We start from the raw sequence: 49,593 nt of genomic DNA on the forward strand, positions 1-49,593 counted from the left end.
CGAAGCGTTCTCATCCCGTTTGTCGCGCAACTCTCATCCTGATTGTCGCGCTGCAAACCGCCTTGTTGCGCACAAAGCCTTCATCCCGGATCTTGACCCGGATCGCATCGAAAAAGACCAGGGGATAGCAGGCATCGAGCGGGCGGTTCTGCCATTCGGCGACAGCCTCCAGAACCGCATCGGTAATCGTCGAGATCAGGTCGGCAGAGATGTCGATCCCGTATAGCTCCTCCAGATGGCCCCGGATCTCGCGCACGCTCATGCCGCGCGCGTACATCGAGATGATCTTCTCGTCGAAATCAGGAAACCGGCGCTGATACCGGGCGATCAGCTTCGGATCGAAGGTGCCCGACCGGTCGCGTGGAATGTCCAGAGTCACCTTCGAAGTGCCCGTCAAAACCGTCTTCTTCGATACGCCGTTGCGCCGGTTGGACCGTCCCTCAGAGCGTTCCTCGCCAAGATGCTCGTCCAGCTCCGCGTTCAGAATGCGTTCCGAGAGCGCCTTCTTCAGATCATCCAGGAGACCATCCTTTGCAAAAATCTCCTCAGGATCACGTCCTGAAAGCAGCTGGTCCAGGAGTTCTTTCTCGATTGCCATGTGATGCGTCCTTTCTTTCCATCACTATGACCCCGGCACAAAATTTCTGACACTCCCGTTCACCATGAACCGGCCGGGGATATACTCGAGCTCCTCGGTGACATCCTCGCCAACGCGCTTCAGCTTGCCACCGCAATCATTGCAGGCATCGCCCGTCTCAAGCACCTGGTCGATCCTTGGCAGGTGATCCGGCAGCGGCTTGCGGGCCGGCTTGTCCTTCGAGGCAGGCTCTGGCGCGCCAGCGGGAACCTCTGTGCTGCGGGTGATCTCCAGGTCTTCCAGCATCAGCTGGAGCTGCTGGAGGCCTTCGGCCGATGACCCGAACCGATGACGGGCCATCCCTGACAACTGGAGCTTCAGCTTCTCGATCAGCAGGTCGCGGCCACGCAACTCGATATGCGCGTCGCGCAGCATCGCCTTCAGCGCTTCGACATCATCGGGAAGATCAGCCACATCCGACATAGGCAGGAATCTACCCTGCTTCGCCTCGCCAGTGAATCCCGAAAATCGCTTTACCCTGTCGTCAGAGGCCGCCATGTCTGCTTCGTGATCCGCCAGTCGATCCCTTCAAGCAGCATCGACAGCTGCGCCTGGCTGAGGTGTACCTTGCCATCCTTCGCCGCCGGCCACACAAACCGGCCGCGCTCAAGGCGCTTGGCAAACAGGCATGCGCCCTGGCCGTCCCACCAGATGATCTTCACAAGATCACCTCCGCGTCCCCGGAACACGAACAGGTGGCCGCAGAAGGGATCCTCCTCCAGGACCTTCTCGGCCAGTGCGGAAAGGCCATTAAAGCCCTTGCGCATGTCGGTCACGCCAGCCGCCAGCCAGACCCTGGTCGAAGCCGGAACCGGGATCATGTCACCTGCCTCAGGGCACGCAACACCCTCACCAGGGATGGCTCGTCCCTGCAGCGGATACGCGCTCCCGCCGCCAGTTCCACGATCACCTCATCGCCTGGCCCCGATAAAGGTTGGGCGGTCACCGCGACAGGCGCCGGACCGATCTTGACCGGAAGGAAACCCGTGACCGCCTTGTCGCCCCCGAAGCGGGGATCACGAAGCCAGTTGAAAATGACGTTCGCGTTCATGCCATGTCGGCGGGCCACTTCGGCTACCGACACAAACGGCTCCCGCGTCTCGGCCAGGACCTGGAGCTTGAAGGCCCTTGAATAACTCCGCCGCTTGCGCACAGGCTTATGGTCAAACATGGTCGGATCGTGTCCACTTGAATCAGGCGGACACTATCCGCCTCCATCCAACCAAAATCAGCATCGAGGCGTTCACCACAAGGGCGGGGAGACCGGACGGTTACATAGAATATATTATAATTGTCTGTAGAGCATCATACCGAATTTGTGGGGAGGCTCGTAAATACTGTTGATCGACAGCCACCCAACCCGTTCTACCAACACCATATCTGTCCAGATCGCCCCCTTTCAGGCCCGGACACGCCCGTGCTGCGAGCGCGCACAATCGAGACGTCCGCCGAAGCACAAGGAAAGCCAATGGCAGATAAAGTACCATGTGCAGCGACGGCAATACGTCCCTTTCTTGGCATCACAAACTCTCCTAATTTCGAATTACTCATTGGTAGCAACCAGGTAAGATTCGAGAAAATCGAGGCGGTCATTGCCCCAGAATATTTGATCATCGACAAACATAAGAGGCGCGCCGAATACGCCTCTTTGATAAGCTTGCGTACGCACCTTGCGATATTCGCCCTGGCCGGTTGGAGATGCTATGAATTCGCACAACCCATCGGCGTCGAGGCCAGTTTCTTCGGCACAACTTCGTAACTCGCTGAGATCACCAGGATCGATGCCAAGTCCCCAGATTCGGTGGTATGCCGCTGTGACAAAAGCTTCGGCCTGGCCATGGCCGCGAGCGTAAACCACCGCGCAGTTCCAGTCTGCACAGGCGAAACTCGCAGGAAATTTCAATGGCGCCGCGTATTTGACTGCCCAACGCTCCAGATCAGCCATCATGACCTTTATTTTCGGTGCAACTTCACGGTTGGATGGGCCATAGTTGCCAGCGGCAATCTTCGCCTCCGGAATGTCGATCGGCCAATATTCGATCTTGCAACCAGTCCTCCGGGCCAGGTCTGGCAACTTCAGCTGCGCGAGATAGCTGAAGGGACTGATAAAATCAAAATAGAAGTCGATTGTTTTGGTCAAGGTGCAATTCCAAAGCCGACCAGCTTCTCGTAGTTGTGCCAGAACCCAATAATGGCGCCTTCAGTGACCAGGTGGTCGGCATCATCGGGGCGATCGCCGCCCATGGCGATGTATGAGGCCGCGTCGTGTTCGCCTATGACAGCTCTCTGCACTATCTCGACCGCTTCGCCATCTTCCATGGAGACCAGCCCGGCCGGACCGATCAGGTTTGCCTGTTTCTGCCTGATCGCCTGCATCTCGACATCGTCGTCGGCATAGCCAAAATGGGTCCAGACGAGTTCGAAGCCATCGGTGCCCTTAGTCACGGTCTGCCTGACAGCCAGAGTGTTCTGGATTTGCTGGAGCACTAGGTTCGGGAAGACAGCAAGGATGACGAGGGTCACACCATCGTCGAATTCCTGCCGACCCTTCAGGAGCGACATGTCCTGAAGTTTGAACTCGGTGTCAAAAGTTCGGGAGTCGCCGTAGGCCTGCTTATCTGCCGCATCATCGTTGCTGGCGGCGATCGAATAAAGCAGTGAATGGCGCTTGTTAGCATCCATCACGCTCTTGCCCGTCTGTGTGGAGCGGTAGAGACCGAAAGTGTTATGGAACAGGTGGAGCAAACTCGCGTGATAAGGGTCGCGTGTGTTCTCCGCATACAGCTTCCAGTTGCCGTGGACATGCTGGCGCTGATCTCCAAGAACCTTGATCGGCTTGCACATGATACGTTCGATGTGCTCGATCACGATCGGCCCCAGAAAGTCACGCAGCGGCTCTACAGTTTCCGAAAAGCTGGCGAAGACCAACCCACCTACAGAATCTACGCGCAGCTTTCTAAGGCCATGCTCCTTCATGTCGAAGTCGCCCGGCATACCGCCCTGACCCTTAAGCCCGCGCCGGAACGGAACCCCGATCAGATTGCCTTCCAAATCATATGCCCACTGATGGTATACGCATTCCAGACTGGGCCGGTTGCCGCGCATCTCGCGGCAGACCAAGGCACCGCGGTGGGCGCAGCGGTTGACCACAACATGGACTTTTCCGTCGCTACCTCGGGTAACTATTACCGGGGTCTCGCCGATGAAGGTCGACTTGAAGTCTCCAGGCTCGGGAACTTCGGCTTCTAGTGCGACGAAGGACCACGTCTCACCCTGGAAGATGTTTTCCTGCTCGCGCCTGTAATAGTCCGGATCCGTGAATACCCGATAAGGAACACGGTAGCCCGCGACGTCCGCTGTTGCCGAAGACCCTCTGTTTTTAAGCGCTTTTTCTGCCATAACTACATTTCCATGATAAGGGTCAGATTGGACGAACCATCATTGTATCGATGACGTTTGTGTCAAAAACAGCGACCTTTGATATAAAAAGAGGCTGGTCTTCGCTGCAATCGATCTCGTCAATATACTTCCCGGCATTGTATATTTCGGTGTGTCCGTCCGCACGGGTCATGAGAACGGCGTAGTTCGTTTGCGTCGTTATCTTGAATTCATGCGCCGAAACGATGCGCGTCGGACCAAGGATGTGGCGATAGCTGTGGACCGGGAAAATGTTTGCCTTGCGTAGGGAAATTATGCGGTCGACCAACATGCCCTTGCTGTCGCAGAATATTGCGGACAGTGTCAGATTGCGATCATGGTTCTCGCGTGCGATGACGCGGTAGGTGCAATCCGGTACGAACAGGTCGGGCCATTTCTCCAGCCGGTCGTCATCTATCAATTCGGCGTGGGTCGCGTTGAGTTCGGTCGCAAGTTGCTGCAAGCGAAACCGCTCAGAAGTGGACAGGTCCATTTCAGGCCGCTCCGCCCAGTTCGTCGATGCAAACCCAACCATCCTCGATAGCAACCGCGTATGTTTTGACCGGAACCTGACATGGAAAGGCCTTCGCCGCCCCCGTGGCGATGTCGAACGAACCGCCATGAAAAGGACATTCGATGATGCCGCCATCCTGGTACCCATCGGTCAGCATGGCGTTTCCATGGGTGCACATGTTGTCGGTGACGAAGATGTCACCATTAACATTGTAAACAGCGAGCGCCGGCAGGTCATCCAGAAACACGCCGACCGGTTCGCCATCCTTGACGTCGGCAACTGGACAAAGACGTACCTTACTTGTCATAGTGTTTCGCAATCCTTTGAAATAATTGATATGACAGCCATTTTGGAGGCCCCTTACTGGAGAGGGATATCCATGCCGTACCCCTGGGCCTCATTGCCGTGGCCGAAAATATCGCGGGTGTAGAATTCCTGCTGGGCTGGCGCCTTGCGAGCACCCCAACCAAATTCCCACAACCAGCCGGACGGGTTGGCGCAGTAGAAGGTGAGGGCCAAATCGTTGGCATGTTTGCCAAGCTGAAGCGCGACATCGATCTGCCGCTCGCGCACGATGTCGTGAGCGAGCCCGAGGTCGTCCAGTTCAGTATATTCAAACATCAGATGGTTGATGCGCTTTTCCATCGGGCCGAGGCCGAAGGCGACCGAGTGCTGCCGTTCGTTGCAATGCATGAAGTACGGCATGGCAACCATGCCGTTGGGCAGGTGCAACTGGTATTCAACCGATCCGCGCAGCCCCAACAGGCGGTAAAACGCGGCTGCGGCTTCGACATCGTCTTGGCGCAGGATGCAGTGACCGATCCCTTCCGACCCGGTGACGAATTTGCCGAACATGGGGCGTCCGGGATGGAAAGGCTTGTGGGCATCCACTTGCGGGCCGAAGAAGATTTCGGTGGGGTTTCCACCGGGATCGGTCAACTTGGCCAGGCCGAGCACGCGACGCTCGCGGGCTTCGGCATCGCTCGCCACAGTCACTGCTACCCCGGCGTTGGTCAGCTTTTCAACCATTGCCTCGAACTCGGTCGGATCGCCAAGCCGCCAGCCCATATAGGCCAGATCGTCAGTGTCGCCTTTGATAAGTGCAATGCGATGATGCCACAGATCCATCCGGAGATAGATCCGATCACCCTCACCTTCGTCGACGACTTCCATTCCGGCAACCTCGGCTGCGTAGGCTCGCCACGCATCGAGATCTGTCACTGACATGCCCAGATATCCAAGTTCGGTGACCGATGACATTTGCTACTTCTCCCCTTTATCTCTGCCTTGGACGTTATGTCCAAATGCCCAACGGATCCGCCGTCGCCATTATTGCGACTTCGACTATCCGATTCTGTGGGTGTTATAACTCAAGATTTCTCATGGTGCAATACGTTGCATATACTAAATTCCTCGTGTATAGAAGGCAATGGTTAGGTCTGACAGTTCGATTCGTTGCCTGATGTTTCTCCATGTTTCCGACGATGCGGACGTGGGAAGTTCACGGCGCTCAAGGATTTCGGGCGCGGCATCTGACTGGAATTTAAAAAACGGGAGAAATCAGACATGAATGCGACGGAAGAGCTCGTTGGGCGTATTGCCGACCTGCAGGTCCTGCGGGGCCGATTACAATCATGGCTGGCCAAGGATGAAACGCGCGGCGTCTATCAGGTAGATCGTGCCGCTTTTACCGACCCCGAAATGTTTGAGCTTGAGGTAAAGTACGTTTTTGAACGCAACTGGGTGTTCGTTGCGCATGAAAGTCAGGTCGCTAAGCCCAACGATTTCATCACAACAAAAATCGGCAGGGTGCCTGTCCTTATTACGCGAGACAAGGCCGGGAACCTTCGTGGCATGATCAATGCCTGCGCGCATCGGGGCGCGCGCGTCTGCCGTGAAAAGGCCGGAAATAAGAAGAATTTCATGTGCCCGTTTCATGGATGGACCTATTCATCGGCAGGCGATTTGCTGGACGTCACGGAAGAAGCGGCTGGCGGCTATGCGCCGGGCTTCGACAAGGCTGATTTTGGTCTGCCGCAAATTGCGCGCCTTGAAAGCTATCGCGGTTTCATATTCGCAAGCCTTTCCGACGACGTCTTGCCGCTTGAGGATTATCTGGCTGGGTCGAAAACGTTCATTGACCTGCTTGTCGATCAATCCCAGACCGGAGAGCTTGAGGTAATCCCTGGTGCCACCCGATATCGTTATCAGGGCAACTGGAAGATGCAGGTTGAAAACGGTCTTGACGGATATCACGTTAGCACTGTCCACGCCAACTACTTCATGACCGTCCAGCGGCGTGTTCTGGGCGAATCGAAAAACGATACCAAGGCGATCGATTTTGCCAACTTCAATCAGCAGGATGGCGGGTCGTTCTCTTTCAAGAATGGCCATACGGTCCTGTGGGCTGACTATGCCAATTTCAAGGACCGACCGAACTTTCAGTGGATCGATTGGCTGACTGCCACCCACGGGGAAGAGAAGGTATTGTGGATGAACAAACGGATCCGCAATCTCCAGCTTTTCCCCAATGTGTTCCTGATGGACCAGACCAGCAGCCAGATCAGAATCATTCACCCGATTTCGGTCGATGAAACGGAAGTCACGACCTATTGCATCGCGCCTGTTGGTGAGAGTGCTGAGGCCCGGGCCTTGCGGATTCGGCAGTATGAAGACTTCTTCAACGCCAGCGGCATGGCGACACCCGATGACCTGACCGAGTTCAACAATTGCCAGATTGCTTTCGCCAGCGGTGAAGGCCGGATGAATGATATGTCGCGCGGCGCTCCCAGATGGGAGAAGGGCGCTGGACATTTCGGTGCAGGACTGGATGTAGACGCCGTCCTCAGCAGTCCCGCCGTGGCCGACGAAGGCCTTTATGTTGCGATCCATGATGAGTGGGTGAACCGCATGAATTCGGCGATCGATCGCGAAAGCGCTGAACTGATGGCGTTTGGGGACAAGGGGCTGGTTTTGTGACTGACGTAGATGCAAAATGGCTGTCGGTGTTGCGCTTCCTTGGGCGAGAGGCCCAGGCGCTGGACGAGAAGGACTGGGATTCCTGGTTGGCGCTCTACGACGAGGAGACTGAATACTGGGTCCCTGCCTGGGATGATAGCGAACGCCTGACCGCCGATCCGAAGCGTGAAATCTCGCTCATCTATTATCATAACCGGGGCGGGCTGGAAGATCGGGTGTTTCGCATCCGGACCGGCCGGTCTTCATCCAGTACGCCTGCTCCGCGGACGCAGCATATGTTCACGCTGCTGTCGGTCGATGACACCGCTGCTGGTTTGCAGGTGCGAACCTCATGGACCGTCACTTCGGTGCTTGAAGGCGATGTCACCGTTTACAGCGGATCCGCGCACTACGACCTTGCGCCAGCAGGCAATTCCTTTGTGATCAAGCGCAAGAAGACGATTGTGATAAACGACGTCGCCAAGACAATGCTCGATGTCTACAGTATCTGACCGGCCAATGGGTTCGCTTGGCACACGGCCGGTCGTTGGAACGATGATCGGCGATCCTGCCGGGATCGGTCCGCAGGTTGCGGTCAAGGCGCTTGCGAGCGGGCAAGTTCACGAAGTGTCTGTCCCGGTTCTGGTCGGGTCGTCTGCGGCCGTCGAACGGGCCATCGACATGACCGGGGTCAAAGCGCGCGTGCGTGCCATGAAGTCGCTCGAGACGCCCAGTGACGATCCCGGCGTGATTGATGTGATCGACACCGGTGCCTTGCCTGCCGGGGTTCTGCCGCTGGGCGAAGACACTGAGGCGGCGGGGCACGCGTCGGCGCAGTGGCTTGATGAGCTTGATGCGCTGGCGCGGGACGGATCCTTTGCCGCGACGATCATGGGACCGATCAGTACCGGTTCGCTGAAGATGGCCGGCAAGCTGGACAAGGTTATCAGCCCCACGCCCGGCGAGAGCTATCTCGTTTTGCTGACCGGCCCCTTGCGGGTAGCGCACCTCACCGATCATATGTCCTTGCGGCAAGTGATAGATGTCATTTCCGCCGATCTGGTGGCCAAAGCCATCGGGCAGGTGAACGACGCTATGCGGTCTTGGGGCATCGCTAAACCGCGCATCGCGGTTGCCGGGCTAAATCCCCACGCCATGGGCGATGAGGAGCGGCTGGCCATCGCGCCGGGTGTCGAGGGGGCCAAGGCCATGGGGATTGCCGTCGAAGGGCCGGTCGCGCCGGATTCAGTCTTTCGCCAGTGTATCGAGGGCCGCTACGACATGGTTCTCGCGATGTTCCACGATCAGGGCCATATTGCTGTCAAGACCTGGGGGTTTTCGGGCAACTGCGTAATCATGATGGGGCCGCCCTATCTCCACATGTCGGTCGCCCATGGCACCGCCTACGACATTGTCGGTTCAGGCATAGCGGACGCGGCGATGATGCTCAGTGCGATGCGCACCTGTGGGCGGCTCGCATCTGGGCAGGGATTTGAACTTCAAGGAGAAGCGAAATGAATACTCAAGTGCGGGTTGAGGCCCAGCGATCAATCCCCACGGCGATCGACTATAAGGTCTATCACGACCCCGAAGTATTCGCTGCGGAACAGCGCAACGTCTTCAAGGGTCGCACCTGGTGTTACCTTGGACTAGAAGCCGAAATTCCCAATGCTGGCGATTTTCGAACGAGCCATGTCGGTGAAACACCCGTAGTTCTGGTGCGCGGGCAGGAGGACAAGGTTTTCGCCTGGGTCAACCGGTGCGCGCACAAGGGAGCAACTGTATGCCGCTCACTGCGCGGCAATCAGGCTGATGGCGCTTTTGTCTGCGTATACCATCAGTGGGCTTACGATTCCGAAGGAACGCTAGTTGGCGTGCCGTTCCGGCGCGGCATGAAGGGCGTCGGCGGCTATGATAAGGATTTCGATCCGGCCAATCACTCGCTCGAGAAGCTTCGGGTGGAGAGCTACAAGGGGATGGTGTTTGGGACGTTTTCGTCTGAAATAGAGCCGCTCGAGGACTTTCTAGGCCCCGTGATGCGCAAATATATCGACCGGGTTTTCCAGCGCCCGATCAAAGTGTTGGGCTATTCGCGGCAGTATATGGCGGGCAATTGGAAGCTCTATTCCGAAAACAGCCGGGATAGCTATCACGGCGCCTTGCTACATCTGTTCTATCCCACCTTCGGCATTTACCGCCAAAGCCAGGACAGCGCGGGAGAACTTGCCGAGCAGGGCTTCCATAACGTCTTTACGGTGTCCAAACCCAAGGGCGACATCGATTACACGTCGTTCGGCGACGAAGCCAATCGGGAGATGCAAGGGGCCACGAAATTGCAGGATGAAAGACTGTTGCAATTCCGGCCCGAAATTGACGACGATGTGGGGCTGCACATCCAATCGCTGTTCCCCAACGTGGTGCTGCAGCAAATCCAGAACACGCTGGCGACTCGTCAGATCGTGACGCTTGGCCCTGACAAGACCGAGCTGGTCTGGACTTACTTTGGCTATGCCGACGATGATGAGGAAACAACGCGGCACCGCCTGCGCAACCTGAATCTCGTTGGGCCTTCCGGGCTGATATCGATGGAGGACGGCGAAGCGGTCGAGCTTTGCCAGCAGGGGACCATCGGGGCGGAAGGCAAGTTTAATTTCATCGAAATGGGTGGCGACGATGTACGCGAATATTACGCACCGATGGGCATGGATGAGAACGCCGTGCGTGGATTCTGGAAAGGATATCTGGAATTGATGGGTGATGCCTTGTCGGCCTCGACAGCGGAGGTGCCGGCATGACGATCGCAGATCCAGTTCTGCAAGGTCTGATCGATTCCCTGAACGCCGCTTACGGTCTATGCCTCGATGACGGGCGCCTTGAAGATTGGCCCGAGTTCTTTGTTGAAGATTGCCTCTATCAGGTGATCGCTCGCGAGAATGTCGACAATGGCCTGCCTGCTGCAGTGATGTATTGTGATAGCAAGGGAATGCTGGTTGATCGCGTGGTGGCCCTGCGCCAGGCCAACGTGTTCCCAGAACATTTCAGTCGTCATCTAATCTCTCGGGCGGTTGTGACTGGGAGCGAAGGGAACACGGTGACGGCGGAGGCCAGCTATGCCGTGCTGCAAACCCGCAACGACGGTGAAACGCGCATCTTTAATGCCGGAAAGTATGTCGACAGGTTCCTTGTCGAGGACGGCGCGGCAAGGTTGGTCAGCCGGACGTGCGTCTACGACACCCACCGGATCGCGACCCTGCTGGCGACCCCGATCTGACGGCCGTAATTTTTACCAACAAGAGACAAGAGGAGAAACACAATGCAATTGTTTATTAGTCCCGGCGCCTGTTCGCTTGCACCGCATATTGCCCTGCGCGAAGCCGGCGCGGATTTCGAGGCGGTCAAGGTCGATCTCGCAACCCGCAAAACCGAAGCAGGCGACGATTTTCTGGCCGTTAATCCATCCGGCAAGGTCCCGGCGCTGACCCTGGACAACGGTCAGAGCCTGACCGAGAACCCAGCAATTCTGCTTTATATCGCCGATCAAAATCCCGGAGTCGGCTTGGCGCCAGCGGAGGGCAGCATTGAGCGCTATCAGCTGTTGAGCCGCCTCAGCTTTCTCGGCTCGGAATTGCACAAGGCGTTCGTCCCGCTGTTCACGCCTGGCACAACGGACGACGCCAAGGCCGCAGCGACGGTCGCCGTGAAAGGTCATTTGGCCGGACTTGATCAGGAAATCGCTGGCAAGGAATATTATGTCGGCGAAGCATTTAGCGTCGCTGATATCTACCTGTTCGTAATCCTCGGCTGGCCCGCCCATGTCGGCATCGACATGGCAGCTTATCCTGCGCTCGGCGCTTTTGCTGGCAAGATAGCGCAGCGTCCCTCGGTGGGAGCAGCTCTCAAGGCAGAAGGCCTCCTCTGAATTTCTTTCGCTGACACTATCGGGAGCAATTGCGATGGTTGCAAAGCTTTGGCCTATTGCAAATGCATTCTTTTTAGAGCAATAACAAATAATAACAAATTTGGTCTTTTGGAGTAAATCCGGGCGGGTCGGGTTCTTGCAGGAACAAGATTCGTCGGGGTTACCGGAACCAACACAAAAAAGTTCGGGAGAGATATGATCACCGCTTCGAATGAAGTCGCACGCGCCGAGATCGGCAAATCGCTGGTCGTGGATAACTGCGCAACCAATTATCATGATGTCGGCGAAGGCGCGGCGGTTTTGCTGGTCCATGGCTCAGGGCCTGGCGTCACCGCCTGGGCCAATTGGCGACTTAATATGCCCGAACTAGCTAAGCGGTTCCGAGTCATTGCGCCAGATATGTTCGGTTTTGGCTATTCCGATTCCAAGGGCCGAGTCGAAGACAAGCAGATCTGGGTTGATCAGTTGGCAGCGCTGCTCGACGAACTTGGCATCGACAAGGTGTCAATGGTGGGCAATTCGTTCGGTGGCGGCATTACCCTTGCTTTCATGATCGCTCATCCAGATCGGGTCGAGCGGGCGGTGCTGATGGGGCCAGCCGGTCTTGAATTTCCGATTACACCCGCGCTTGAGGAAGTCTGGGGCTACGAACCTTCGGTCGAAGCCATGCGCTCATCACTCAAGTATCTTGCTTGGGATCACAGCAGGCTGACTGACGATCTGGTCAAGTCGCGATATGAAGCAAGTATCCGTCCGGGTGCGCATGAACCTTACCATGCGACCTTCGGCGGCCCAGACCGCCAGAGCAATATAGCGATGCTGGCAAGCCGCGAAGAAGATATTACCGCGCTGCAGCACGAGACCCTGATCCTGCATGGCCGGTCCGATCAGGTCATTCCGCTGGAGTCGAGCGTGCGCTTGGCCAATCTGCTGCCTCGTGCGGACCTGCACGTTTTCGGCGAATGCGGGCACTGGGTTCAGATTGAGCGCATGGCCAGCTTTAACCGAATTGTGTCTGAATTTTTCACCACCGGCCTCAATGGCTGACTCATACAAGGAGAACTGAAATGGCTGTAACTGGTGTACTCCGTCCAGGATACGTGCAGCTGAGGGTCCTCGATCTCGACGAGGCTATTGTTCATTACCGTGACCGGATCGGTCTCAATCTCGTCAGCGTCGAGGATGGGCGTGCCTATTTCCAGGCGTTCGACGAATTCGACCGCCACAGCATCATCCTGCGCGAAGCGGATTCGGCCGGATTAGATCGGATGGCGTTCAAGGTCGCGAAAGACTCCGATCTTGATCATTTTGCCGCACGCCTGCTCGATGCGGGAGTTGACGTCGATGTCATTCCCGCTGGCGAAGATCCGGGTGTCGGACGCAAAATCCGCTTCAACACGCCGACCGCGCATGAGTTTGACCTATACGCAGAAATGGAGCTGTCCGAAACCGGGCCCGCAGTACGGAACCCTGATGTCTGGATCGCCGAGCCCCGCGGCATGCGCGCGACCCGGTTTGACCACTGTGCGCTCAACGGCGTGGACATCTCGGCGAGCGCCAAGATCTTCGTGGAAGTTCTCGACTTCTCCGTCACCGAGGAACTGGTCGACGAAAGTACGGGGGCACGTCTCGGTATCTTCCTGTCATGCAGCAACAAGGCCCATGATGTCGCCTTTCTGGGCTATCCGGAAGATGGCCGGATCCACCACACTTCGTTCTTTCTCGAATCCTGGCACGATGTTGGGCACGCGGCTGACATTATCAGTCGCTACGATATCTCGCTCGACATCGGCCCTACGCGCCACGGGATCACTCGCGGCCAGACGATCTATTTCTTCGATCCGTCGGGCAACCGCAACGAGACGTTCAGCGGCGGCTATTTCTACTACCCCGACAACCCGCGCCGCATGTGGCAGGCGGAAAACGCAGGCAAGGCGATTTTCTATTACGAGAAGGCGCTGACCGACCGCTTCATGACGGTAAACACCTGATCATGGACGGTTTGGTGACAATCCGGACAATCGGACACGGCTTGGCCGCACAAGCGGTTTCGGCCGCCGTCGCCAAGGGCGAGGAAACCGGTTGCCCGGTCGTTGCCGCCGTCATCGGTGGAGGAGGCGAACTGGTGGCTCTGCTGCGAGCAAGCGGAACACCCTTTCCCTCGTCACAAATTGCCCAGGACAAGGCCTATACCGCCGCCAGCTTTCGGGTTGCGACGCCTGACGTGTACAAGATGGTTTCGGGCAATCCGGCGCTGAGCGCCGGGATAACCGTTCAGCCGGGGATCGTGATGTTTGGCGGGGGGCTGCCCATCGTTATCGATGGCGAATTCGTCGGCGCAATCGGCGTCTCTGGTGGATCTGAAGAACGCGACATTGCCTGCGCCAACGCGGGCCTATCCGCAATCGGCGCAGGGCAGCAGTGAGCGGCCAGCGCCTCAATAAATTGGAACGATAGAACTCAAATGACTACCAATTCGCCTCGACCTGTAGCCGACACCATCCTCAATTTCATTGGGGGTTCCTATCGCAAGGGCAGCCAGGGAAAGACCTTTGACAACGTCAATCCTGCAACCGGACAGACGATCGGCACGGTTCATGAGGCAAGTGAAGCCGATGTCGCCGATGCAGTGGCGGCGGCTGAGGCGGCTCTTGATGGTCCTTGGGGCAAGATGACGACGGCCGAGAGGGTCAAGTTGATCGTCGCGGTGGCCGCCGAAATCGAGCGCCGTGCGGATGATTTTCTCGATGCCGAGGTGGCCGATACCGGCAAGCCCCGTCACGTGGCTTCGCACATCGACATTCCTCGCGGCGCGGCGAATTTCCGCATGTTCGCCGACGTTATCGCGACGATGCCAGGCGAATCCTTCACCACGCCGACGCCCGATGGTGGGCAGGCGATCAATTATGCCGTGCGCAAGCCCAAGGGCGTGATCGCGGTGATCTGCCCGTGGAACTTCCCGTTGCTGCTGATGACCTGGAAGGTCGGACCGGCGCTAGCCTGCGGAAACACAGTGGTAATCAAGCCTTCGGAGGAAACCCCCCGAACAGCAGCGCTTCTGGGCGAAGTCATGAACGCGGTGGGGATGCCCGAAGGTGTCTACAACGTCGTCCATGGTTTCGGCGGCGGCTCGGCGGGCGAGTTCCTGACCTCCAACAAGGATGTCGATGCGATCACTTTTACCGGCGAGACCGGAACCGGGCAGGCGATCATGCAAAAGGCTGCAGTCGGGGTCCGCGACGTTTCTTTCGAGCTCGGCGGCAAGAATGCGGCGATCGTCTTCGCCGACGCTGATCTCGACAAGGCGATTGAGGGCCTGTCACGCTCGGTCTTCCTCAACACCGGGCAGGTCTGTCTCGGCACAGAGAGAGTATACGTCGAGCGGCCGATATTTGATGAATTCGTGCAGCGGATGGCGCTAGCCGCGCAGACGTTCAAACCCGGCGTGATAGGCGATCCGACCTACCTTGGGCCGTTGATCAGCGCAGAGCACCGCGACAAGGTGCTCGGCTATTACGCGAAAGCGGTCGAAGAAGGGGCGACGGTTGTCGCCGGCGGCGGCGTTCCGAAAGTCGATGGCGATCAGGCGGGCGGCTTCTATGTCGAGCCGACGCTGTGGACCGGACTTGCGCACGACAGCACAGTGATGCGGGAGGAGATCTTCGGTCCGTGCTGCGGGGTAATCCCGTTCGACTCCGAAGACGAGGTTATCGCGCTGGCCAATGACACCGACTACGGATTGTGCGCGACCGTGTGGACCGAAAACCTTTCGCGCGCGCACCGGGTGGCAGCGGCGATGCAGGTCGGTGTGTGCTGGGTCAATTGCTGGTTCCTGCGCGATTTGCGCACGGCGTTTGGCGGGTCTGGCCATTCCGGGATCGGCCGGGAGGGCGGTGTTCACAGCCTCGAATTCTACACTGAAACCGCAAACATTTGTGTGAAGCTCTGAGATTATGACCATGGAAACCACGATAGACCCTCGGGTCATTCAACAAGCAGCCGAACAATTGCGCGGTGCCGCGACAAGCGGAACGCCCGTCGCACCGGTTCGCGACCTCATATCGGCGGGCGGGGTGGATGCGGCCTATGCCGTGCAGGAGGTCAATACCCGGCACTATGTCGACAGCGGACGAAGACTGGTAGGCCGCAAGATCGGCCTCACTTCGCTTGCAGTCCAGCGGCAGCTTGGTGTCGACCAGCCCGATTACGGCATGCTGTTTGCCGACATGGACGTGCCTGAAGGCATACCGGTTTCGCTTGATCAGGTGATTCAGCCCAAGGTCGAAGCTGAGATCGCGATCGTCATCGGTCGCGACCTGCCCCATCCGGACCTGACGACCGCCGAAATGATCCGCGCGGTGGAATATGTCGTGCCGGCGATCGAGATCGTCGACAGCCGGGTAGCCAATTGGGACATTCGCATCTGGGATACGGTTGCCGATAATGCCTCAAGTGGCCTGTTCGTGCTGGGCGCGGTTCCGCGCAAGCTCGATGGGCTCGATCTGCGTGAATGCGGCATGGTGATGGAGATCAAGGGCGAACCCATTTCGGTCGGCGCTGGTATCGCCTGCCTGGGCAGCCCGATCACCGCATCGTTGTGGCTGGCGCGGGTCATGGCGCGGGTCGGCCGGCCGCTGCTTGAAGGCGACGTGATCCTGTCCGGCGCGCTCGGCCCCATGGCCGGAGTGAACCGAGGCGATGTCGTCGAGGCAAGAATAAACGGTGTCGGAATGGTGCGGGCAGAATTCGCCGCCGATACCAACTGAAAACTGGATGAAAGACAAGCGTATGCCAAAAATGAAATGTGCGATCATAGGCTCGGGAAATATCGGCACCGACCTGATGATCAAGTTGCTCAAAGGTTCAGATGTGCTCGAACTTGCCGCAGTGGTTGGTATCGACCCGGCATCCGAGGGGCTGGCGATGGCCCGCGAACGGGGCGTGGAAACCACCCACGAGGGGATTGAAGGGCTACGCAAGCTGTCCGTCTATTCGGAGATCGGGATCGCTTTTGACGCGACCTCGGCTTACGCCCACAAGGAGCATGATGCCGCGTTGCAGCAGGATGGCAAACTGGTCGTTGACCTGACACCCGCAGCATTGGGACCATTTTTCGTGCCCCCGGTCGGAAATGTGCTCGACAGCAGCGTCCGCAACGTGAACATGGTCACCTGCGGAGGCCAGGCGACCATCCCGATCGTCGCAGCCGTATCACGCGTGAGTCCTGTCCATTACGCAGAAATTGTCGCATCGGTTTCGTCGCGTTCAGCGGGGCCGGGAACCCGCGCCAATATCGACGAGTTCACCCGGACCACTGCTAAGGCGATCGAGGTCGTTGGCGGTGCGCGCCGCGGACGCGCGATTATCATCCTCAATCCGGCTGAACCGCCGATGATCATGCGCGACACGATTTTCACGCTGACCGATCAGGTTGACGAGGATCTTATCCGGCAGTCGGTGCAGGACATGGTGCAGACCGTCCAGTCTTATGTCCCCGGCTATCGCCTCAAGCAGGAGGTACAGTTCGAGCGGTTTGGTTCGAACCAGCCTCTCAAAATCCCCGGCTATGGCGAGTTCGTCGGTCTCAAGACCAGCGTTTTCCTCGAGGTAGAGGGGGCGGGCGATTACCTGCCAAAATATTCCGGCAACCTCGACATTATGACAGCTGCGGCCAAGGCGGCCGGCGAGCGGCTTGCATTGCAGAACCTAGAAAGGGTGGCACCATGACCTTCAACCCTGAAACCGGCAAGCTTTACATCCAGGACGTCACCCTGCGTGACGGGATGCACGCAATCCTTCACATGTACGGCACCGACAGCGTCCGCACGATCGCCAAGGCCCTGGACGATGCCGGTGTCGACGCCATTGAAGTGTCGCACGGTGACGGTCTCAACGGCACGTCATTCAACTATGGCTTTGGCTCTCACACCGACTGGGAATGGATCGAGGCGGCAGCCGACGTGATCAAACGGGCGGTGCTGACCACGCTGCTGGTCCCTGGCATCGGCACGGTCGAAGAGCTTCGCCGCGCTTACGCATTGGGTGTTCGCTCGGTACGTGTTGCAACCCATTGCACTGAAGCAGACGTTGCCAAGCAGCATATCGGTATCGCCCGCGATCTTGGTATGGATGTATCGGGCTTTTTGATGATGAGCCACATGATCGACGCCGAGGCGCTGGCCCAGCAGGCCATGCTGATGGAAAGCTATGGCGCGCACTGTGTTTATGTGACCGACAGCGGCGGCGCACTCGACATGGACGGTGTGCGCGAGCGGCTGCGGGCTTACGACCGCGTTCTCAAGCCAGAAACCCAGCGCGGCATGCATGCCCACCACAATTTGTCGCTCGGTGTCGCAAATTCGATCGTTGCCGCTCAGGAAGGCGCAGTACGGATCGATGCCAGCCTTGCAGGCATGGGGGCAGGGGCGGGCAACGCCCCGCTCGAAGTGTTCGTTGCTGCGGCCGACCGAAAGGGCTGGAACCATGGATGCGACGTGATGGCGTTGATGGACGCAGCGGAAGATCTGGTCCGTCCACTCCAGGATCGCCCGGTGCGGGTCGACCGCGAGACGCTGAGCCTGGGCTATGCCGGTGTCTATTCAAGCTTTCTTCGTCACGCGGAAAAGGCGGCCGAACAATACGGCCTCGACACCCGCGAAATTCTGATCGAACTGGGTAAACGGCGCATGGTTGGCGGGCAGGAAGACATGATTGTCGATGTTGCGCTCGATCTCGTTTCCGCGCGGGCAACATAGGCGATGGCAATGGACAAGATTGAACGTTACGCGGAAATTCTGGACAGCGCGGCGCTTCATGCGCGCGCAACGCCCCAACTGACGCATACCGACCCCGATCTGAGTGTGGCGGATGCCTATCTGGTGCAGAAGCTGTCGGTCGATCGTCGCCTCAGCCGCGGTGAACGCCGAATCGGAGTCAAGATGGGTCTGACGAGCCGGGCCAAGATGCTGCAGGTCGGGGTCGACGAGGTAGCCTGGGGACGCCTGACCGACGCGATGCTGATCGAGGAAGGCGCGTCGATGTCTCGCGCACGTTTCGTTCACCCACGGGTTGAGCCGGAAGTGGCCTTCCTTATGAAGGCGCCGCTTTCCGGAAAGGTCACAGCGATGGAGGCGCTGGCGGCGGTCGAAGCGATTGCTCCAGCAATGGAAATCATTGATAGCCGGTACGAGAACTTCAAGTTCGCTTTGTCTGATGTTATTGCCGACAACACCTCGTCTTCTGGCCTTGTGATCGGACAATGGAACGATCCAGCCAAGGATTTCTCGAACCTCGGGGTTGTTCTCGAAATCGACGGCCATGTGATCGAGGTCGGTTCGACTGCAGCTATTCTCGGCCATCCCTTGCGGTCGTTGGTCGCCGCGGCGCGACTTGTCGCTGAAGGCGGAGAAGAAATCTCAGCAGGCGACATCGTCATGGCAGGTGGCATCACCGCCGCTCCCAATCTCGCGCCCGGTCAAACCGTCCGCACGAATATCCAGGGGCTTGGTGCCGTAATGTTTCAGGTGGAGGCGTAAATGCCAATCATCGAGGTCAACATGCTCGAGGGTAGATCGCCGGATGACAAAGAACGGTTGATCCAAGCCCTGACCGATGCTGCCATAACGTCGATCGGGGCGCCGCGTGAATCGGTCCGCATTATCTTGCGCGAGATGCCGAGCGGCCACTTCGCGGTCGGTGGACAGTCCTTCGCGGCGAAAGCGGCCGCAAAGGCCGCCGGGAAGGAATGACGTGACAACTGGGCTGCACCTGATCCGGATTGTCGGCGGCGGAGAGTTCAGTTGCGGTGAGGACGAGTCGGTCTTGCTGGCCATGGAGCGATGCGGATCGAGCGATATTGGCGTTGGTTGCCGGGGCGGCGGGTGCGGGATCTGCAGGGTCAAAGTGGTCGAAGGGGGCTATAAGACCGGCAAAATGAGTGCCGCAAAGGTTTCAGAAAGCGACCGTGAAGCGGGTTATGCCCTAGCATGCCGCCTCTATCCGGCCGCTGACTTATTAATCGAAGTGTAATATAAATCTAGAGGAGATATGAAATGGCTACCAAACTCAAAAACGTTGAAAACGAATACGGAATTAAGAGCGAATACGGTCACTTTATCGGCGGCGAGTGGATTTCCGGTGATAGTGGGAAGACGATCGACCTGATCAATCCGGCCACAGGCGCGGTGCTGACCAAGATCCAGGCCGGTAATGCCAAGGATATCCAGCGTGCAGTGGCCGCTGCAAAGGCCGCCTTTCCGAAGTGGTCAGAAAGTTCGCCTGCCGAACGTCAGGAAATCCTGATTGAGGTCGCGCGTCGGCTCAAGGCGCGCCATCAGCATTATGCCACGCTTGAGACCCTGAACAACGGTAAGCCAATCCGCGAATCGATGTATTTCGATATGCCTCAGGCAATCGGCCAATTCGAGCTTTTTGCCGGCGCGGCGTATGGCCTTCATGGTCAGACATTGGATTTCCCCGATGCTGTCGGCATCGTTCACCGCGAGCCGCTGGGCGTGTGCGCGCAGATTATCCCGTGGAACGTGCCGATGCTGATGATGGCGTGCAAAATCGCGCCAGCCCTTGCTTCAGGGAACACGGTTGTGCTTAAACCTGCCGAGACGGTCTGCCTTTCGGTGATCGAATTCTTCGTAGAAATGGCGGATCTTTTGCCCCCAGGCGTGATCAACGTGGTCACCGGCTACGGTCCTGACGTCGGTGAGGCGCTTGTGACTCATGAGGACGTCCGTAAGGTCGCCTTCACCGGGTCGGTGGCGACGGCCCGCCGGGTCATGCAATATGCATCCGCCAATATCATCCCGCAGACGCTCGAACTGGGCGGTAAGTCCGCGCACATCGTTTGTGGGGATGCTGATATCGATGCCGCGGTCGAAAGTGCCACGATGTCGACCGTGCTCAACAAAGGCGAAGTTTGCCTGGCTGGCTCACGCCTGTTCCTGCACGAGTCGATCCAGGATGAGTTCCTTGCGAAGTTCAAGGTGGCGCTCGAAGGTATTCGTCAGGGCGATCCGCTGGACTTTGCGACCCAGCTCGGCGCACAGGCGTCGAAGATGCAAATGGACAAGGTCGAGAGCTATCTCCAGTTGGCTACCGAAGAAGGCGCCACCGTTCTGACCGGCGGCAGCCGTAACGACAATCTTGCCGATGGGCACTTCATCAGCCCGACGGTCTTTACCAACGTCAACAACTCGATGCGTATCGCGCGTGAAGAGATCTTCGGCCCGGTTACCAGCGTGATTAGTTGGAAGGACGAAGACGATATGATGAAGGTGGCGAACGATACCAATTACGGCCTCGCGGGTGGTATCTGGACCCGCGATATTGCGCGCGCGCACCGCATGGCACGCAAGCTCGAAACCGGCACGGTGTGGATCAACCGCTACTACAATCTGAAGGCCAACATGCCACTCGGCGGTTACAAGCAGAGCGGGTTCGGTCGTGAATTCAGTCATGAAGTGCTTAACCACTACACCCAGACCAAGTCGGTCGTGGTGAACTTGCAAGAGGGTCGCACCGGGATGTTCGATCAGTAATTTTGAACTGAACGACAATCGGCGAAGAAGGAGAGAAAATTGTCTAAGAGGCTTGATGGACAGGTGGCGCTACTTACCGGTGGCGCCACCGGGATCGGCGCGGCGGTAGTCGCGCGCTATATCGAAGAAGGCGCCAGGGTCGGCGTGCTCGTCAAGGATGACGAGCAGACAGAACTGGTGCGTTCGCGACATGGAGACAGCGTCGTCGTGGTAACGGGAGACGTGCGTTCCTATGCGGACAATTCCCGCGCCGTTGCGGAAACCGTGGCGGCGTTCGGCAAGCTCGATGTGTTTGTCGGGAACGTTGGAATCTGGGATTTCATGGTTCCGCTCGAACAGCAGGAGCCCGAGCAGCTCGGAAAGGTTTTTGACGAGATATTCGATGTCAACCTCAAGGGCTACTTTCTCGGTGCCCGCGCCGCCATCCCCGAGCTCCGGAAGGTTAAGGGAAGTATTATTTTTACCGCCTCGACTTCAAGCTACTACACTGGAGGAGGCGGCACTCTATACGTTGCGTCCAAGCACGCTGTGCTCGGGCTTATCAAACAGCTGGCCTGGGAACTAGCACCGGACATCAGTGTCAACGGCGTTGCGCCGGGTGGGACACGGACCCCGCTCAGCGGTACCCAGACCGGCGGCTTTGCAGAGACGAAGATGGAACAGATGCCCGGGCTTGACGATTTGATTTCCGGCATGACTCCGCTCGGAAGGATCGCCGAACCTGCCGACCATGCTGGTCTCTATACCCTTTTGGCTTCGCGGCGGGACTCTTCGTACATGACCGGAACAGTGCTCCTCAGCGATGGCGGAATCGGAATCGGGAAACGTCCGGACGGGTGAACACGATGCCGAGAGCTAGGGTTGTTAGTATCAAGCGCATGATAGGAGGATAGAAGCCATGGCTGAGAAATTTCAATTTTCCGACTTGTTCGTCATTTCGGGGGTTATTGGAGCCGCCCGGTGGAAACCGACGCACCTTGGTCCGACCGTCGCGCCTCCCCAACTGGTCGAATTCGGCGGCGATCTCACAAGAGATCGCGCCGAACGTATGATGGCTCATGCCGAAGCCGGGGGACTCGCAATTTACGGGATCGGGCAGCTCAGCTACCATCGTGCACCTGTCGACAAGACAGTCGTCTATCCGATCGACGCCTTTTACGCGCATGGTCAATACACGTCAGTTATTGCTACCTTGAACCGCGTTGCAGTTCTGCTCGACAACACCCAAAAGGTGGATATCCAGGAAATGGTTGGCAAGATGATCCGGGTCGATAACTGACTCGGGGTTGCAGAATCACTGTCTCGCGCCCGGCTTGACATTGTTGCTCCAAGGCGCAAAACAGCGCTTGGCGCACAGGCTATTTTAGTGCGGGGTTACCGCGCGCTGCTCCGATCGAGGAAACGATCTGCAGAGATCGCATGGCGAGACACGCCGGCTTTGAGTAACACTTCTTCAGCGAGGTCGACCATCGCGGGCGGGCCACAGAGATAGGCCTCGCATTGTGCCCGGTCTGGTATTTCGGCGATCTGCTGCGTCACCAGCCCCCGGGCGCCTTCCCAGGGGCTATCCGGTGATTCTTCGGACAGGACCGGTATAAATTCGAACGGCGCATTCCAGTCGGCGGCGAGTGCGCTGATTTCATCAAGGCAATAAAGGTGCGCCTTGGTCCTGGCGCCATACAACAGGATAACCGGCCGATTGGCGCCAAGCGCACGGGCCTCCTGCAAAATCGCCATGATCGGAGCGAGGCCGCTGCCACCCGCAATGCAGAGCATTGGCGCCTTGCTTGGCTTGAGGTGGAACGCGCCATAGGGCGCCGCCACCTCCATCTGCGTTCCGAGGCGTTCACCGCCAAACAACCAGTCGGTGAAAGCGCCTCCCGGAACATGGCGGACATGGAATTGCAACTGCTTTGCCGACCCGTTTTTGGGTGCGAATGCGAAGGAGTAGCTTCGGGGGCCGTCGATGCTAGGCAGGCTCAGATCGGCGTACTGGCCTGGGGTAAAGGACAGCGGTCGGTCAAGCTCGACAATGAGGTTGATTATATCCGGGCAAAGCCGGGTGGCTGCGACAATCGTTGCCGGATAGTTTTTGACAGCTTGCTGGCTCAACAAGGGAGCGTCGAGTGCAATCGTCAAATCCGAGCGAGGTAGGGCCTGACAAGCAAGCCTGTATCCAGCCGACAGTTCGTCGCGCTCCAGAACCAGCGCGGATGGACTTAATTCCCGTATCTTGCCGTCCAGAAGCTTGAATTTGCAGGTTCCGCACGAACCGACTTTGCAATCGTGCGGCATGGCCATGCCCTCGGCGAGCATTGCTTCGAGCAGGGTTTTGTCTTGGGCGACAAACAACTCCCGCGCTTCGGAGGTCACAGTCACCTTGTTGGGCTTGGGCTTTTTCAGGAAGGAAAACATGAATGCGATCTATTCTGTTCGATTTGCGGCAAGTGGGATGAAAGTAAAAGGAAGTGTCATCCCCGGAGGGACGACGCTCGAGTAACATGCAGATGACCGGACGGATGTTGGTGGACTGTGTCAGTCGATGGCGAGCCACTGCGGCCAACCGGCCCTCGCGTTGGCGGCTTGTGCAAGTTTGCGCTCGCCAGGTGATGCAAACCTCTGGTCCCAGTCTTTGAGGCGCGGCTGGGCGATGAACCGGTTCCAGACTGGCGGGACCAGTCCGCACAGGAAACACAGAAACAGCGACGGCATCTGCGGCGCCTCGGGCTCGGGCCGCAGTTCGTAGAATGGGGTGTGCCCGTCGAGGTGGTGGTTGATGTGATTGGTGATCTCGACCCCGATCGGACGCACGATCATGCCAAGATGGTTCCATGCGTGATGCTTGGCGATCGGCTCCCCCTCGATCCGCAGCAGGCCGTAATGTTGAAAGTAATTGAAGCCTTCAACCAGCATCTTGGCAAAAAACATCGCGGTGACCGTCACGAGTCCGGCGATAGGACCGGCGAGAACGACCATCACACCGATAATTGCGCCAACCAGCACCAGTTGCAACCACATCGCATTGCGCCAGCTCCATTTCGAATGACCCAGACGCGAAAGGATCTCCGCCTGCTTATCCCAGGTGTCCTTGTACGAACCCCAGGTGGCCGAAAACACGAAGCTGTAGATGGTCTGCCCTCTCAAGGGTGTGTCACTATCTTTCGCTGTGTCGAGATGCACATGATGGGTGACAATGTGCGCAATATCGCGATTGGGATCGCCATAGAAGGCACTCAATCCTTTTGCCACAGCCCTTGGGAACCAGTGCCGGCGATGCATCAACTCGTGCGCGACGGGCAGGGTCGGAACCGCAGAAAGCCATGCAAGGCTGGCGATCGATCCGGCGATCTGCCAACCCGAAGCCGCATCACCCAATATCGGATTTGTGCCGGAGTTTACCGAGTGGGCGAAAACCAGATAGAGTGCGATCATCAGCGGTAGCTGCAGATAGATCGCTAAATCGGCGACGGACGAAATGCCGAGTGCGCGCATTTTGCTGTCATTTGGAAGGGCTATGTCAAGCATCATCAGCACTGGGAAGGTGCCAAAGCCGAGCCACACGAACGGGCCGCCGAGGACAAACCCTGCGATGCCCGTCATGGTCATAACGGGCACAAGATAATACCGTAATGCGTCCACTTTATTCTCTCCGATCCGTCCGGTCCGCAGGCCGGCCATATTGTTGTTCGTATATGGGAATGCCCCGCGCCGAGGAGCGCATGGTTAGCGGCACGAAATGCGACTGGCTTCGCATTTCGTGCCGCCGCATCCCTAAAGGAAGATGTTCAGGTTTTTGCTGAGCAGGACATTATGCTTGAGTATGATTCGCCGTTTGACCAGCTGAAATGCAGCTCCCGCTTCGCGCCAGATATCGACACGGTTGCCGATCAGCGAGTCTTCCTCACGCTCATTGCGATTGCGATAGGCGTAGAAGTTGGAGAAGACTTGGTATTCTCCTTCCTTCTCAGTCATTTCTACCTCAACGTTGGTGATGATGTGCGTGTAACGCGTGGCCGGATCCTCGGACCAGGCCGTACCGGTTTCCAGCCGCGAAAGCCGTTTCTTGATCTCCTCCAGATTGTCGTTGTAATAGGCCATCCGGGTCAGATCGTTTACTTGGTCGGTCTTGTCGCGGCGATAGCGCGTTTCAATGCCGGGCATATGATAGAGCAAATCGTCGGCCAGCATCTTGACCCAACCGACATAGTTCTCATCGTCGAGCATGCGCGCTTCGCGATAGACGGTCTGGGTCAAGGCGTGCGTCAGTTCGAGCGAGGCGCTCTGGCCCGTCTGCGGGCGTTCGAACGTGGCGTTCTTTGTCATAGTAATGATTCCTTTCAAAGCGCGAACAGGCCGGGAACGTCGCGCGTCTCGCTAACGCCTGTCAGGCGCGGTTCTGGGCGCTCGGGCATTGCATCCAGCTTGTCGGCTTCCATCATATCGAGCCAACGCTGGTAGAAACCGCGCTGGTTGGCGTCGTTATACTGCCCGCGATAGACGATGCCCGGCAGCGTATCGTGCTCGATCTGGCGCGATATGCCGCAGCGGTAGTGCAGGCGTTCGTGGCGGGTCACTACGCCGCGGTTGACCGTGGTACAGTTACTCCAGTTTTCCCCATCGTCCATCTCGAACGTGCCCCCTGGGCCAAAGGTCTGCATGACCCCCTTGGTAATTTCATCCTTGATGTCATCGGGCATCGATTTGTTGACGATCACCCAGGTCTTGAGTTCGAACTCCATTGGTCCCTTGGGCTGCCACTGACGGAAGGTCGAAATGCCAGGAAGGAACGACACGTTGGGGAAAATCGACGCGGAGGCGACCGATCCGAAGATTTGGGAGCGCATCTCACCCAGCCGCTGGGCCATCTTGGGCCGGATTCTTTCATAGTATTCCATAACCTTCGGTCGGCCCAGGAGGAAGAGATCGCCCACCCCTTCGGTGCCGAATTCCCACCCGTGGCCGTTGACGCTGGCATGGTAGGAATTTTCCATGTCGACCGGCGGGAAAGGCTCGCCATTGTTCATCGAACGGCAGCCGGAATCATGGGTCCAGCCAGCATGGTAGGCATCACCGATGAAGTTCTCGACGCCGAACTTCCAGTTGGCGTTAATCACCGACTTGATGCAGCCGCCGATCAATTCGGTGCCGCCATCCTCATTGTCGAGCAACATGTCGAGGTACCAGCGAAAGTCGCCCAGCCACGCGTCCAGGCTCGGACCGTCTTCGGCGAAGGTCGCAAACACCAACCCCTTGTAACCGGCTACCCGGGCAACCTGCTTCAAGCCGTTCTTTTTCCGATCAATATCGATTTCGTCGTAGCAATATTCCTCATGCATGCCTTTCAGTTCACCGCCGGTATCAAAGGCCCAGCCGTGGTAATTGCAGACAAACCGGCGGGTGTTTCCGGCGTCGGCAAAGCACACCTTGTTGCCGCGATGCGGACAGGAATTCAGGAAGACTTTGATCGAGCCATCGGGCTGACGCGCGACGATCACGCCGTCTTCGCCCATATGGGTGGTTAGAAAATCGCCCGCCTTGGGCAGCTGGCTCTCGTGGGCCACGAACAGCCAGGACCGTGCGAAGATGCGGTACAGCTCTTCCTCGTAAATCTCGGCATCGCTGAAGATCCGGCGATCGAGCCAGCCTTCCTTGAGGTCCATGTATTGTGAAAATTCTGGCTCGCGGCCCATCCGTTCAATGCGCATCATTTCTCTCCCATTAACTTCTTTGTAACTTCATTTTAGAAAAACACGTTGATGTTGCTGTCTGGCAGCACCGCATGGTCAAGCGCGATGTCACGCGCAGCGAGGCACCAGCCCTGCGTGCCATGGCGCCACCGGTCGGTGCGCCCCGCAGTAAATTGACGCGCCAAGCCGTCGATGCGGTTGCGATGAATAACGATCACCGAGTGTACGATCACCTCGTTTTCGGCATCCGCAGGTTCGATTTCGACGTTCGATATGACGCGGCGCACGAAATTGGGCGGATCCTCGGCCCACACATATCCCGAGCGCAGGCGATCGATCCTGAGTTTAAGGCGCGCGATGTTCTCGTTAAAAACAACGCCAGCGCCGACTGCTGCCGGCGGCGACCGATCTGCCCGGAAGCGCCGCCGTTTGAGGTCCATTCGGTAGGTAACATCGTCGCACAGCAGCTCCAGCCAGTCCTCGAAGCGTTCGGCATCGAGCAGGCGCGCTTCGTGATACAGGCGCTGCGTCAGAGCGATCATATCCTCTACCAGGACCGGGGCAGGGTTCATTTCAAGCATTCTCAGGCTCCTCAACGGAGAGCGAGTTGATGTTGTAGGTGGGAACCTCGGCCCAGCTTTCAGCCTGCATGTGTTCTTGCCAGCGGCGATAGAAATAGCGCTGGTTGTGCTCGCTCACCAATCCGGCTGCGATGTCGCCAGGAAAGCCATCGCGCGGCCCAGAACGGCCGAGCGCCATGTTAGTGAACACGTCCATCTGCGCCGTCCGCCAGCCACGCGACTGTTCGGTGCAGGCAGCTAGATTGTCGCCATCGTCATTGTCGAACAGGCCCGCAAGCCCGAAGGTCAGGCACTGATTGTCAAGGATTGCTGCTTGCATCTCGTCAGGCATGTCGTTTTCCACCATCGCCCAGGTCCATTGCTCGAGCTTGCCCGGACCCTTGGGATGATAGACCCGAAACCAGTTCAGGCCTGGCAGGAACTGGAGGTTGGGGAAAATCGTGATGTTGATCTGCGAACCCCACAGCTGTTCGCCGCGCACCTTGCCCAACCGCTCGATCGCCGTGGGACGATTGGCCTCCAGATAATCCATCATGGGCTTCGGTTCGGGGTAGAAGGCGTAGCCCGAAATCCCGTCGAGCGAGGTCAGCGCCATGTGGCCGTTCATTCCGGCGACGGAAAGCCCGCCTTCGAGGTTGGTACTCGAATTGCCGACGCTGAGACCGGCAAGGTCCATCGACTGGACGGCCGACATCGCTCCGGCATGCGCCCAACCCAGATGGTAGCCATCGCCGCAGACATTCTCAACCGGCAGCTTCCAGTTGCTGCCCAGCTCCATCTTCTGGGTTTCGCCGAGCAGCGAAGTTCCGCCTGGCATCGCATCCAGCCAGACATCGAGGAAGAATTTTGCATCGCCAAGGTAATCCTCGAGCGAGGGCGCATCTGGATCGAAGCAGCCGAAGACCAGGCCCTTGTATTCGGCAACATGGGTTACCTGAACCAGGCCCAGCTTGCTGCGGTCCAGTTCGCCAAAATAGGCCTCGTTTTCCAGCGGAACCCCGGCGAGCGACCCGTCTGGCGCGAACGACCACCCATGATAATTGCAGGTAAAGGCCTTGGCATTGCCGCGATCGGCGCGGCAAATGCGGTTCCCGCGGTGGGTGCAGCTGTTGAGGAATGCTTTGATCGATCCGTCTTTCTGGCGAATGACGATGACGTCGTCCTCGCCCATGAAGGTGCGGAAATAGTCACCAGCTTTGGGGATCTGGCTGGTGTGAACGAGGAACAGCCAGCAGCGACCGAAAATGCGTTCAAGCTCCTGTTTGTAGAGCTCCTCGTTCGAGTAGATCGTCCGCTTTTGACGGCCTGTCGTCGTATCGACCAGGTCGGAAACATCCATCTGCGTCCTCTCCTCCGTGTCGCCGCCGCAGATTTCCTTCGGTCAGCCATGTCCAGAATTTTGCTTATATCATGCATAAACTGTGCCAAATTCAAAAGTCAAGGAATCTCGGGCATATATAAAAGATCTCTACTTTTAACCCCGTTAAAGTTTGACATATTTGTCGAGTGCTGGATGATGTTGTGGCGCACAGTGTACATTTTTGTTATGATAAGGCATGAAGCATCTCCCCGCGTACACCGACCTTACCAGCCGGCTCCGTTTTTCGCCCGAGCAGGGCCGCATCTGGCGTGACAGCGAGCGCTGCGTATTGCTGAGTAATTCTGCGCTAGTCATGTTGCGGAACGAAATAGTTGTCCAACTGGGCTTAGTCAGCGCTCGCCGACTATTCTGGGAGATAGGGTTCGCCGAAGGCGCGCGTTGCGCAGTCGAAGCAAAGCATTTAAGGCCCGGCAGCAGTTTCCTTGATGCCTTTGCGGTCGGCCCTCAAGCCCATGCAGTAACCGGGTTCGGCTGGACCGAGATCGAAACTTTGGACACCGATACCGAGAACGGGCATTTCGATGGTCGTTTTCTGGTCCACGATTCGATTGAAGCCGGAATCCATCTCGCGACCGATGGCATTAGCACCGATCCTGTGTGTTGGTTGCAAACTGGTTTTGCCAGCGGCTTTGCAAGCACTTTCGCGGGTCAGCCCATAATCATGCGTGAAATCGAGTGCAAGGGAATGGGGCATCGGGCCTGCCTGCTCCATGGCAAGCCTGAAGCCGAGTGGCCAAGCCTGGACGATGTCGAAACGGCAGTGGTTCAAATCGATTCAAGCGGCCTCAAGAGTCAGGACGACCAATTCGTCGCTGGAGTATCGGCAGGCTTCCACGCGGTGCGCAACTTGATCGAGCGGACTGCAGGGACCGATGCCACGCTGTTGTTCTTGGGGGAGACGGGAGTCGGCAAGGAGGTGTTCGCCAGGATGGCGCACCGGCTTAGCCTTCGCCGCGACGCGCCTTTCGTCGCGCTGAATTGCGCAGCAATTCCTGAAGGCTTGATCGAGGCCGAACTGTTCGGTGTGGCCAAGGGTGCTTTCACCGGCGCCATGACCGACAGGCAAGGACGTTTCGAACTCGCCCACGGTGGTACGCTGTTTCTCGACGAGATTTCGATGCTGTCACCCCTGGCGCAAAGCAAGGTTCTGAGGGCCATCCAGGAAGGCGAATTCGAACGTGTGGGTGGTACCAAGACCATCCAGGTAAACGTTCGCCTGATCGCCGCCTCCAACATCGATCTCGAGGCGGCAATCGCTGCGGGGACATTTCGTCCGGACCTGTACTTCCGTCTTTCAACACTGCCGATCTGGGTTCCGCCGCTGAGAGAGCGGCGCGAGGACATCCCGGGATTAATGGAGCACTTCCGCGCCAAATATACCAAGCGTCACGGGCGTACCGTAGAAGGCTTCACGGCGCGGTCGATCAATGCGCTGCTGATGCACGACTATCCCGGCAATGTCAGGGAACTGGAGCGGATGGTTGAGCGTGCCGTGCTGCTCGCCGACGAAACTGGTGCCATCGATTTACGGCACCTCTTCATTGGATCGAACAGGGCGCTCATCCCAAGCAGTCTGACCCTGGCTCAGGATGGCCGTGTGGTCGGCGCGGAGCCGAGCTCCGAAGAGTCGTCTGGGATTGACCAGCTGGTCGGCTTGCTTCGCCAGAACGGCGAAACGCTTTCGACGATCGAAGATGCGATCGTTCGTGCATCAGTCGAAGCCGCCGGCGGTAACGTTGCACTAGCGGCCAGAGAATTGGGGCTGACGCGTCGGCAACTGGCATACCGTATCGAGAAAATTCGAAATGACAGATATTGACGGATTTACAACATATTGTATATTGTGCAACGCAAACCTTAACAGAGTGTGCAAGGATAAAGGTATGGCGGCGTTCGTGAAATTGGGAGAAATCGAGTGCATTCGGTAGCGATTGTAGGTGCGAATCTTGCTGGTGGGCGAGCGGCGGAAGCACTTCGGCAGGCGGGGTTTGACGGTCAGATCACCCTTATCGGTGAAGAGCCGTTGAGGCCCTATGAACGCCCACCTCTTTCGAAAGAACTTCTGTGGAATACGGCGGAGGCTCCGAATAATTTTTTCTTGCAAGATGAGGGCTGGTACGCGGAAAACAGGATCGACCTGCTTCTCAACACGCGTGTTGAAGCGCTAGATTTGAATGCGGGCGGAGTGCGCCTGTCCGGCGGGCCGCTGGTCACCGCCGACAAGGTGTTGCTGGCGACCGGCGGGCATGCCCGCAAACTCAATTTAGCGGGAGCCGATTGTGCCAATGTCCATTATCTGCGCACCCGCGACGACGCCACCAGGATGGCACTCGACCTTCGTCAAGGGGCGCGGGTCGTTATTGTCGGGATGGGGGTGATCGGTGCTGAAGTGGCAGCCAGCGCGATCAAGCTGGGCTGCGAGGTAACCGCGATAGAGCCGCTGGCGGCGCCGATGGAACGGGCGCTGGGCAAGCGCTTCGGCCTATGGCTGGGTGAGCAGCACAGCAAGCGTGGGGTCAGGACCTATTTCAACCGGGGCGTCACGGGGTTCAAGTTCGCGGACGGTCGCGTCTCCGCCGTAGAGATCGACGACGGCACCCTCATCCCTTGCGACGCTGTCGTAGTCGGCGTGGGAATCATTCCTGCAACGTCGCTGGCGATAGATGCCGGGTTGACTGTAAACAACGGGATCGTCGTCGATCGTCGTTGCCAAACCAGTAGTCCAATAGTGTTCGCCGCCGGCGACGTGGCCGAACAGGACGGGTTTTTTGGTGGTCGATTCCGTCAGGAAACGTACCAAAACGCGGCCGACCAAGCCCAGGCTGCGGCCTTGGCAATGCTTGGCCACGAAGTCGATTACTGCAAGCCGATGTGGTACTGGAGCGACCAGTTCGATCTGAACATCCAGTTCTGCGGACAAATTCCGGTAGAAGCCGAGATTGTCGTCCGCGGCGACGTCGAAAGCAACGCATTCGTCGCTTTCTTCCTCTCCGGGAATACCATTGAAGGAGTCCTGACTGTCAACCGCGCTGCCGACATGGGAATTGGCAAACGGCTGGTCGAACGGCGGGTGATCGCCAGTGCGGACCGGCTTGCCGATGCGGATGTTTCATTACGTGAGCTGCTTAAACAGACCGCTTGATGGATGGCAGCGCCGCGGGACCGGCCTATCCGATACCGCCGCCTGCGACGAAGAGCGTCTGTCCCGTAACGTACGACGCTTCTTCCGATGCAAAAAAGCAGATTGCGGCGGCCAGTTCCTCGGGTTCGCCGAAACGGGCCATCGGGGTGTCGCGCATGGTTTGCTCCATCACCCCGGCAAAGCCCGCCTTGACGGCGTCGCTCATTGGCGCCGGATCGCGCGGCGTGACCCGGGTAACATTGACACCCCCCGGCGCAACGCAGTTGATTCGGACACCGCTGGTTTCCAGTTCCAGCGACAGGGCAGCGGTCAGCGCAGCGACTCCGCCCTTGGCGGCGGCATAGGGCACCCGGTTCACGCCGCGTGTGGCCACTGAACCGATATTGACGATCGAACCGCGCCCGGCCGCGAGCATATAGGGCACCACTGCGTGGCAGCACCAAAGAGTCGGCCACAGCGAGCGGTTAATTTCTGCCACGATCTCGTCTGGTGTATAGTCCCAATAGGGTTTGGCCCAAATCGTGCCGCCCACATTGTGGACTGCCACGTCGATCCGGCCAAATTGATCGGAAACCGTCCGGTAAAGTTCGGTCGCTCCCTCGCATTGCTCAAGGTCGAAGATGGCGGCGTGGGCGTCCGCGCCGTCGGCCCGCAGCCGGTCGACCGCATCCTGCGTGGCTTGAGCTGCGCGGTCAGCGACGATCACCGTCGCGCCTTCTTCCGCCAGGCGCTGGGCGGTGGCCAGCCCGACACCTTGAGCTCCGCCTGTCACAACCGCTACCTGGTTTTCGAACCGTCTGCATATAGGCATGGTCAGTCTGCTCCTCTTTCCCGAACTCCTGAAAAATACGCAAGGTCGAAGGACGATCTTGTATATATCCGCACTTTATGTCATGCAAGGAAAAGCGTTACACAATGCAGAACGCCGGGACACTGCGGCAACAATCACCTGACGTAAATTCTAGGAGAGCGACGAAGATGACGCGTACACTTATGGCCCCAGCCGACATCAAAGGAGCATGGGCAATTATTCCCACTCCGGCGAAGGACAATGCCTCGGATTGGCGCGCGACAAAAACGGTGGATCTCGATGAGACCGCGCGCGTGGTAAACGGTCTTATCGACGCAGGAATTAACGGAATTCTAAGCATGGGCACGCTTGGGGAAGCGGCGACCATGACCCACGATGAAAAGCTCGATTTCATGAAGGCATTGGTCGATTCTGCGGCTGGCCGGGTGCCGATTTTTGTCGGAACTACCTGCATCAACACCCGCGATACCGTCGCGTTAACCCGGCAGGCGCTCGATATAGGTGCGGATGGCACTATGTTGGGAGTCCCGATGTGGTGCGCTCCCAGCCTCGACGTTGCCGTGCAGTTCTACAAGGATGTCGCTGAAGCCGTCCCTGAAATGAACATTGCGATCTACGCCAATCCCGAAGCTTTCAAATTCGATTTTCCACGTTCATTCTGGGCACAGGTGGCCGAGCTTCCGCAGGTCGTCACGGCGAAGTACATCGGTGTCGGCACCCTGCTGCCAGACCTTGCGGCAGTTCGCGGTCGCATCAAGCTGCTGCCGATCGACTTCGACTATTATGGTGCAGCCCGTATGGACGATTCAATCGACGCCTTCTGGTCCAGCGGTGCCGTGTGTCATCCGCTGGTGACAACTACGCTGCGCGACCTCGTGTCGCAAGCGCGCGCGACGGGCGACTGGAGCGCGGCGCGGGCTTTTATGGGCCAGCTCGGCCCAACGGCAGCGCCGCTGTTCCCTAACGGCAGCTTTAAGGAATTCTCGACCTACAACATCGCGCTTGAAAAGGCGCGGATGAATGCCGGCGGGTGGATGAATGCCGGCCCGGCCCGTCCGCCTTATCATCTTTGCCCGGAACCCTACCTCGAAGGCGCGCGCCAGTCGGGCAGAATGTGGGCTGAGCTCGGCAAAGCACTCGAATCTGAGAAATGATATCAGCGCGATAATTTGGGAGAGAGCAGATGACGGAGATTAACCTGTCGTGGCCGAAAAACTATAATGAAGTTCCTAAAGAAGCCTTTGTTCGCAAGGACATCTATGCGGAGGAGGTCAAACGGATTTTTCACGGCACCGAATGGCACCCGGTCGCCCATGAAAGCGAATTGCCCAACCCAGGAGATTTCAAGACTTTCCGGTTGGCGGGCGTACCGCTGCTTATCGGGCGCGACGTCGAGGGCGTGGTGCGGGTGTTCTACAACGCTTGCTCGCACCGCGGCAATCAGCTCGAGACGGCGATCATGGGCAACAAGACCGAATTCGAATGCCCTTACCACCGCTGGCTGTTCGATTCGAAGGGTGACCTGGTCGGGTGTCCTAACCCACGGGAATTTCTGCCCGGTTTCAACAAAGCTGACTATCCGCTTGCCCAGCCGCGGTTCGACATCTATTTTGGCCTGATATTCGTGACGCTTTCGGCGGAAACCGAGCCGCTGCTTGAATATCTGGGCGACTCGCAGAATTGCTTGCGCGAGCTGCTTGCGGGCGACGGGCGGCTCAAGCTGCTTGGCTACCAGAAGGTCCGTTATGATACGAACTGGAAGTCGTATACCGATAACGATGGCTATCATGCTCCGTTGCTGCATCAGGCGTTCAAGATGCTCAACTGGCAAGGCGGCAAGGGTCGCCAGTACACGGCAACGCACCGCGGCCACATCTGCTTCGAATCGGCCCTTTCTGTGGCAACCGGGCCTTCCGTGCTCAAGGACAAGTCGCTGATCGAGTTCAAAGGGCAGGACCCGGCGGTCGGATCCCGGATCGTCTCGCTGTTTCCAACCTTCGTTTCGACGAAGCATCTTGACGTCATCAACTTGCGCTTCGCTACACCGATCGATGCGGAGACGGTTGAAGTCCACTATGCCTATTTCGCCCATCAGGATGACGACGAGGACATGGTTCGCCATCGCCTGCGGCAAAGTTCCAACCTGCTCGGCCCGTGCGGCCTGATCAGCATGGAGGATGCTTCGGTCTTTCACCGCATCCACATCGGAAACCACACACCAGGGTCGGCCATCTTCCAGAAGGGAGTACATGACCCTTTGAAGCTGGAATCGGAATTTCTTCAGAATGACGAGAGCGGCAATCTTCCGCGCTGGGAATATTACCGTTCGGTCATGGGCTTCGAAAGGGCGACAGTATGATGCAGACAGATACATCGCTCGAAGCGGCGCTTAACGCCCTGCTGCTGGCTGATGCTCACGCGCTCGACAGCAAGGATATGCCGGGGTGGCTTGGTAATTACGCGGACGAGGAGGCTGCCGCCTACTACTGCCGTTCGGCGGAAAATTCGGAGCACGGACTCGCCCTTGGATTCATGTACGACGACTGCCGCGCCAGGCTCGAGGATCGCGTCACCTTCGTGAACGACATCTGGGCTGGCACCTTTCAGGACTATCGAACCCGCCATTTCGTCCAGCTCACCAGCTTTGATCGCGTTGATGCAACCACCCTGGAAATGCGATCAAATTTTTCGGTGTTCATGACGCCTAAAGACAGCGGTATCACCCAAGTGCTGGCGGCAGGGCAGTATCTCGATACTGTTCGGCAAGACAAGAATGGCGAACTGAAGCTGTTATCGAGGCGCGCTGAGCTCGATACCTCAGTACTTCCGCGATATCTGGTCTATCCGATTTGATCAGGTGGTCAGCCGAAGCGACGGATATTTTCCGCCAAACCGGTAACTAGTGCTTCGGCCGCAACAGAAGGGCCCGGCGTCATTCAGGCCCTTAGTTGTTATAATTTGAACGATAACAAGTGTTTGCCTATGGGAGCCGATTTGACATTTGAGCCCCGCTTGCCGAACAAAAATATTATGCCATGCTGACCAACGTCGGCATGGCCGTGTAACTTTAAAAAATCGCTTCCGACAATCCCTGGGCGGTTTAGTATGGGCGCCGGGCGTTCAACGGGGTTGCCTGATTGCCATGTCATTTCAGGATAAGAGTTGTATATTATACAACATGCGTCTATAGTCCGCACAATTGTGCAACGAGCAATTGAACACAAAACATGGAACGCCAAACCGCGATGGCTGAACCCATGGGTTAATTAAGATTTGGGAGATGTGGTATGGCTGCGAGTGTTTTTCCAAAAAACCAGGAAGAGTATTTCGAGCAGTTGCGAAGGGCACCGTTACTGGCGCTGCCGACCTTCTTGCTTTTCGTTGCCTCGATGGGTGGCATCGGAATTGTCTGGTATCTGGCATTGACGGGGCAGATACCTATCTGGCTCGGCACCATCGCCAACGGCCTGATCACCTATCTGCTTTTCAGCGTAATACATGATGCGGCCCATATGTCCCTTTCCAGGGTCAAATGGCTAAACGAGACGATCGGAGCGATCGGCCTCTTCTTCTTGTTCCCATATGCCCCGATGGTACTTCTGCGGTGGGTGCACAACAAACACCACAGCTATGCCAATGGCCCACTAGACCCTGATCGCTTCGAACACGAGTCGTCATGGTGGCAGGTGCCGTTTCGCTGGACGATGTTTGACGGCGCCTATATTTATTATTTTTTCAAGTACGGCCAGAATGTTCGCAAAAAGCACGGCAAGGAACTCGTCGCTTTTTACTCGGTCTTGCTCGCGCTGTTTGTAGCGGCCCTTTATTTTGGATACGGCTTCGAACTCTTCATGTTGTGGTTTCTGCCCTCGCGAATCACGCTGTTCCTGATTGCGATCGTTTTCGTGATTCTGCCGCACTATCCGGCGATGGTTGCACAGGATGAAGAGCCCTATATGGCGACGACGATGCGCTACGGATGGGAATGGCTGCTGACACCGTTGCTGGTTTATCAGAACTACCATCTCATCCATCATCTCTATCCGGAAATTCCCTTTTACAGGATGCATAAGGCCTATTTCATCAAGTTCGATGAGATCAACCGTCAGAACATCAGCCGACAGACAGCCTTTGGGGTCAAGCCGGAGAACATGGAGTCCCATCTGGCCTACCGCCAGGAAAAAGACGCGGCATTGCAGCCAGCTGAATAATAGATGGCCCGACAGGCTGCCCGATCAGATCACTGCCGTCCCTACGGCTGCGAACGGCCTCTCGCCGCGATCGGTCAGGCTGGCCTCTACTCATGGACAGGCGCTACGCTGCACGCGCTCCCGCCTTCCGCACTGCGCCGATCACAAGGCACAGGACCGCCAATCGGCAGCGCGGGCTGGTTACGGTGCTGGAACAATCGACCGGGCGGAGCATCATCCCCAGGAAGCTCGAACGGAGAAAGTCCGCTGACGAAGCGTATTTGGGAATGGTCTGCCCCCGAAAAAGTGGTCCGGTATTTGAGTTAGTCCCGGCTCCGATTATGGAGTTGAGACATGGGCAAGAGAGCCAAGCCTGAAGAGATCATTGCGAAGCTGCGGGAGGTGGAGGTTCGCCTGGCCCGGGGTGAGACAGCTGCTTCGGCGGCGCGGGCCGTTGGTGTGACGGAACAGACCTACTACCGCTGGCGCAAAGAGTATGGCGGCCTGCAGGTCGACCAAGCCAAGCGCATGAAAGATATGGAGAAGGAAAACGCCCGGCTTCGGCGCGCAGTCTCTGATCTCACGCTGGACAACCAGATCCTTCAGGAAGTCGTGCGGGGAAAGTTCTAAGCCCTTCGCGTCGTCGTGCTGCAGTCGATCACGTGGTGGAAGGGCTTGGCATCTCCGAACGCCGGGCCTGCCGTGTGATCGGCCAGCATCGATCGACCCAGCGCAAACCACATACCCGGCGAAACGACGAGGATGCCCTGACATCGGCGATCACCCGACTGGCCGAACGGTTCGGCCGATATGGGTACCGCCGGATCACAGCTTTGCTCAGGGATGACGGCTGGCATGTGAACGAGAAGCGGGTTTACCGCATCTGGCGACGAGAGGGGCTGAAAGTGCCGATGAAACAACCAAAACGCGGCCGTCTCTGGCTGAATGACGGCTCTTGCGTGCGGCTGAGACCGGCACACAAAAGCCATGTCTGGTCCTATGACTTCGTGCAGGATCGCACCCATGATGGTCGCGTGTTCCGTATGCTGTGTGTCATCGATGAGTTTACCCGGGAGTGCCTCGCCATCCGAGTTGAGAGGAAGCTTAACTCACGGGATGTCCTCGACACGCTGGGAGAGCTGTTCGTCCGCCACGGTGCACCTGAACACATACGGTCCGACAATGGTCCCGAGTTTATCGCGACAGCCTTGCGAGACTGGCTCGACCGGATCGGCGTGAAGACGCTTTACATTGAACCGGGATCACCCTGGGAGAACGGCTATTGCGAGAGCTTCAACAGCAAGCTGCGCGACGAGTTGCTGGCGAGGGAAATCTTCTTCGATCTGCGCGAGGCGAAGATCCTGATCGAGGTCTGGCGGCGCCACTACAATACCGCAAGGCCGCACTCATCCCTCGGCTACAAGCCACCCGCCCCAAAAGCCATCTTGCCCGCAGCGTTCATGCCGCCTTACTATGGGGAGGTGGCAGCATGAACGCTGCTACCTTGAAACCGCCGGGCTAACAAATCTGGTGGACCACTGCTGAGGGGCAGGCCACCATGGCCGGCGCCAGGCGGGCGGGTGTATTGATATACATATAAAATATATGGAGCTGGCGAAGAGAATCGAACCTTCGTCGCCCGCTTGGGAAATTATACTTGGGCATTGTCAGCGCCACTTTTAGCCTACGGTCAGGCGTATCTCAGCATCGTCGATACCGCCTTTCGACGAAAGATTACCCACAAGCCGTTCTACTTCATCACCCCAAAGTTCCATCGCCTGGCGGACATCTTCTATACTCTCTCCCACATCATAACGCGTGCGCATTGATCGGTCGGGCGCGTGGTTGATACACGCTTCGGCGATCGCGGGTGACACGCCGAGCTCTCGCACCAAAAGTGTCCGGCCGAGGCGTCGGCAGTCGTAGAGTTGAACGCCGTCGAGCGGGCAGGTCTCGTCAATTTTACGGGCCTCCGTGACGAATTTATTTCGTACCCTCATCCAGCGCTGCTTCGGGCCATCGTGACGAATGTGGTCATCGCCAGCCTTGTTCGGAAACACCCATGGCGAATTGTGCTTCGAAAGAGCCTCGCGGAATAGAGAGGCGGCCTGAGGTGACAGGGGTACGTCGTAGACCTCGTTCGTTTTTGTCTGCCCGGCGGGGATGCACCACATCTCTTTTCCGGGTGTCCAGTCGAACTGGTCTCGCCTGGCAGCAACGATCTCGGCTGGCCTTTGCAAGGTGAGGGCATGCAGCATGATAGTCAGTGCGGACCCCCAGCCGTGTCGTTCATCGTCTGTCTGCATTTCTGCCCTGAGTGCGTTCCACATAAGTTTCAGCGCCCCATCAGGCATCTGGGAGCGCTTGTCGGGTGTGTCCTTGAACAGTTTCCGGAAGGTGGCTGGGTTCACATCTGTCAGTTCTTCTTCAATGGCCCAGTTGAATACCGCACGGATAACGCCCTGGCATTCATTGGCGAGTTTTGCGCCAGGATTGGTTCCTTCCCTCGCGCGGGGATGTTTGGCTGCCTCGGCCTGGATCGCACGCACAAGTTCGCGCACCCGGGGTCTGCAGATTTGCCGGAATGGTTGCTCCCCCAGTATCGGCAAGATGTGAACCCGAAGGAGCCGTTCGCGTTCATCATAGGTGCGCTGTTTGATCCGGGGTGGGGATTTCTCTGGCGTTGTCATGAAGCGGGAGGAGAGGGCGGCGAATGTAGAAGCCTTTTCTTTCTCGGCCTCTTCCTTGGTTATCCGCTTGCGGGTGACCAGGTCTGCTTCTCCCAGCGCCATCCGGCCTAATTCTTTCATGGCCATAACGCGAGCGAGTTCCGGAGAGCCTTCGTTTGCTGCGATCAGTTTCGCGTCTGTCTTGCTGCCGTCGGGTTTCACGATCTGGAGCTTGTAGGCTGCACAGCCATTCGGCGTGATGGCCAAAAACAGCTTTGGGACCTCAGTGTCCCAGTGGCGCACCTTTTTCGTCCCGTCATGCTCCCTGATAAGGCGCTGAACATTGGTTTGGGTGAGTTTGAGTCTGTTATTGGCCATGTCTTCTTGCTCTCTTTCGAGTCTGAAGACGGTGGCTTTCAAGCCTTGTGCCACCCAAGCCACCCCTGAGCCACCTCGGGAAGTCGGAATTTGTCCGGCTTTGTCCGATTTGGCCGCAAAGCGACAGGGTGGGGGTTTCGCGTGGAGAGGCTGGTATTTAAAGGATAATCCCAACAAGTACGGGCGTATTGCCCGCTGAGAAAATGGTCGGAGCGAGAGGATTCGAACCTCCGACCCTCTGGTCCCAAACCAGATGCGCTACCAGGCTGCGCTACGCTCCGGAGTCCCGTAATAATGGGAGCAGACGCGGGCGCAAGCCCTTTTCAGCTGTAATTCCCAACAGTTTTTGCCTGATAGTGAAATTTCTTATGAATCAGAGCTTTCTTGTCATACGAGTAGCCAAAAAATCTCAGTTCTTGCGCTTTTTCTGCCGCATCAGCCCTTCTTGAGCCACGCTCGCCACCAGCTTGCCGTCGCGATTATAGATGCTACCGCGGTTGAAACTGCGTCCACCGCCCGCGAACGGGCTGTCCATGACATACAGATGCCAGTCGGAGAACTTCACGGACGCATGGAACCAGATCGCGTGGTCAAGACTAGCCGACATCAGTTTCGGATCAAACCAGGTAAGTCCGTGTGGCCGATTTCCCGTGCCGAGCAGGCTCATGTCCGATGCGTAGGCCAAAAGGCACTGGTTCAGCGCCTGATTATCACCCGCATCGCGTGCGACACGCATCCAGACCTGATGTGAGTCGTTCGCCGGTTCGGGATTGAACAGGTCCAGTGGCGACACATCACGCATTTCAATGTCCCGCTCACGCGTGAACTCGTGGCGTATGCTCTCCGGCACTTGGTCGGCGATCTCGAGACGCCGGTCCCGAAGGCCTTTCAGCGTTTCCGGGACGGGTGCTTTTGGCATGTCATGCTGGTGTTCCCAGCCCTCTTCCGGGACTTGGAAGCTGGCAGCGAGGTTGAATATCTGTTTTCCATGCTGGATCGCGACCACCCGCCGCGTCGTGAAGCTACCACCGTCACGTGCATGATCAACCTGATAGATGATCGGTACTTTGGGATCGCCCGGTCTTATAAAGTAGGCATGAAGTGAATGGCAAATCCGGTCTTCGGACACTGTGCGCTGCGCTGCCACAAGTGCCTGGGCAATAACCTGTCCCCCAAAAACACGCTGGTTTGCCCGTTCATCGGGGCTTTGGCCCCGAAAAAGGTCAAGCTCGAGCCGCTCGATATCGAGCAGCGTCAAAAGGTCTCCAACAGGATCAGACATCGCGCACCCTCCGCTTCGTATCGGCTGCAAGTATCAGAGACATTCAAACGTGCAAACCCGTCATGACCTTCGGGCCCGCGTCTGCCCCTTTGACAAGATGGCTATCCCGCGCTCTCCTTGTAAGAAGTGACTAACCATGGGCAATACGGCGCCTGACCCGAAGCGAGGACGAACCCCTAAATGAACTTCCTATCCATACTGTCCCGCGAGGTGCAATTTTATCGGTCTATACGAGGCTTGACCAAGTGGACAAAGGATATCAGCCCCGATTCAGACCGGCTGGTGGCAGACGACGTCGAGGATGTGGTCGACCGCCATGGCGCCAATGTCGCGTTCCGGTTCGAAGGCACTTTGACCACGTATGACGAGTTCGAGGCTCGGGCCAACCGGTTCGCTCATTGGGCGCTGGAGCAGGGACTCGTGGCTGGTGATTGCGTCGCCCTCTTCATGGAGAACCGACCTGATTATGTGGCGTTCTGGTATGGGATGTCGAAGATCGGTGTGGTCACCGCGCTCATCAACTCAAATCTGGAAGGCGAGGCTCTCGCGCACTGCATCAATATTGCCGATGCCAAGCGTATAATTACCGGCACTGATCAGGACAGTGTCATCAAGGCATCTGCAAGTCTGTTTACTTCGGCACCGGCTGTCTGGTCACTCGGCGGATCCGAGGGCAATGACCTCGAAGCGGCTATCAAGGGCGTATCGGCAGAACGGCCGTCGCGCGAATACCGTGCTGCGCTTCGCGGACGTAATCTCTGCCTCTATGTCTACACGTCCGGAACTACGGGGTTGCCGAAAGCGGCAAAACTGACCCAGGCTCGAACGCAGGGCATGATGCGCACGTTCATTTCGCCGTGCCATATCACCGAACGTGACCGGATCTATCTTACGCTGCCTCTGTACCATGGCACCGGTGGCCTTTGCGGCGTTGGGCAGGCACTGATGACCGGGGCGTGCATCATTCTGCGGCGCAAGTTCTCCGCCAGTGCCTTCTGGGACGACGCGACAGACGAGGGCGCGACGTCGATCGTTTATATTGGCGAGCTGTGCCGCTACCTGTTGAACCAGCCAACCCACCCGAGAGAGCGTTCCCACAAGATCCGCACCGGTTTCGGCAATGGACTCCGGGCCGAAGTTTGGGCCGAGTTTCAGGAGCGGTTCAATATCAACCATCTCTGCGAGTTTTATGGCTCCACTGAGGGCAATGTCAGCTTCCTCAATTTTGACGGCAAGATTGGTGCGGTCGGGCGTATTCCCGGCTGGCTGGAGAAGCAATTCGCGCATATCGCCTTTGTGAAATTCGACATTGAGACAGAGGAACCCGTTCGCGGCGAAGACGGTTTTTGTATCCGCACGGATGTGGATGGTGCCGGCGAGGCCCTGGGCCGTATCGGCGAGGACATACGTAACCGCTTCGAAGGCTACAATGACGAGCAGGCGACGAAGAAAAAGATTCTGCGTGATGTCTTTGAGACCGGCGACATGTGGTTCCGGACCGGGGACCTAATGCGAAAGGACAGGGACGGTTATATCTATTTTATCGACCGTATCGGTGACACCTTCCGTTGGAAGGGTGAGAATGTCTCCACCAATGAAGTTGGTGAAGCACTCTCAGGCATTCCGGGCGTCGCAACGGCAAATGTCTATGGCGTTCCGTTGCCGGGCTATGATGGTAAGGCGGGTATGGCGGCCATCACTACGGATGGCGATGTAGATTTCGAGGGAATGTATGTAGCGCTCGGCCAGAAGCTGCCAACCTATGCGATACCAATCTTCATCCGTGTGCAGCGAGATGCGGAGACGACGGGAACCTTCAAGTACCGGAAGGTGGGTCTGGTCAAGGAAGCCTTTAACATTGACGAAGTGACCGATCCGATCTGGATGTATCATCCCGAGCGCAAGGAATATGTTCCGTTCACGCAGGACAGGTATGACTCCCTTCGCTCGGGCGCCTTCAAGTTCTGAGGATCAGTTGACCCGGCCCATGCGCTGTTCAAGGCGTGTGGAAAACCATGAGATGATGCGGCGCCAGATTTCATCTTTCATGACCGCGCCCTCGACATCATGGTCGATGCTGGGATTGTCATTGATCTCGATGATCACGACCCCATTGTCGGTTTCCTTGAGATCGACACCGTAGAGCCCGTCGCCAATGAGGCGCGCAGCCCGCACGGCAACATCGACCACTTCGGGGGGCGCGTCCTCGATAGGCAGCGTGGTGAAACCGCCCTCACTCGTTTTGCCGCCAGGGCCGTGCTTGATGATCTGCCAGTGTCCTCGTGCCATACGATATTGGCAGGCATACATGGGCTCGCCGTTGAGCACACCGATACGCCAGTCAAACTTCGTCGGGATGAATTCCTGCGCGATTACCAGAGCTGTGTCATCGAACATGCCCTTAACAGCCGCCTTCAGCTCTTCGAGCGTGGTTGCCTTGACCATGTGATTGCCGAAGGACCCATCAGGCGTCTTCAAGATAACCGGTGATCCGAGTCGTGCGAAAGCTGCCGTGAGGTCTGATTTCTCGTCGAGAATTTCGGTGCGCGGGATGGGCAGCCCTGCTTTTTCGAGGATTTCCTTCAGATAGACCTTGTTTGTGCAGCGGATCATTGAGTGCGTATCATCGATGACCGGCATGCCCTCCTGCTCGGCGCGCCGTGCGAACCGATAGGTGAAATTGTCGATGGATGTCGTCGCACGGATGAAGAGCGCATCAAATTCCGCAAGGCTTGTCAGATCCGATGGCTCTATCAGTTCTACTTCGACGCCCATCTTGGCTGCGACATCGGCCAAACGCTTGATCGATGAAGGTTTGGAAGGTGCATGTTGCTCTTTGGGATCGACCAAGACTGCAAGCGACCACTTGGCGGGCGCTTTGGTCTTGGGGGCGCTGACGCGGCCGCTCGTATAGGTGGCCATGGCATCCAGGAAAAAGGTCCGCCGCGCATCCTTCAACTTATGCGGTGAAACAATACGGACGCGTGCGATGCCGTTAGGCGTACTGTCGTCGAACTCGACCTCAAGTGCCGGTGTGCGGAACCAGTCGGATACTTCGCGCGCGAGTTTCTCGTATCCTGGCACTTCGGATTTCGAGAAGGCGACAAACAGGCTAACGATTTCCGGAGCACCCTTGGCGCGCGCTTCGCGCAGGCGCTCTCCAAGGTCAGGCAGGGCGTGCGTGTAGAGACTCTTGGCCGACAGCTCGACCATGGTCTGCACGCTTGGGCTGACCCGATGTCCGCGTGCCTCAGCCAAAAGCGAGGCGTAATAGCCTTCGGACTGGTAGGCATAGGATCGCGAAAGGTTCAAAATATAGGGGCGACGGCCCGCAAACAGAGCGGGTTTGGAAATATAGTCGCTGACCCGGAGCACCTTGTGAGGCGTTTCGGCTTGTGAAATGTCGCTCGCCGTTTCGACGAGTATAACCCAGTCAGTCATCGGCTTTCACTCACAGACATGCCAAGGGGCTTTTCCATCCGCACTGCGGTTTCTCCATTAGGGTAGTAGCCTGCAACGCGCGCAATTACGCGATATCCGCTGCGCTCGTAAAGTAGAATAGCATTGTGGTTTGTTTCTCGCGCTTCTAGTCGCATCCGTTGGCAGCCTCTCTCTGCGGCAGCGCTTTCACCGACTGCCATGAGCTTCCGTGCTATGCCCTTGCCACGCGTGTCTGGGCTGACCGAAACGGTATACAGACGCGCTATCACGCTCCTGTCGCGCAAGAGCAACACTGAGGCCCCGACTAGAGTTCCGTTCAATTCAGCTACATGTGATATTGTGTTGCCTTCCAAAAGGCGGCGCCAGGTGCGTCGTTTAAAACGGTCTTCTTCCGGGAAAGCCTCTTCGATCCGGACCAGATCGTCTAGATCGGCCCGGTTAGCCAGCCGGATGATCGGCTCAGCCTGTTCGGTCATACACGCACCATGTCGTCCCGGTGGATTATAGCGGGCCGGCCGCGATAGCCGAGCGTGGCTTCCACTTCGTCACTCTGAAGCCCAATGACACGAAGGATGTCAGCTGAGCTGTAGGACGTGACCCCTTTTGCAATAACGGGGCTGTTTTCGGCCTTGATGGCTACGGCAGCACCGCGTTCGAAACCGCCCAGAACCCCGATAATGCCAACGGCAAGGAGGCTTGCGCCGCCCTGAAGCGCCCGCGCGGCGCCAGCATCAACCACAATTGTGCCTTCGGGTTTAAGGTGACCCATCAGCCAGGCTTCGCGCGCGCGCGCCGGCGTTGTGTCGGCGACGATTAGGGTTGAAAGCGCGCCTTCTTCGATGGCGCGCAGGGGATGCTCGCGGTTGCCGCGCGTGATGATCGTCGAGCAGCCTGCCGCATGGGCGATGCGCGCCGCAGCCAACTTCGTCACCATGCCACCGGAGCCGACACCCGCTGCCGCGTTGGCGCCGCTGGCCATCGCATCATGATCGGTTGAAAGCTCATGCAAAACAGGGATGTGGGTCGCATTTGGGTCTGTGTTAGGATCGGAGGTGTATAGACCGTCAATGTCTGAAAGGAGCACGAGGAGGTCCGCGCCCATCATCTGAGCGACGCGCGCTGCTAGCCTGTCATTGTCGCCATAGCGGATTTCGTCGGTCGCGACCGTGTCGTTTTCATTGATGACAGGAACAACACCGGCATCAAGCAGGGTTTCCAATGTGGCTCGCGCGTTGAGCCAGCGGCGGCGCGTTTCAGTATCACTTAGGGTAAGCAGGGCCTGGCCAAGGGTGATATCATGTGAGGCAAATGCGCCAGCAAGCGCAGCCATCAGTCGTGGCTGACCGATCGCAGCCGCCGCCTGTTTCTGATCCAGTCGGGAAGGGCTGGGCGAGCCGAGATCAACACGCCCCAGCGCAACCGCGCCGGACGAGACCAGGATGACGTCCTTGCCGCGCGCGCGGAGTTGCGAAATGTCGGCCGCCAGTCGCGCCAGCCACTCGGTACGAGCTTTGCCCTGTTCGGCAATGAGGGCGGATCCTGTTTTGACGACAATCCGCTTTGCCGTTCGAAGACTGTCGCCTGTCATGTTGCGCAGCCAGTCAGGATGAGAGACTGGTATTTTTGCGAGCTCTGTGCTGTCTGGGCAATCAGATTTACCCCTTTGCTTACAAGGCCGACACGATGCCCCAATTCGACATGATCTTGATTTCGCCCGAAGCGGCAGCTCACGCTGAGGTGCTTGAGCACACGGCCGGAACGCCGCTTCGTACAGGCGGCGGCGATGAAACGTATCGCTGCGGGGCGTGCAAGACGAAACTCATGGTCAATGTCGCCCATCATGACGCCCATGGCGTTGTCGTCAAATGCGGCAAGTGCGGCAAGATCAATACGGAACCCCACCACCATCATCATTAGGCGGCGCAGACTCGCGGTCAGGGCGCCCATGTTCCGTCCTCGCTGACACCGTCAGCCTCCGCTTCGGCCTGCAGGCCGAGGTGTTTCACGATGGCAAAGAGGGCCTCGCGGACGCCTTCGCCGGTTACGCCTGAGATGAGCATTGGCTTGCCCTTGTAGACCTTTTTCAGCTGTTTGAGCTGGTCTGCCACGAGTTCCGGATTGAGCGCATCGATCTTGTTCAAGCCAACGATTTCGGGGCGTTCCGCCAGTTCTGGGCTATAGTCTTCCAGTTCCTTGCGGATCGTACGGTAGGCACCTGCCGGGTCGTCTTGTGTGCAGTCAATGAGGTGAAGCAGCACTTTGCAGCGCTCGATGTGACCGAGGAAGCGGTGGCCGAGGCCGGCACCTTCCGCTGCGCCTTCAATAAGGCCGGGAATATCGGCAAGTACGAATCGGGTGTTCGGCCCCAGGTCGACAACGCCCAGGCCGGGATCCAGCGTTGTGAAAGGATAGTCTGCGATTTTAGGGTTTGCGGCCGTGACAGCGCTCAGAAAGGTTGACTTGCCTGCGTTGGGCAGGCCGACAAGTCCGGCATCAGCAATAAGCTTAAGGCGCAGCCAAAGCCAGCGCTCCTCGCCTTCCTCGCCTGCATTGGCTCGGCGGGGAGCCTGGTTAGTCGATGATTTGAACCGCAAATTGCCCCAGCCGCCATTGCCACCGCTTGCGAGTTGAACGCGCTGACCGATCTCTGTCAGGTCTGCGACCATGGTTTCCTGATCTTCTTCGAAGATTTGTGTGCCGACCGGCAGCTTGAGGGTCACGTCATCGCCTTTGGCGCCGGTGCGTTGCTTGCCCATGCCGTGACCGCCGCGTTTCGCTTTGTGGTGCTGTTGGTAGCGATAGTCGATCAGCGTGTTAAGCCCATCTACCGCCTCCGCCCAGACATCACCGCCACGCCCGCCGTCGCCACCGTCGGGGCCGCCATACTCGACATACTTCTCGCGCCGGAACGAGACGCATCCCGCGCCGCCGCCGCCGGACTTGATATAAACTTTGGCCTGATCAAGGAATTTCATCGGGTTCTCTTACGCGTTTCGCGCGAGGCGCGCCATGTCGAAGTGTTCAACGGTCTCGCCCCGGCCAAGAGAAAAAAGTCTTCTGCGGCCAGCGCGCATGAAGCCCAGCTTGTTGAGCACGCGCCCGGAGGCTGGGTTGTCAACGAAGTGTCCTGACAGGAAGGCTGTTTCGCCGCGGCTTTCCAGCCAAGCGAGCAATTTCTTTGCTGCTTCGGTCGTCAAGCCTTTGCCCCATGCGACGGGCGAAAGCCAATAGCCTATGTTGAAGGGCATTCCCTCGAGCTCCCGATGTGCGCCGACGACGCCCACAATATTACCCTCAAGAACCATCGCCCGGACATGCTCCATATCGGCTTTTCCGGCAGCATCCTGACCGGAAATCCATGCCAGAGTTTGCGCCCTGGGCTGGTTGGGCGCAATGCGTGCCAGCATGCGGTAGACCCTTGGGTCTTGCACGAGGTCCGTTATCGTACCTGCATCGGCAGGCCCAATGTGCCGCAGCAATAGCCGCTCCGTTTGCAAGTCTTCACTCATCGTCGCCTCCTCAAGGCAGGACAAGGGCAGGGGAGGGCAAAGAAAAAGGGGAAGCAGTGGCCTGCCTCCCCTCGGAATGATCGACTTTTGCGATCCGGCCACGTTCCCGCGGCCGCGCTGTCAGCCGCTATTCTGCTGCGTTCGCAAGCGGTACAATATTGACGTACATGCGGCCACCGGCCTTCTTGGCGAACTCAATATTGCCTTCGACGAGTGCAAAGAGGGTGTGATCCTTGCCCATGCCCACGCCTTTGCCAGGCCATTTCTGGGTGCCGCGCTGACGCACGATGATATTGCCGGGAATGACATGCTCGCCGCCGTATTTCTTGACGCCAAGGTATTTCGGGTTCGAGTCGCGACCGTTACGTGACGAGCCGCCTGATTTTTTGTGAGCCATTGTGTGCTCCTTGTCCTGTCTGAGGGCTTAAAGCCCTTATGCGTCCTTGGCGAGTTCAGCGGCCTGTGCAACCCAACCGTCTTTCTCAAAACGGCCCGAGAGGCTCAGCTGCTCTTCGAGTTCGGCGATCTGGGCCTCAGAAAGGGCTGCGATCTGCGCGAAGGTGGTAATGCCTGCGCCGTTCAGCTTTTTCTCGAGTGCAGGGCCGACGCCCGTCATTTTCTTGAGGTTATCAGCAGTGCCTGTTGGGGCAGCAGCCGGAGCCTCAGCAGTTGGTGTCGCCTTAGGGGCTTCTGTTGGTGCAGCAGCTTCAGCTTTCGGCGCGGCTTCCTTCTTGGGAGCGGCCTTCTTTGCTGGTGCCTTGCCGTCAGCATTGATCGACGTGATCGTCACGGTCGTCAGGTGCTGCTTGTGCCCGATTGTACGGCGATATGTCTGGCGCTGGCGCTTTTTGCGCGTGATCAGTTTAGGACCGCGCATGTGCTCAGCGATTTCGCCCGAAACAGTAGCGCCAGCCACGAGGGGCGCGCCAACCGTAACGGACTCGCCGCTTCCAAGCATGAGGACGCTATCGAACGTCACGTCTTTACCGGCTTCAGTATCCAGTTTTTCGATGACGATAGTATCGCCTTCGGCAACTTTGTACTGCTTGCCACCTGTCTTGATGACCGCGAACATGGGTCTCATCCTTCCGGCATGAAATCAAAATGAAATACGCGCGAAACCGTCGCCGGTCCGCGCCTGAATGGGGGGGTAAACACCAAACCGGAGCAGCTGTCAAATGTCATCTTCAGACGATTTCAGGGAGTTGAAATCCTCGCGAAGCCAGTATAGGTCAGCACGCTTCCCACTAGGGCGCGGAGAGGTGCTAGAGTGGTTGAATAGGCTAGTCTCGAAAACTAGTGAGCTCGCAAGGGTTCCCAGGGTTCGAATCCCTGTCTCTCCGCCAGCCCTGCTTAGGGCCCTGATTTTCCATAACTAGCTGAATATTTGTATAAATATCGTGTACCCTGGTACAGAGGCTGGTACATTTTGGAGATGAAAAAGGCTCCTACCAAGTGCGTTTTTAGGCGCTGACCTGAGACCCTTCAGTCCCTCATTCATTTCGAGAGTCTGCCCCTTTCATAGT

The 49,593-nt window shown here is 57.7% G+C and carries 52 protein-coding genes, 2 tRNA genes and 1 pseudogene; 29 read left to right on the forward strand and 26 right to left on the reverse strand.

Going from position 1 to position 49,593, the window contains the following annotated elements:
• Positions 1-55 precede the first annotated feature (55 nt).
• From V7651_RS17555 to bphC, 9 genes and pseudogenes are all read right to left on the reverse strand, one after another.
• Positions 56-598 (reverse strand): annotated as a pseudogene (locus tag V7651_RS17555) (IS256 family transposase); the annotation flags it as partial.
• 24 nt (positions 599-622) lie between these two features.
• Positions 623-1,060: an IS66 family transposase gene (locus V7651_RS17560; protein WP_035542059.1), complete on the reverse strand. Its 438-nt coding sequence runs from the start codon at positions 1,058-1,060 to the stop codon at positions 623-625.
• Positions 1,061-1,110: 50 nt separating this feature from the next.
• Positions 1,111-1,458, reverse strand: coding sequence for an IS66 family insertion sequence element accessory protein TnpB (tnpB, locus tag V7651_RS17565; RefSeq protein WP_335613901.1), 348 nt, complete (start codon positions 1,456-1,458; stop codon positions 1,111-1,113).
• On the reverse strand, positions 1,455-1,808 hold the full coding sequence (tnpA, locus tag V7651_RS17570) for an IS66-like element accessory protein TnpA (RefSeq protein ID WP_045695144.1): 354 nt from the start codon (positions 1,806-1,808) through the stop codon (positions 1,455-1,457). Before tnpA ends, tnpB begins: the two co-directional genes overlap by 4 nt.
• A gap of 372 nt (positions 1,809-2,180) precedes the next feature.
• Positions 2,181-2,777, reverse strand: coding sequence for a 2-hydroxychromene-2-carboxylate isomerase (locus V7651_RS17575; RefSeq protein ID WP_035540696.1), 597 nt, complete (start codon positions 2,775-2,777; stop codon positions 2,181-2,183).
• Positions 2,774-4,036, reverse strand: a complete 1,263-nt coding sequence (locus tag V7651_RS17580; RefSeq protein WP_035540699.1) for an aromatic ring-hydroxylating dioxygenase subunit alpha — start codon at positions 4,034-4,036, stop codon at positions 2,774-2,776. The genes V7651_RS17575 and V7651_RS17580 overlap by 4 nt, the downstream gene beginning before the upstream one ends.
• 22 nt (positions 4,037-4,058) lie before the next feature.
• Positions 4,059-4,547, reverse strand: a complete 489-nt coding sequence (locus V7651_RS17585; RefSeq protein WP_045695146.1) for an aromatic-ring-hydroxylating dioxygenase subunit beta — start codon at positions 4,545-4,547, stop codon at positions 4,059-4,061.
• A 1-nt stretch (position 4,548) separates the two neighbouring features.
• A complete protein-coding gene (locus V7651_RS17590; protein ID WP_035540700.1) occupies positions 4,549-4,875 on the reverse strand; it encodes a non-heme iron oxygenase ferredoxin subunit in 327 nt (108 codons plus the stop codon).
• A gap of 53 nt (positions 4,876-4,928) precedes the next feature.
• Positions 4,929-5,828, reverse strand: coding sequence for a biphenyl-2,3-diol 1,2-dioxygenase (bphC, locus tag V7651_RS17595; protein WP_035540701.1), 900 nt, complete (start codon positions 5,826-5,828; stop codon positions 4,929-4,931).
• A 306-nt stretch (positions 5,829-6,134) separates the two neighbouring features.
• On the opposite strand from bphC, the gene V7651_RS17600 reads away from it, so the two are divergent.
• The 19 genes from V7651_RS17600 to V7651_RS17690 all read left to right on the forward strand — a co-directional run bounded on the left by V7651_RS17600 (position 6,135) and on the right by V7651_RS17690 (position 22,275).
• Complete coding sequence (locus V7651_RS17600) at positions 6,135-7,547, forward strand: SRPBCC family protein (RefSeq protein WP_045695147.1); 1,413 nt, start codon at positions 6,135-6,137, stop codon at positions 7,545-7,547.
• Positions 7,544-8,038 carry an aromatic-ring-hydroxylating dioxygenase subunit beta gene (locus V7651_RS17605; protein WP_335613902.1) on the forward strand — a complete coding sequence of 165 codons (495 nt, stop codon included), beginning with the start codon at positions 7,544-7,546 and terminating at the stop codon, positions 8,036-8,038. Before V7651_RS17600 ends, V7651_RS17605 begins: the two co-directional genes overlap by 4 nt.
• Positions 8,022-9,044, forward strand: coding sequence for a PdxA family dehydrogenase (locus tag V7651_RS17610; protein ID WP_045695149.1), 1,023 nt, complete (start codon positions 8,022-8,024; stop codon positions 9,042-9,044). Before V7651_RS17605 ends, V7651_RS17610 begins: the two co-directional genes overlap by 17 nt.
• Positions 9,041-10,321 carry an aromatic ring-hydroxylating dioxygenase subunit alpha gene (locus V7651_RS17615; protein ID WP_035540707.1) on the forward strand — a complete coding sequence of 427 codons (1,281 nt, stop codon included), beginning with the start codon at positions 9,041-9,043 and terminating at the stop codon, positions 10,319-10,321. The genes V7651_RS17610 and V7651_RS17615 overlap by 4 nt, the downstream gene beginning before the upstream one ends.
• Positions 10,318-10,797 carry an aromatic-ring-hydroxylating dioxygenase subunit beta gene (locus V7651_RS17620; protein WP_035540708.1) on the forward strand — a complete coding sequence of 160 codons (480 nt, stop codon included), beginning with the start codon at positions 10,318-10,320 and terminating at the stop codon, positions 10,795-10,797. The genes V7651_RS17615 and V7651_RS17620 overlap by 4 nt, the downstream gene beginning before the upstream one ends.
• A 42-nt stretch (positions 10,798-10,839) precedes the next feature.
• Positions 10,840-11,445 (forward strand): glutathione transferase GstA, encoded by a 606-nt coding sequence (gene gstA, locus V7651_RS17625; RefSeq protein ID WP_035540710.1) that lies wholly within the window; start codon positions 10,840-10,842, stop codon positions 11,443-11,445.
• 195 nt (positions 11,446-11,640) lie between these two features.
• The gene (locus V7651_RS17630; RefSeq protein WP_035540711.1) at positions 11,641-12,492 is read left to right on the forward strand and encodes an alpha/beta fold hydrolase; all 852 of its coding nucleotides are present in this window, start codon (positions 11,641-11,643) and stop codon (positions 12,490-12,492) included.
• Positions 12,493-12,512: 20 nt separating this feature from the next.
• Positions 12,513-13,436: a catechol 2,3-dioxygenase gene (locus V7651_RS17635; protein WP_035540713.1), complete on the forward strand. Its 924-nt coding sequence runs from the start codon at positions 12,513-12,515 to the stop codon at positions 13,434-13,436.
• 14 nt (positions 13,437-13,450) lie between these two features.
• On the forward strand, positions 13,451-13,870 hold the full coding sequence (locus tag V7651_RS17640) for a GlcG/HbpS family heme-binding protein (protein WP_206741594.1): 420 nt from the start codon (positions 13,451-13,453) through the stop codon (positions 13,868-13,870).
• 39 nt (positions 13,871-13,909) lie between these two features.
• Complete coding sequence (locus V7651_RS17645) at positions 13,910-15,394, forward strand: 2-hydroxymuconic semialdehyde dehydrogenase (protein ID WP_035540717.1); 1,485 nt, start codon at positions 13,910-13,912, stop codon at positions 15,392-15,394.
• A 4-nt stretch (positions 15,395-15,398) separates the two neighbouring features.
• The gene (locus tag V7651_RS17650; RefSeq protein ID WP_035540718.1) at positions 15,399-16,211 is read left to right on the forward strand and encodes a fumarylacetoacetate hydrolase family protein; all 813 of its coding nucleotides are present in this window, start codon (positions 15,399-15,401) and stop codon (positions 16,209-16,211) included.
• 22 nt (positions 16,212-16,233) lie between these two features.
• On the forward strand, positions 16,234-17,172 hold the full coding sequence (locus V7651_RS17655; protein ID WP_035540761.1) for an acetaldehyde dehydrogenase (acetylating): 939 nt from the start codon (positions 16,234-16,236) through the stop codon (positions 17,170-17,172).
• The gene (dmpG, locus tag V7651_RS17660) at positions 17,169-18,200 is read left to right on the forward strand and encodes a 4-hydroxy-2-oxovalerate aldolase (protein WP_035540720.1); all 1,032 of its coding nucleotides are present in this window, start codon (positions 17,169-17,171) and stop codon (positions 18,198-18,200) included. The genes V7651_RS17655 and dmpG overlap by 4 nt, the downstream gene beginning before the upstream one ends.
• A 9-nt stretch (positions 18,201-18,209) precedes the next feature.
• Positions 18,210-18,980 (forward strand): 2-keto-4-pentenoate hydratase, encoded by a 771-nt coding sequence (locus V7651_RS17665; RefSeq protein ID WP_035540762.1) that lies wholly within the window; start codon positions 18,210-18,212, stop codon positions 18,978-18,980.
• Entirely contained in the window at positions 18,981-19,193 is a 213-nt protein-coding gene (locus tag V7651_RS17670) for a 2-hydroxymuconate tautomerase (protein WP_035540723.1), read from the forward strand. It begins immediately after the preceding gene.
• Position 19,194: 1 nt separating this feature from the next.
• Positions 19,195-19,473, forward strand: a complete 279-nt coding sequence (locus V7651_RS17675) for a 2Fe-2S iron-sulfur cluster-binding protein (protein WP_045695151.1) — start codon at positions 19,195-19,197, stop codon at positions 19,471-19,473.
• A 23-nt stretch (positions 19,474-19,496) separates the two neighbouring features.
• Complete coding sequence (locus tag V7651_RS17680; RefSeq protein ID WP_035540725.1) at positions 19,497-20,996, forward strand: aldehyde dehydrogenase family protein; 1,500 nt, start codon at positions 19,497-19,499, stop codon at positions 20,994-20,996.
• Positions 20,997-21,035: 39 nt separating this feature from the next.
• On the forward strand, positions 21,036-21,836 hold the full coding sequence (gene hcaB / locus V7651_RS17685) for a 3-(cis-5,6-dihydroxycyclohexa-1,3-dien-1-yl)propanoate dehydrogenase (RefSeq protein WP_035540728.1): 801 nt from the start codon (positions 21,036-21,038) through the stop codon (positions 21,834-21,836).
• A gap of 58 nt (positions 21,837-21,894) precedes the next feature.
• Positions 21,895-22,275, forward strand: coding sequence for a hypothetical protein (locus tag V7651_RS17690; RefSeq protein ID WP_035540730.1), 381 nt, complete (start codon positions 21,895-21,897; stop codon positions 22,273-22,275).
• Between the two features lie 95 nt (positions 22,276-22,370).
• Here V7651_RS17690 and V7651_RS17695 read toward each other — a convergent pair whose 3' ends face one another.
• The 6 genes from V7651_RS17695 to V7651_RS17720 all read right to left on the reverse strand — a co-directional run bounded on the left by V7651_RS17695 (position 22,371) and on the right by V7651_RS17720 (position 28,603).
• Positions 22,371-23,411 carry a 2Fe-2S iron-sulfur cluster-binding protein gene (locus V7651_RS17695; RefSeq protein WP_035540732.1) on the reverse strand — a complete coding sequence of 347 codons (1,041 nt, stop codon included), beginning with the start codon at positions 23,409-23,411 and terminating at the stop codon, positions 22,371-22,373.
• Between the two features lie 120 nt (positions 23,412-23,531).
• Complete coding sequence (locus V7651_RS17700) at positions 23,532-24,674, reverse strand: alkane 1-monooxygenase (RefSeq protein WP_277813056.1); 1,143 nt, start codon at positions 24,672-24,674, stop codon at positions 23,532-23,534.
• Between the two features lie 93 nt (positions 24,675-24,767).
• Positions 24,768-25,319, reverse strand: a complete 552-nt coding sequence (locus V7651_RS17705) for a 3-phenylpropionate/cinnamic acid dioxygenase subunit beta (protein WP_035540734.1) — start codon at positions 25,317-25,319, stop codon at positions 24,768-24,770.
• Positions 25,320-25,333: 14 nt separating this feature from the next.
• On the reverse strand, positions 25,334-26,701 hold the full coding sequence (locus V7651_RS17710; RefSeq protein ID WP_035540736.1) for an aromatic ring-hydroxylating oxygenase subunit alpha: 1,368 nt from the start codon (positions 26,699-26,701) through the stop codon (positions 25,334-25,336).
• A 35-nt stretch (positions 26,702-26,736) separates the two neighbouring features.
• Entirely contained in the window at positions 26,737-27,264 is a 528-nt protein-coding gene (locus tag V7651_RS17715) for an aromatic-ring-hydroxylating dioxygenase subunit beta (RefSeq protein WP_035540738.1), read from the reverse strand.
• Positions 27,257-28,603, reverse strand: coding sequence for an aromatic ring-hydroxylating oxygenase subunit alpha (locus V7651_RS17720; protein WP_035540740.1), 1,347 nt, complete (start codon positions 28,601-28,603; stop codon positions 27,257-27,259). The genes V7651_RS17715 and V7651_RS17720 overlap by 8 nt, the downstream gene beginning before the upstream one ends.
• 217 nt (positions 28,604-28,820) lie before the next feature.
• On the opposite strand from V7651_RS17720, the gene V7651_RS17725 reads away from it, so the two are divergent.
• Positions 28,821-30,464, forward strand: a complete 1,644-nt coding sequence (locus V7651_RS17725) for a sigma-54-dependent Fis family transcriptional regulator (protein WP_035540741.1) — start codon at positions 28,821-28,823, stop codon at positions 30,462-30,464.
• 96 nt (positions 30,465-30,560) lie between these two features.
• On the forward strand, positions 30,561-31,787 hold the full coding sequence (locus tag V7651_RS17730) for an NAD(P)/FAD-dependent oxidoreductase (RefSeq protein WP_035540742.1): 1,227 nt from the start codon (positions 30,561-30,563) through the stop codon (positions 31,785-31,787).
• 25 nt (positions 31,788-31,812) lie between these two features.
• Here V7651_RS17730 and V7651_RS17735 read toward each other — a convergent pair whose 3' ends face one another.
• Positions 31,813-32,598, reverse strand: a complete 786-nt coding sequence (locus V7651_RS17735) for a 1,6-dihydroxycyclohexa-2,4-diene-1-carboxylate dehydrogenase (RefSeq protein ID WP_035540743.1) — start codon at positions 32,596-32,598, stop codon at positions 31,813-31,815.
• 182 nt (positions 32,599-32,780) lie between these two features.
• Between V7651_RS17735 and V7651_RS17740 the strand changes: the two genes are divergently transcribed.
• From V7651_RS17740 to V7651_RS17760, 5 genes are all read left to right on the forward strand, one after another.
• The gene (locus tag V7651_RS17740; protein WP_206741596.1) at positions 32,781-33,752 is read left to right on the forward strand and encodes a dihydrodipicolinate synthase family protein; all 972 of its coding nucleotides are present in this window, start codon (positions 32,781-32,783) and stop codon (positions 33,750-33,752) included.
• 29 nt (positions 33,753-33,781) lie between these two features.
• Positions 33,782-34,957, forward strand: a complete 1,176-nt coding sequence (locus V7651_RS17745; RefSeq protein ID WP_035540745.1) for an aromatic ring-hydroxylating oxygenase subunit alpha — start codon at positions 33,782-33,784, stop codon at positions 34,955-34,957.
• Positions 34,954-35,451, forward strand: a complete 498-nt coding sequence (locus V7651_RS17750; RefSeq protein ID WP_035540746.1) for an aromatic-ring-hydroxylating dioxygenase subunit beta — start codon at positions 34,954-34,956, stop codon at positions 35,449-35,451. Before V7651_RS17745 ends, V7651_RS17750 begins: the two co-directional genes overlap by 4 nt.
• A gap of 434 nt (positions 35,452-35,885) precedes the next feature.
• The gene (locus tag V7651_RS17755) at positions 35,886-36,809 is read left to right on the forward strand and encodes a fatty acid desaturase (RefSeq protein WP_035540747.1); all 924 of its coding nucleotides are present in this window, start codon (positions 35,886-35,888) and stop codon (positions 36,807-36,809) included.
• Positions 36,810-37,142: 333 nt separating this feature from the next.
• A protein-coding gene (locus V7651_RS17760) for an IS3 family transposase (protein WP_241765771.1) occupies positions 37,143-38,281 on the forward strand; the annotation gives its coding sequence in 2 pieces (ribosomal slippage) (positions 37,143-37,401 and positions 37,401-38,281; 1,140 coding nt in all).
• A gap of 186 nt (positions 38,282-38,467) precedes the next feature.
• Here the strand turns inward: V7651_RS17760 and V7651_RS17765 are convergent.
• The 3 genes from V7651_RS17765 to tesB all read right to left on the reverse strand — a co-directional run bounded on the left by V7651_RS17765 (position 38,468) and on the right by tesB (position 41,117).
• Positions 38,468-39,877, reverse strand: coding sequence for a tyrosine-type recombinase/integrase (locus tag V7651_RS17765; RefSeq protein ID WP_335613903.1), 1,410 nt, complete (start codon positions 39,875-39,877; stop codon positions 38,468-38,470).
• A 162-nt stretch (positions 39,878-40,039) separates the two neighbouring features.
• Positions 40,040-40,116, reverse strand: a tRNA-Pro gene (locus V7651_RS17770).
• A 128-nt stretch (positions 40,117-40,244) separates the two neighbouring features.
• Positions 40,245-41,117 carry an acyl-CoA thioesterase II gene (gene tesB, locus V7651_RS17775; RefSeq protein ID WP_335613904.1) on the reverse strand — a complete coding sequence of 291 codons (873 nt, stop codon included), beginning with the start codon at positions 41,115-41,117 and terminating at the stop codon, positions 40,245-40,247.
• Positions 41,118-41,297: 180 nt separating this feature from the next.
• Between tesB and V7651_RS17780 the strand changes: the two genes are divergently transcribed.
• The gene (locus tag V7651_RS17780; protein WP_335613905.1) at positions 41,298-43,085 is read left to right on the forward strand and encodes a long-chain-acyl-CoA synthetase; all 1,788 of its coding nucleotides are present in this window, start codon (positions 41,298-41,300) and stop codon (positions 43,083-43,085) included.
• A gap of 3 nt (positions 43,086-43,088) precedes the next feature.
• On the opposite strand, the gene V7651_RS17785 is transcribed toward V7651_RS17780, so the two are convergent.
• The 3 genes from V7651_RS17785 to proB are packed head-to-tail and all read right to left on the reverse strand — an operon-like array spanning position 43,089 to position 46,146.
• Positions 43,089-44,558 (reverse strand): RimK family protein, encoded by a 1,470-nt coding sequence (locus tag V7651_RS17785; RefSeq protein ID WP_335591408.1) that lies wholly within the window; start codon positions 44,556-44,558, stop codon positions 43,089-43,091.
• The gene (locus tag V7651_RS17790; RefSeq protein ID WP_335613906.1) at positions 44,555-45,034 is read right to left on the reverse strand and encodes a GNAT family N-acetyltransferase; all 480 of its coding nucleotides are present in this window, start codon (positions 45,032-45,034) and stop codon (positions 44,555-44,557) included. Before V7651_RS17790 ends, V7651_RS17785 begins: the two co-directional genes overlap by 4 nt.
• On the reverse strand, positions 45,031-46,146 hold the full coding sequence (proB, locus tag V7651_RS17795) for a glutamate 5-kinase (RefSeq protein ID WP_335613907.1): 1,116 nt from the start codon (positions 46,144-46,146) through the stop codon (positions 45,031-45,033). The genes V7651_RS17790 and proB overlap by 4 nt, the downstream gene beginning before the upstream one ends.
• Positions 46,147-46,379: 233 nt before the next feature.
• Here proB and V7651_RS18755 point away from each other — a divergent pair, with 233 nt between their 5' ends.
• Positions 46,380-46,475: a hypothetical protein gene (locus V7651_RS18755; protein WP_418887261.1), complete on the forward strand. Its 96-nt coding sequence runs from the start codon at positions 46,380-46,382 to the stop codon at positions 46,473-46,475.
• Between the two features lie 17 nt (positions 46,476-46,492).
• Here V7651_RS18755 and obgE read toward each other — a convergent pair whose 3' ends face one another.
• From obgE to V7651_RS17820, 4 genes are all read right to left on the reverse strand, one after another.
• Positions 46,493-47,533, reverse strand: a complete 1,041-nt coding sequence (gene obgE / locus V7651_RS17805) for a GTPase ObgE (RefSeq protein WP_335591404.1) — start codon at positions 47,531-47,533, stop codon at positions 46,493-46,495.
• 9 nt (positions 47,534-47,542) lie between these two features.
• Positions 47,543-48,067: a GNAT family N-acetyltransferase gene (locus V7651_RS17810; protein ID WP_335613909.1), complete on the reverse strand. Its 525-nt coding sequence runs from the start codon at positions 48,065-48,067 to the stop codon at positions 47,543-47,545.
• A gap of 127 nt (positions 48,068-48,194) precedes the next feature.
• Positions 48,195-48,464 (reverse strand): 50S ribosomal protein L27, encoded by a 270-nt coding sequence (rpmA, locus tag V7651_RS17815; RefSeq protein WP_034743782.1) that lies wholly within the window; start codon positions 48,462-48,464, stop codon positions 48,195-48,197.
• 36 nt (positions 48,465-48,500) lie between these two features.
• Positions 48,501-49,142 carry a 50S ribosomal protein L21 gene (locus tag V7651_RS17820; protein ID WP_335613910.1) on the reverse strand — a complete coding sequence of 214 codons (642 nt, stop codon included), beginning with the start codon at positions 49,140-49,142 and terminating at the stop codon, positions 48,501-48,503.
• Positions 49,143-49,323: 181 nt separating this feature from the next.
• Between V7651_RS17820 and V7651_RS17825 the strand changes: the two genes are divergently transcribed.
• Positions 49,324-49,413, forward strand: a tRNA-Ser gene (locus tag V7651_RS17825).
• Positions 49,414-49,593 lie beyond the last annotated feature (180 nt).

The organism is Hyphomonas oceanitis, from assembly GCF_036964545.1.
GTDB classification, from domain to species: domain Bacteria; phylum Pseudomonadota; class Alphaproteobacteria; order Caulobacterales; family Hyphomonadaceae; genus Hyphomonas; species Hyphomonas oceanitis.

Bases quoted from the DNA above. Each gene is read 5' to 3' on its own strand.
- V7651_RS17560 (WP_035542059.1), bottom strand. From the start codon at position 1,060: ATGTCGGATGTGGCTGATCTTCCCGATGATGTCGAAGCGCTGAAGGCG.
- tnpB (WP_335613901.1), bottom strand. From the start codon at position 1,458: ATGATCCCGGTTCCGGCTTCGACCAGGGTCTGGCTGGCGGCTGGCGTG.
- tnpA (WP_045695144.1), bottom strand. From the start codon at position 1,808: ATGTTTGACCATAAGCCTGTGCGCAAGCGGCGGAGTTATTCAAGGGCC.
- V7651_RS17580 (WP_035540699.1), bottom strand. From the start codon at position 4,036: ATGGCAGAAAAAGCGCTTAAAAACAGAGGGTCTTCGGCAACAGCGGAC.
- V7651_RS17585 (WP_045695146.1), bottom strand. From the start codon at position 4,547: ATGGACCTGTCCACTTCTGAGCGGTTTCGCTTGCAGCAACTTGCGACC.
- V7651_RS17590 (WP_035540700.1), bottom strand. From the start codon at position 4,875: ATGACAAGTAAGGTACGTCTTTGTCCAGTTGCCGACGTCAAGGATGGC.
- bphC (WP_035540701.1), bottom strand. From the start codon at position 5,828: ATGTCATCGGTCACCGAACTTGGATATCTGGGCATGTCAGTGACAGAT.
- V7651_RS17600 (WP_045695147.1), top strand. From the start codon at position 6,135: ATGAATGCGACGGAAGAGCTCGTTGGGCGTATTGCCGACCTGCAGGTC.
- V7651_RS17610 (WP_045695149.1), top strand. From the start codon at position 8,022: ATGTCTACAGTATCTGACCGGCCAATGGGTTCGCTTGGCACACGGCCG.
- V7651_RS17615 (WP_035540707.1), top strand. From the start codon at position 9,041: ATGAATACTCAAGTGCGGGTTGAGGCCCAGCGATCAATCCCCACGGCG.
- V7651_RS17620 (WP_035540708.1), top strand. From the start codon at position 10,318: ATGACGATCGCAGATCCAGTTCTGCAAGGTCTGATCGATTCCCTGAAC.
- gstA (WP_035540710.1), top strand. From the start codon at position 10,840: ATGCAATTGTTTATTAGTCCCGGCGCCTGTTCGCTTGCACCGCATATT.
- V7651_RS17630 (WP_035540711.1), top strand. From the start codon at position 11,641: ATGATCACCGCTTCGAATGAAGTCGCACGCGCCGAGATCGGCAAATCG.
- V7651_RS17635 (WP_035540713.1), top strand. From the start codon at position 12,513: ATGGCTGTAACTGGTGTACTCCGTCCAGGATACGTGCAGCTGAGGGTC.
- V7651_RS17645 (WP_035540717.1), top strand. From the start codon at position 13,910: ATGACTACCAATTCGCCTCGACCTGTAGCCGACACCATCCTCAATTTC.
- V7651_RS17650 (WP_035540718.1), top strand. From the start codon at position 15,399: ATGACCATGGAAACCACGATAGACCCTCGGGTCATTCAACAAGCAGCC.
- V7651_RS17655 (WP_035540761.1), top strand. From the start codon at position 16,234: ATGCCAAAAATGAAATGTGCGATCATAGGCTCGGGAAATATCGGCACC.
- dmpG (WP_035540720.1), top strand. From the start codon at position 17,169: ATGACCTTCAACCCTGAAACCGGCAAGCTTTACATCCAGGACGTCACC.
- V7651_RS17665 (WP_035540762.1), top strand. From the start codon at position 18,210: ATGGACAAGATTGAACGTTACGCGGAAATTCTGGACAGCGCGGCGCTT.
- V7651_RS17670 (WP_035540723.1), top strand. From the start codon at position 18,981: ATGCCAATCATCGAGGTCAACATGCTCGAGGGTAGATCGCCGGATGAC.
- V7651_RS17680 (WP_035540725.1), top strand. From the start codon at position 19,497: ATGGCTACCAAACTCAAAAACGTTGAAAACGAATACGGAATTAAGAGC.
- V7651_RS17690 (WP_035540730.1), top strand. From the start codon at position 21,895: ATGGCTGAGAAATTTCAATTTTCCGACTTGTTCGTCATTTCGGGGGTT.
- V7651_RS17695 (WP_035540732.1), bottom strand. From the start codon at position 23,411: ATGTTTTCCTTCCTGAAAAAGCCCAAGCCCAACAAGGTGACTGTGACC.
- V7651_RS17700 (WP_277813056.1), bottom strand. From the start codon at position 24,674: ATGGCCGGCCTGCGGACCGGACGGATCGGAGAGAATAAAGTGGACGCA.
- V7651_RS17705 (WP_035540734.1), bottom strand. From the start codon at position 25,319: ATGACAAAGAACGCCACGTTCGAACGCCCGCAGACGGGCCAGAGCGCC.
- V7651_RS17710 (WP_035540736.1), bottom strand. From the start codon at position 26,701: ATGCGCATTGAACGGATGGGCCGCGAGCCAGAATTTTCACAATACATG.
- V7651_RS17715 (WP_035540738.1), bottom strand. From the start codon at position 27,264: ATGCTTGAAATGAACCCTGCCCCGGTCCTGGTAGAGGATATGATCGCT.
- V7651_RS17720 (WP_035540740.1), bottom strand. From the start codon at position 28,603: ATGGATGTTTCCGACCTGGTCGATACGACGACAGGCCGTCAAAAGCGG.
- V7651_RS17725 (WP_035540741.1), top strand. From the start codon at position 28,821: ATGAAGCATCTCCCCGCGTACACCGACCTTACCAGCCGGCTCCGTTTT.
- V7651_RS17735 (WP_035540743.1), bottom strand. From the start codon at position 32,598: ATGCCTATATGCAGACGGTTCGAAAACCAGGTAGCGGTTGTGACAGGC.
- V7651_RS17740 (WP_206741596.1), top strand. From the start codon at position 32,781: ATGGCCCCAGCCGACATCAAAGGAGCATGGGCAATTATTCCCACTCCG.
- V7651_RS17745 (WP_035540745.1), top strand. From the start codon at position 33,782: ATGACGGAGATTAACCTGTCGTGGCCGAAAAACTATAATGAAGTTCCT.
- V7651_RS17750 (WP_035540746.1), top strand. From the start codon at position 34,954: ATGATGCAGACAGATACATCGCTCGAAGCGGCGCTTAACGCCCTGCTG.
- V7651_RS17755 (WP_035540747.1), top strand. From the start codon at position 35,886: ATGGCTGCGAGTGTTTTTCCAAAAAACCAGGAAGAGTATTTCGAGCAG.
- tesB (WP_335613904.1), bottom strand. From the start codon at position 41,117: ATGTCTGATCCTGTTGGAGACCTTTTGACGCTGCTCGATATCGAGCGG.
- V7651_RS17780 (WP_335613905.1), top strand. From the start codon at position 41,298: ATGAACTTCCTATCCATACTGTCCCGCGAGGTGCAATTTTATCGGTCT.
- V7651_RS17785 (WP_335591408.1), bottom strand. From the start codon at position 44,558: ATGACTGACTGGGTTATACTCGTCGAAACGGCGAGCGACATTTCACAA.
- V7651_RS17790 (WP_335613906.1), bottom strand. From the start codon at position 45,034: ATGACCGAACAGGCTGAGCCGATCATCCGGCTGGCTAACCGGGCCGAT.
- proB (WP_335613907.1), bottom strand. From the start codon at position 46,146: ATGACAGGCGACAGTCTTCGAACGGCAAAGCGGATTGTCGTCAAAACA.
- V7651_RS18755 (WP_418887261.1), top strand. From the start codon at position 46,380: ATGGTCAATGTCGCCCATCATGACGCCCATGGCGTTGTCGTCAAATGC.
- obgE (WP_335591404.1), bottom strand. From the start codon at position 47,533: ATGAAATTCCTTGATCAGGCCAAAGTTTATATCAAGTCCGGCGGCGGC.
- V7651_RS17810 (WP_335613909.1), bottom strand. From the start codon at position 48,067: ATGAGTGAAGACTTGCAAACGGAGCGGCTATTGCTGCGGCACATTGGG.
- rpmA (WP_034743782.1), bottom strand. From the start codon at position 48,464: ATGGCTCACAAAAAATCAGGCGGCTCGTCACGTAACGGTCGCGACTCG.
- V7651_RS17820 (WP_335613910.1), bottom strand. From the start codon at position 49,142: ATGTTCGCGGTCATCAAGACAGGTGGCAAGCAGTACAAAGTTGCCGAA.